Source organism: uncultured Rikenella sp., from assembly GCF_948810725.1.
Classification (GTDB): domain Bacteria; phylum Bacteroidota; class Bacteroidia; order Bacteroidales; family Rikenellaceae; genus Rikenella.
In genome coordinates, this window is record NZ_CAQIVA010000012.1 from 1 (window position 1) to 45,146 (window position 45,146).

At 59.8% G+C, this 45,146-nt stretch carries 28 protein-coding genes and 2 tRNA genes; 12 read left to right on the plus strand and 18 right to left on the minus strand.

Translation table 11 applies throughout. The features are described from left to right. Positions 1–105: 105 nt before the first annotated feature. The 5 genes from Q9S52_RS05570 to Q9S52_RS05590 form a co-directional block, all read right to left on the minus strand. Positions 106–2,052: a fumarate reductase/succinate dehydrogenase flavoprotein subunit gene (locus Q9S52_RS05570; RefSeq protein WP_304708435.1), complete on the minus strand. Its 1,947-nt coding sequence runs from the start codon at positions 2,050–2,052 to the stop codon at positions 106–108. A gap of 49 nt (positions 2,053–2,101) precedes the next feature. Continuing rightward, positions 2,102–2,767 (minus strand): succinate dehydrogenase cytochrome b subunit, encoded by a 666-nt coding sequence (locus tag Q9S52_RS05575; protein WP_304708436.1) that lies wholly within the window; start codon positions 2,765–2,767, stop codon positions 2,102–2,104. Positions 2,768–3,030: 263 nt separating this feature from the next. After that, positions 3,031–3,492: a hypothetical protein gene (locus tag Q9S52_RS05580; RefSeq protein WP_304708437.1), complete on the minus strand. Its 462-nt coding sequence runs from the start codon at positions 3,490–3,492 to the stop codon at positions 3,031–3,033. Positions 3,493–3,575: 83 nt separating this feature from the next. After that, positions 3,576–4,685: a 6-bladed beta-propeller gene (locus Q9S52_RS05585; RefSeq protein WP_304708438.1), complete on the minus strand. Its 1,110-nt coding sequence runs from the start codon at positions 4,683–4,685 to the stop codon at positions 3,576–3,578. A gap of 60 nt (positions 4,686–4,745) precedes the next feature. Beyond that, positions 4,746–5,018 carry an NVEALA domain-containing protein gene (locus tag Q9S52_RS05590; RefSeq protein ID WP_300730565.1) on the minus strand — a complete coding sequence of 91 codons (273 nt, stop codon included), beginning with the start codon at positions 5,016–5,018 and terminating at the stop codon, positions 4,746–4,748. Positions 5,019–5,335: 317 nt separating this feature from the next. Between Q9S52_RS05590 and Q9S52_RS05595 the strand changes: the two genes are divergently transcribed. Then, positions 5,336–5,764, plus strand: a complete 429-nt coding sequence (locus Q9S52_RS05595) for a Fur family transcriptional regulator (RefSeq protein WP_304708439.1) — start codon at positions 5,336–5,338, stop codon at positions 5,762–5,764. Between the two features lie 37 nt (positions 5,765–5,801). Then, on the plus strand, positions 5,802–6,356 hold the full coding sequence (locus tag Q9S52_RS05600; protein ID WP_297625359.1) for an NADH peroxidase: 555 nt from the start codon (positions 5,802–5,804) through the stop codon (positions 6,354–6,356). A gap of 1,090 nt (positions 6,357–7,446) precedes the next feature. On the opposite strand, the gene Q9S52_RS05605 is transcribed toward Q9S52_RS05600, so the two are convergent. Then, the gene (locus Q9S52_RS05605) at positions 7,447–7,716 is read right to left on the minus strand and encodes a hypothetical protein (RefSeq protein ID WP_304708440.1); all 270 of its coding nucleotides are present in this window, start codon (positions 7,714–7,716) and stop codon (positions 7,447–7,449) included. A 5-nt stretch (positions 7,717–7,721) separates the two neighbouring features. On the opposite strand from Q9S52_RS05605, the gene Q9S52_RS05610 reads away from it, so the two are divergent. The 6 genes from Q9S52_RS05610 to Q9S52_RS05635 all read left to right on the plus strand — a co-directional run bounded on the left by Q9S52_RS05610 (position 7,722) and on the right by Q9S52_RS05635 (position 11,930). Beyond that, complete coding sequence (locus Q9S52_RS05610; RefSeq protein WP_304708441.1) at positions 7,722–8,735, plus strand: asparaginase; 1,014 nt, start codon at positions 7,722–7,724, stop codon at positions 8,733–8,735. Positions 8,736–8,919: 184 nt separating this feature from the next. After that, positions 8,920–9,007 (plus strand) — tRNA-Ser (locus Q9S52_RS05615). Between the two features lie 499 nt (positions 9,008–9,506). Beyond that, the gene (locus tag Q9S52_RS05620) at positions 9,507–10,316 is read left to right on the plus strand and encodes a MotA/TolQ/ExbB proton channel family protein (protein WP_304708442.1); all 810 of its coding nucleotides are present in this window, start codon (positions 9,507–9,509) and stop codon (positions 10,314–10,316) included. Positions 10,317–10,425: 109 nt separating this feature from the next. Beyond that, positions 10,426–10,848, plus strand: a complete 423-nt coding sequence (locus tag Q9S52_RS05625; protein WP_294594404.1) for a hypothetical protein — start codon at positions 10,426–10,428, stop codon at positions 10,846–10,848. Between the two features lie 12 nt (positions 10,849–10,860). Beyond that, on the plus strand, positions 10,861–11,439 hold the full coding sequence (locus tag Q9S52_RS05630; RefSeq protein ID WP_304708443.1) for a biopolymer transporter ExbD: 579 nt from the start codon (positions 10,861–10,863) through the stop codon (positions 11,437–11,439). Positions 11,440–11,441: 2 nt separating this feature from the next. Beyond that, a complete protein-coding gene (locus Q9S52_RS05635; RefSeq protein ID WP_294594408.1) occupies positions 11,442–11,930 on the plus strand; it encodes a biopolymer transporter ExbD in 489 nt (162 codons plus the stop codon). A gap of 1,537 nt (positions 11,931–13,467) precedes the next feature. Here Q9S52_RS05635 and Q9S52_RS05640 read toward each other — a convergent pair. From Q9S52_RS05640 to purD, 3 genes are all read right to left on the minus strand, one after another. Beyond that, complete coding sequence (locus Q9S52_RS05640) at positions 13,468–13,617, minus strand: hypothetical protein (protein WP_294594324.1); 150 nt, start codon at positions 13,615–13,617, stop codon at positions 13,468–13,470. Positions 13,618–13,691: 74 nt separating this feature from the next. After that, entirely contained in the window at positions 13,692–14,726 is a 1,035-nt protein-coding gene (locus tag Q9S52_RS05645) for a hypothetical protein (RefSeq protein WP_304708444.1), read from the minus strand. A gap of 423 nt (positions 14,727–15,149) precedes the next feature. Then, positions 15,150–16,472 carry a phosphoribosylamine--glycine ligase gene (gene purD, locus Q9S52_RS05650; RefSeq protein WP_304708445.1) on the minus strand — a complete coding sequence of 441 codons (1,323 nt, stop codon included), beginning with the start codon at positions 16,470–16,472 and terminating at the stop codon, positions 15,150–15,152. A gap of 93 nt (positions 16,473–16,565) precedes the next feature. On the opposite strand from purD, the gene Q9S52_RS05655 reads away from it, so the two are divergent. Continuing rightward, positions 16,566–18,698, plus strand: coding sequence for a S46 family peptidase (locus Q9S52_RS05655; RefSeq protein ID WP_304708446.1), 2,133 nt, complete (start codon positions 16,566–16,568; stop codon positions 18,696–18,698). A gap of 1,256 nt (positions 18,699–19,954) precedes the next feature. Here Q9S52_RS05655 and Q9S52_RS05660 read toward each other — a convergent pair. The 7 genes from Q9S52_RS05660 to Q9S52_RS05690 form a co-directional block, all read right to left on the minus strand. Beyond that, positions 19,955–20,027: transfer RNA gene (locus Q9S52_RS05660), tRNA-Thr, on the minus strand. A 91-nt stretch (positions 20,028–20,118) separates the two neighbouring features. Further along, on the minus strand, positions 20,119–20,931 hold the full coding sequence (locus tag Q9S52_RS05665) for a M48 family metallopeptidase (RefSeq protein WP_297625329.1): 813 nt from the start codon (positions 20,929–20,931) through the stop codon (positions 20,119–20,121). A 102-nt stretch (positions 20,932–21,033) separates the two neighbouring features. Continuing rightward, positions 21,034–23,385: an FtsX-like permease family protein gene (locus tag Q9S52_RS05670; protein WP_304708447.1), complete on the minus strand. Its 2,352-nt coding sequence runs from the start codon at positions 23,383–23,385 to the stop codon at positions 21,034–21,036. A 140-nt stretch (positions 23,386–23,525) separates the two neighbouring features. Next, entirely contained in the window at positions 23,526–29,153 is a 5,628-nt protein-coding gene (locus Q9S52_RS05675) for an alpha-2-macroglobulin (RefSeq protein WP_304708448.1), read from the minus strand. A gap of 1,344 nt (positions 29,154–30,497) precedes the next feature. Then, on the minus strand, positions 30,498–30,656 hold the full coding sequence (locus tag Q9S52_RS05680; RefSeq protein WP_304708449.1) for a hypothetical protein: 159 nt from the start codon (positions 30,654–30,656) through the stop codon (positions 30,498–30,500). 52 nt (positions 30,657–30,708) lie between these two features. Continuing rightward, positions 30,709–31,113 (minus strand): hypothetical protein, encoded by a 405-nt coding sequence (locus Q9S52_RS05685; protein ID WP_304708450.1) that lies wholly within the window; start codon positions 31,111–31,113, stop codon positions 30,709–30,711. 35 nt (positions 31,114–31,148) lie between these two features. Then, on the minus strand, positions 31,149–32,771 hold the full coding sequence (locus Q9S52_RS05690; RefSeq protein ID WP_304708451.1) for a mucoidy inhibitor MuiA family protein: 1,623 nt from the start codon (positions 32,769–32,771) through the stop codon (positions 31,149–31,151). 125 nt (positions 32,772–32,896) lie between these two features. Between Q9S52_RS05690 and pbpC the strand changes: the two genes are divergently transcribed. Further along, the gene (pbpC, locus tag Q9S52_RS05695; RefSeq protein ID WP_300828978.1) at positions 32,897–35,212 is read left to right on the plus strand and encodes a penicillin-binding protein 1C; all 2,316 of its coding nucleotides are present in this window, start codon (positions 32,897–32,899) and stop codon (positions 35,210–35,212) included. A 1,553-nt stretch (positions 35,213–36,765) separates the two neighbouring features. Here the strand turns inward: pbpC and Q9S52_RS05700 are convergent. Both Q9S52_RS05700 and Q9S52_RS05705 read right to left on the minus strand, forming a co-directional pair. Continuing rightward, positions 36,766–37,860: a carbohydrate-binding family 9-like protein gene (locus Q9S52_RS05700; RefSeq protein WP_304708452.1), complete on the minus strand. Its 1,095-nt coding sequence runs from the start codon at positions 37,858–37,860 to the stop codon at positions 36,766–36,768. Between the two features lie 1,566 nt (positions 37,861–39,426). Continuing rightward, positions 39,427–40,404 carry an SIS domain-containing protein gene (locus Q9S52_RS05705; RefSeq protein ID WP_304708453.1) on the minus strand — a complete coding sequence of 326 codons (978 nt, stop codon included), beginning with the start codon at positions 40,402–40,404 and terminating at the stop codon, positions 39,427–39,429. Positions 40,405–40,574: 170 nt separating this feature from the next. On the opposite strand from Q9S52_RS05705, the gene recQ reads away from it, so the two are divergent. Together recQ and rsmA are read left to right on the plus strand one after the other, a co-directional pair. Beyond that, positions 40,575–42,800, plus strand: a complete 2,226-nt coding sequence (gene recQ / locus Q9S52_RS05710) for a DNA helicase RecQ (protein ID WP_294594606.1) — start codon at positions 40,575–40,577, stop codon at positions 42,798–42,800. Between the two features lie 1,369 nt (positions 42,801–44,169). After that, on the plus strand, positions 44,170–44,976 hold the full coding sequence (gene rsmA, locus Q9S52_RS05715) for a 16S rRNA (adenine(1518)-N(6)/adenine(1519)-N(6))-dimethyltransferase RsmA (protein ID WP_370648993.1): 807 nt from the start codon (positions 44,170–44,172) through the stop codon (positions 44,974–44,976). Positions 44,977–45,146: the final 170 nt, after the last annotated feature.

The following is a 45,146-nucleotide window of genomic DNA, read 5'->3' on the forward strand; positions in this document are numbered from 1 at the left end:
AGGGATGCGCTCTGAAGTTTTTTTGGTTCTTTTTGTTCACAAAAAGAACAGTACCCTCCAGTCAGGGACAGAAAGAACGATTTTAAGATGGGTAAAACAGTGTGGTTAGTCTTTGTAGTTACGTTGAGCGAGGTGAACCGTTTCGAAGACCAGTTTTTCTTTGTGGAGTTCCGGTTCCGCGTCCGGGCCCTTGTATTCCCAGACCGCCACATAAGCATAGTGGTCGTCGTCGCGCAGCGCCTCGCCCTCCGGCGTTTGGAACTCTTCGCGGAAGTGGCCGCCGCAGGATTCGTTGCGGTTCAAGGCGTCGCGCGCCATGAGTTCGCCCATCTCCATGAAGTCCGCCACGCGGAGCGCCTTTTCGATCTCCTGATTGAATTCGCCCTCTTTGCCCGGCACGCGGACATTCGACCAGAATTCCTTCCGGAGCGCCTGGATCGCCGTGATCGCCTTTTCGAGGCTCTCTTTGGTACGACCCATGCCGACATATTCCCACATGATGTTCCCGAGCTCCTTGTGCAGGTCGTCTACGGAGCGTTTCCCGTTGATCGAGAACAGTTTGTTGATCTTGTCCCAGATCGCTTGTTCCGCTTCGGCGAAAGCCGGGTGGTTGGTGTCGATCTTGGGGGTTTGGATGTCGTGCGAGAGATAGTCGCCCAAGGTGTACGGAATGACGAAGTAGCCGTCTGCCAAGCCCTGCATCAGCGCGGAAGCCCCCAGACGGTTGGCGCCGTGATCCGAGAAGTTGGCTTCGCCCAAGGCATACAAGCCCGGAACGGTGGTCATCAGGTTGTAGTCGACCCAAATCCCCCCCATCGTATAATGCACGGCCGGGTAGATCATCATCGGCTCCTCGTACGGATTCACGTCGACGATCTTTTCGTACATCTGGAACAGGTTGCCGTAGCGTTGTGCGATGACCTCTTTGCCCAAGCGGTTGATAGCGGTCGAGAAGTCGAGGAAGACGGCGAGACCCGTCTCATTGACCCCGAATCCGGCGTCGCACCGCTCTTTGGCTGCCCGCGATGCTACGTCGCGCGGCACGAGGTTCCCGAAAGCCGGATAGCGGCGTTCCAGGTAGTAGTCGCGATCCTCTTCCGGAATCTGTGACGGTTTCTTGGCGCCCGAACGTACCGCTTCGACGTCTTCTTTCTTCTTCGGCACCCAGATCCGGCCGTCGTTCCGCAGCGATTCCGACATCAAGGTCAGTTTCGACTGCTGTTCGCCGTGTTTCGGGATACAGGTCGGGTGGATCTGCGTAAAACACGGGTTGGCGAACATCGCCCCTTTCTTATAACACTGCCAAGCCGCAGACCCGTTGGAGTTCATGGCGTTGGTCGAGAGGAAGAAGACGTTGCCGTACCCTCCCGAGCAGATCAGCACGGCGTGCGCTCCGTGGCGTTCGATCTGGCCGGTCACGAGGTTCCGGGTGATGATCCCGCGCGCTTTGCCGTCGATCAGCACGACGTCGAGCATCTCATGCCGCGGGTATGACTTCACCGAGCCTTTCTGTATCTGCCGGTTCAAGGCTGCATAGGCCCCCAACAACAACTGCTGCCCGGTTTGACCGCGCGCGTAGAAGGTTCTGGAAACCTGCGCCCCCCCGAACGAGCGGTTGTCTAACAGTCCGCCGTAGTCGCGCGCAAACGGAACCCCCTGTGCCACGCACTGGTCGATGATCGAGTTGGCCACCTCGGCCAGCCGATAAACGTTGGCTTCGCGGGCACGATAGTCCCCCCCCTTAATCGTGTCGTAGAAGAGGCGGTAGACCGAGTCGTTGTCGTTCTGGTAGTTCTTGGCTGCGTTGATCCCCCCTTGTGCGGCAATGGAGTGTGCCCGTCGCGGCGAGTCGCTGATGCAGAAGACTTTGACATTGTAGCCCAGCTCGCCGAGCGATGCGGCGGCCGATGCCCCGGCGAGGCCGGTTCCGACGACGATCACGTCCAGTTTGCGTTTGTTGGCCGGGCTGACGACTTTGATGTCTGCTTTATGTTTGCTCCACTTCTGGGCCAACGGCCCTTCGGGGATTTTTGAGTCGAGTTTGTTGCTCATGTGCTTTTCGGAATGATTGGGTTCTGAAAATAGGAGTTTCCCGGGTGGTCTATTTGCCGAAGATGGCGAGGATCAGCACGGCGATCGGAATCGAGATGAAGCCGACGGCTACGATCAAGGCGTAGAGCCGGGCTGCGCATTGCCAACGACGGATCCAGACCTGGTTGTTGAGTCCGACGGTCTGGAAGGCGCTCCAGAAGCCGTGGCGCAGGTGGAACCACAGGGCGATGATCCAAACCATATAGAGGATCGAGATGATCGGGTTGGCGAAGGTCTGGATGAGCAGCTCGTACGGGTTGTTCACGGCTTCGCCGCCGATGAAGTGTTGGAGCTGCATGTGGCTCCAGAAGTCGGTGAGGTGCCAGGCGAGCACGCCGAGGATGATGATCCCGAGGACGTACATGTTCCGCGATTCCCAGGTCGAGGAGGCGCTGAGGTCTTGTACTTTGTACTTCACGGGCCGTGCGGTCTGGTTCTTCAGGGTGATGGCGGTGGCCCACGCGATGTGGATCACGAAGCCGGCGGCGAGCACGGGTACCATGACCTGAATCACGGGGTTGGTGTCCATGAATTCGCACATGGCGTTGTAGGCGTCTTCCCCTCCGTAGAAGAAGAGGTTGGCCACGAGGTGGACGAGCAGGAAGACGAGCAGGAACAGGCCCGAGAGGCTCATTACGAGTTTCTTCCCGATGGAGGAGCTCCAGAGTTTACTCATAGGTTTGGTTGTTTTGAATGATTTGTATTTTGTAAGCCGAGTCGTGTGTCGCGTTGGGTGCGGGAAAGGAGAACCGCCGGTGGTCTGGGAGAGGATGCCTCCGTCCACGGCGGCTCCGGGCGTTGTTTTTCTGCTAACAAAGATATTTTCCTTTTTCGTATTACACAAATTTTGGGGTGGCGAAACGGTGGCGGGGGTTAAAAAAGACTGTCGCCGCCGGCGGGGGAGCGGGCGGCGACGGAGGGGGGCGGAGGTGTGCGGGGCTATTGTTCGTCGGGGAGGGTGCCGCCATGGGCGGCGAGGCGGGCGATGGTGCTTTTATAAAGTTCCCACATCTTGGGGTTCCCGATCGGCGAGCCGACGAGCACGACTCTATTATCCTTGTCCAACAAAAAGGTGTGGAAACGGTAATCAGACGGTATGGGATTGGTGCTTAAGAATAATCTGGAACTGTCCGGTCGAATGGCGACAATCTCTCGGATGCGCGCGATATGAGATTCTGCTACGGCAGCTTCCATACGGGGCATCTCTCGTTCTTCGACCACGAAAAGAACCTGTACGGAGTCGATACCCGTTTGGCGCAATTCGTTGATTTTTGCATACCACTCCGGTAGTCTGAGCGAACAGACGCCGCACTCTCCCTCGCCGACGTACACGAGGATGCGCGGCTGATTCGTTATAGGAGCAGGGGGCAAAATAAGTTCCGAACGGGTCAACTCGGCCAAAAGGACAGCGTCTTTTTTTCGGCTGTTACCACAAGAGCACAAGCCGAGAATAAGGCATAGATAGAAAGCGATAGTTGAGATTTTCATTTCCATCGGTATAACAGCAGATAAACACTTCCCTCTTCCATGCGGGGCAACAGTTCCCGGATTCGCTCTTCCCCCAAAGAGGAGAGAAAATGATCCTTGACATCGTAATTCAGCCAGGAGACAAGGCCCGTCGAATCTTGTGCCGCGAAGTTGGAGGGCAGGGCGGGTATCGTTCGCCCCGTCCGGTCGATGTAGGTACGCTTCGTCAGGGAATCGTAGGCGAAAACCATGCGTTCGCCGGCTTCGCAGACGACCCCGCAGAGTTTCGAGCTGGCGGGAACCGGAGCCGAAGCGAGAAAGGCGCAATGGGAATCGGTCAGTTCTCGTACTGTGATATGGCCGCGCCGGGAATCAGGAATACGCCGTGTGCCGAAATCGAAACAGATACCTTTAACAATCTGTCCCGAACGGTCGAACAGGACGACGGTGTCGTTCAGATAACGAGTAAAAACGATTGAAGAGTCGGACTCTGTCAATGGCTGGCCGAAGCTGACGCGGGACGATTGTTCGTTGTACCCGAAATAGGGTTCCACAGAACCGGCCTGGCTGTCCGTGCGAAAAAGGGCCACTACATCCTCGGCTGATTCTTCGTCATACAGACCTCGGTAAAACAAAAAGCCGTCGGAAAGCCATGCCAACGCATCGGGAAAATCGAGGTCGGCAATGCGGATATCACGGAGATGTTGGCCGTCGATGTCGTAGACCAAAATCTTCTGCCCGTTGGCGTCCAGAGCGAAAACGGTATCGTTCCGAATCGAAAAGGATTCGAGGCGGACATATTCGCCGGGGCCGTGGCCCGGTCGGCTGATTTGCCGGACGAAACGGCCCCGGTCGTCAAACATCAGCAGTTTGTTCGAGCCGTATTTGTCGAAAATGAAATAGCGGTCGTCCTGACAAACGATGCAGTCGATGGTAGAAAAGGCGGCTTCGGGTGTATTCTCCAGTTCGATACACTCGGTGTATTCGAGGATATCGGAAAGTTGTCCGAAATTTTCGGCCTGCCAGTCGACGACGGATAGGGGAAACGATGATTCCGGAGAGGCAGGAGTGCTTTTCTGACACGAAGCTAAAGATAAAAAGGCCAGCGTAAAAATTTGCAGTTTCATGAGAGATTGAATGATGGGTGGAAAAGACGGCTTTCGAGGGCCGCCTTTTCTGGAAATGGATTACAAACAAGATGTTTGTAAACATCGAGTGTTTTTGCTTGCTTTACAATGCACATGTACCGAGCCGCAACGAGAACAGGATACATTACTGCTGGGGCCATTTGCCCAGTTCATGTCTGGCACGTCGATGGTGGCCATCGCTTCGAGGTTCTGGAGGGTCAGATCGGACATCTCCGGCTGTTGGGTCTGCGCTTTGAGGTAGGTCATCACGGCGCCGCCGCCAATCAGGGCTGCGCCGCCGGCGGCCAACAAGATTTTAGTTAATTTCTTCATGGTAACATGAATTTAAAAAGTGAAAAAATAGTTTTACTGCTCGATTTAAAATCAAACCGCACTTCAAACATAAACATCATAATCGAATATTCCTAATTTCGGACGAATTATTTTATTTTTAAAATTATTCGATAATAATTATGTCGCTTTAATGTGTTTTGTCTTAGCCTTTCGTTAGGAGAATGGTGTCTCTTTTGTTGAGAAAGAATGGTAAAAATAAAGATAATTATTTCGGAGGAAAAGCGAAAGAAAATTTGGAGGACTCGACAAAATAATTTTACTTTGTACTCGTTATGGATTTGTAATTATTACAAATTATGAAACGACTCGATGCAGATGCGGCGACGGTGTTGCGCCGATGCGGGGTGAGGCCTTCGGTGCAGCGGGTGGCGGTGATGGACTACCTCCTGAAGCATCGCACGCATCCGACGGCGGAGGAGGTCTACGGGGCGTTGGCGCCGCAGATGCCGACGCTGTCGAAAACGACGGTCTACAATACGCTCAACCTGCTGGTGGAGCGGGGTGCGGCGGCGCACCTCACGATCGAACCGGGGTGTTCGCGGTTCGACGGGGATATGTCGGTGCACGGGCACCTGTATTGTACGGCTTGCGGGGGGGTGTACGATTTCTTGCTCGACGAGGTGCCGCGGCTGCCGGTGGCGGAGGGGCATCGGATCGAGGCGGTGCAGCTCTACTGTCGAGGGGTTTGCCGGGAGTGCGAAAAGAAAAATTCTCAGAACAATTAATAACCATTTCCAAACCAAACAAACAAAACGATTCAGTATGAAAAAGAAATTCATTTGTACGGTGTGCGGCTACATTCATGAAGGGGACGAAGCACCGGAATTCTGCCCGCAGTGCAAACAGCCGAAGAGCAAATTCAAGGAGTATGTGGAACAGGCCGGAGGGCTGACTTTTGTGGACGAGCATGTGATCGGGGTGGCCAAAGGGGTCGATGCGGAGGTGCTCGACGGGCTGAAGGCGCACTTCACGGGCGAGTGCACGGAGGTGGGGATGTATCTGGCGATGAGCCGGCAGGCGGATCGCGAGGGGTATCCGGAGATTGCGGAGGCTTTCAAACGCTATGCGTGGGAAGAGGCCGAACACGCGGCGAAGTTCTGCGAACTGCTGGGCGAGGTGGTCTGGGATACGAAGACCAATGTGAAAGCTCGCATGGAGGCTGAAGCCGGGGCGTGCGAAGACAAAAAACGCATCGCGACGCGGGCGAAGGAGCTGGGGCTGGATGCGATCCACGACACGGTGCACGAGATGTGCAAGGACGAGGCTCGGCACGGCAAGGGCTTCGAGGGGTTGTACAACCGCTATTTCAAGAAGTAGGGCGTTCGTCAGGCTTACGAAATCATCTATTTGGAACGGGTTGGGTCTCGGTGCGAGGCGCAACCCGTTCTTTTTGTGTGTTTTTAAGGTGTGCGGGCAGGGGCGAGGTTTTCGCATTGGTTAGGGCCGCCGGCAGCTTGAGGATGCGTCAGCATCCGTCGGAAGTCTTTTTGGTTCTTTTTCTGAAGAAAAAGAACAGTTCGAGGCGGGACAAAGGATTGGGTCGAGGCGGCCCATTGCCCACCGCGGGCACGCGGGGCCCGAGCGCAGTACTTTCCCGTAGGACATACGCGCGCCACGCCTAAAGAGGGAAATCGTCAAAATGCGCTGACGCGTTTTCTAAGGCGCGCGAATAAAGAACTGCGCGCAAAAATCCGTCGCCCGCCCGCTTAAAAGGCATATTCTGCCGGTTGGCATTCGGCCAATCCGGCAAGAATTGCCGCGGGCGACGGCAGCGGCGGAGCGAAAGCGGAGCCGCAGTGAGGCTGACACGGGGCAGAGAACTGGGCTGAGCTTCTGCGACTCGCAGAGTCGCGCAGTTCGCCGCCACCCCACGCGGCGGACTGCAACTCGACGGAGCTCGTTGCACTCACCGCTGGCGGCGAACCGCTAAAACCGAGGACGAATGGGCCGAGCTTTTGCGGTTCTCCGAACCGCCGGCCTCGTCGCCCAAGCCGCGTAGCGGCTTCGGGGGGTGGGCGACAGGCCGAATCCGAAAGAATGTGGTGATAAATGGGCGGTGGTTTGGGTGAAACTGTCGCGACCCTTTAGGGGCGCCGGGCCTGTGCGCTGGGCCGTTCGGCCCACCCCCGAAGCGCGCAGCCCGAAACCGACAGAATTGGGCTGAACCTTTGGTCGTGGTTTGGGCTGATTTGTTGGTTGAGTTTCTGCGGCTCGCAGAGCCGCGCGGGCCGATAGCCTCCCCCCGCGGGAGGCCCGCAACTCGCGATGCTCGTTGAGTGCACCCGCAGGCTTCGACCCGCTTAAACGAAAGATGAACAGGCCGTCCGGCCTCATAAATGGAGCCATGTAGAGGTATCTAAATTAGGGTAGCTCCAGCCCATTGCCCACCGCGGGCCCGCGTGCCCGTTTATTCCGAGAGGCAACGCAACTGAAGACCGTGGCCGCGCAGGTAGGCGATATCGGGTTGGACTTCTGTCATGAAAAAACGCAAGTAGATGCTGTTTGTCTCATAAGATGAAGAAGACCAAACGGAGCCTTCGCCCCCGACGCCATGCAGAGTCCCCAACCGTCCGGCAAAACCAGCTCCGCGGTAGCCCGGGGCGGGGCGCTGCGACAGGCGCACGATCGGAGGCGGAGAGGATGCGCGGTACGAAATAAAAATGTTAGCTTTGCACATAATCTATGGACAGGTCGATACTTCTCATATACACCGGCGGGACGATCGGGATGAAAACCAATCCCGAAACCGGATCCCTCGCCCCGTTCGATTTCACCCAAATCGGGAACGAAGTGCCCGAATTGCGCAAATTCAGGATACGCATTGACACCGTCGCTTTCGATCCCGTGATCGACTCCTCGAATGTCAGTCCCGTCGAATGGGAACGCCTCGCGGTCACGATTCGGGACGCTTATGACGGCTACGACGGATTCGTCGTCCTGCACGGGACGGATACGATGGCGTATACCGCTTCGGCGCTCAGCTTCATGATGGAGAATCTGGCCAAACCGATCATCTTTACCGGAAGCCAGATCCCGATCGGCGTGTTGCGGACAGACGGACGCGAAAACCTCGTCTCGGCCATCGAAATCGCTGCCTCGGGGGCGGTGCCCGAGGTCTGCATCTACTTTCAGAACAGCCTGCTGCGGGCCAACCGCACGATCAAATACAACGCGGAACACTTCAACGCCTTCCGAAGCCCGAACTATCCCCCGCTGGCCGAGGCCGGGATTGCGATCAAATACAACGAACCGTATATACGGAAAGTCGACAGCTTTCTGCCGTCGCTCAAAGTCGATACGGCATTGGAGACGCGGGTGGCCGTGGTGCGGATTTTTCCGGGGTTGAGGCCTGAGATTTTCCGGGCCATGCTGCGTGTCGAGGGGCTGCGGGGCGTCGTGCTGGAGACTTACGGGGCGGGCAATGCCCCGACAGACGGGTGGTTCGTCGAGACGGTGGCCGAAACGGTCGCCAGCGGCGTCGTGGTGATCAACGTGACGCAGTGTGCGGCGGGAAGCGTGGATATGGAGCTCTACGACACCGGGCGGGCGCTCCTGAAGGCGGGGGTGGTGAGCGGGCACGACATGACGACCGAGGCGGCGGTGGCGAAGCTGATGTATCTCTTGGGGCGCGGGTTGTCGAAAGGGCAGCTGGTGAACTACCTCGGCATGTCGATCCGGGGCGAAATGACGGTCTGACGGAGGGGCCGAAATGGAGGAATTTTTCGGGGAGATGGTACACAATAAATTTTTTATGCTAACTTTAACCCGTTGAAACGGCTCGTTTCCCGCGATTCCGGCTCGTGCCGGTCGGTCTTCGGTGCGCTGTAACGCATTGGAGATCACGCGGTAATGCGGTCTTTTGATGGTTGTATTTTTTAAGGGAGGAATGTCCGAGTGGTCGAAGGAGCACGCCTGGAAAGTGTGTATACCTCAAAAGGGTATCAAGGGTTCGAATCCCTTTTCCTCCGCAATCGAGCCGAAAAATGATGCTCCCGCAAAGCGGGGTTGCACGGATGAATGGAAATCGAAGCGAACTTGTTCGGTGAAGAGTTTCTATTCATCCGTGCAAAACATGCAGGCATGGGGGCGTTTTTCGGGGGAGGTGATTGCAGGGAGCCCGCCGGGAGGCAAGGGAAAAACAAGCGGCGCAGCGGCGCAGTTAATCCCGGTCAGGAATTTCAATTGACGGGAAGCGAGAGGAACAAGGTGTAGTTAATCCCGCGTTCGAAAATTTCTCTTGACGAGAGACATAAACAAAGAAGACAAGTTGCATAGCGCGCGGTTAATCCCGTTCGAGGACTCCAATGCCGGACGGCAGGAGCGGTAAAATAAGGAGGCGGTTGATTCAAAACATGAGCCTCGTTCCCGAACTCGAAACCGAACCGTTTCGCCCGTCGACTGCGGGGCGAAAACCATACGAACAACTAACGAAACAAACAAAAAACAACTAATCAAATTACCGTCACTATGAAAAAACTTCTGACAATCGTGTCCATGGTAGGTCTGCTGACCTTCGGAACCGTGAACCTGTACGCTCAAGAGGCTGCCGACTCGACCGCTGCGGCTCAGACCGAACAGACCGACGCAATCACCCCGGCCGAAGAAGCCGTTGCTGACGCTGTGGCCGGCGAAGACTTGGGCGGGCAGCCGATGCACCAGGCACTGAAACAGAAATTTATCGAAGGGGGTGTGGGCTGGATGTCGCCGATCCTCCTCTGCTTGGTGCTGGGTCTGGCGATCGTGATCGAACGCGTGATTTATCTGAACCTCGCTACCGTAAATACCAAAAAACTCCTCGAAAAGGTTGAAGATGCTTTGAATAACGGCGGTATCGAAGCTGCCAAGGGCGTGTGCCGCAATACCCGCGGGCCGGTGGCTTCGATCTTCTATCAGGGGCTCGACCGGACCAGCGAAGGGATCGACGTGGTCGAAAAATCGGTGGCTTCCTACGGGTCGGTACAGGCCGGGCAGTTGGAAAGCGGTATGTCGTGGATCTCGCTCTTCATCGCTCTGTCGCCGATGCTCGGGTTTATGGGTACTGTGGTCGGTATGATCGCGGCGTTCGACGCCATCGAAGCGGCAGGGGATATCGCTCCGGCGCTGGTTGCAGGGGGGATGAAAATCGCCCTTTTGACCACCGTGGCCGGGCTTATCGCCGCTGTGATCCTCCAGCTCTTCTACAACTATCTGGTTGCTAAGATCGATAGCATCGTGATCTCGATGGAAGACGCTTCCATCTCGCTGGTGGACATCCTGACCAAATACCTGAAAAAATAACCCGCGCATACACGGCTCCGGCTCCGTGCGGCGACCGGCGAGGGAGTGAACTTCCCGGCCGGGCGGACTGCGGGAGCGACCGTGGCGTGCTTTTGGCACAAACGAAACTATGAAATACCTTTCGATTATTAAATACATCCTCCTGATCGTTTCGGCCATTCTGGTGGTTGTCGGGGCAGCGACCTTCGTCGAAGGCGAAGAGAGCGTGACGCTCAACATGATGCTCATCTGGGCTTTGGTGATGGTGCTCCTCACGATTGCGCTGGTGATTATCATGCCGCTGTTCGCCGTCTTCCAGAATCCGAAGAGCGCGACCCGCTCGTTGATCGGACTGGGTGTGCTGGTGGTCGTGCTCCTCGTGTCGTACGCTCTGGCGAGCGACGAACCGATCCGGCTCGCCAGCGGCAAGACGATGGACGACTCGTTCGAACTCAAGTTCAGCGATACGGCGCTCTATGCCACTTACATCGCCTTCATCGGGGTGATCCTCAGCATCCTCTTCGGTGAAGTCTACAAACTCATCAAAAAATAACCGCTCACGAAGATGGCGAAAAGAAAAGTTCCAGAAATCAATTCCGGATCTATGGCCGACATCGCGTTCCTGTTGCTCATCTTCTGGCTGATGACGACTTCGATGAACGTCGATTCGGGGATCTCCCGGAAATTGCCCCCCCTGGTCGAACAGGACAACGACCCGGGGATGGACGCCCACGAGCGGAATGTGCTCCAGGTGTTCGTCAGCGGCAATAACCAGCTCCTGGTGGCGGGACAACGGATGGATATATCGGGGCTGAGCGAAAAGGCGAAAACCTTTATCACCAACCCGACCAACGATCCCACCATGCCGGAGAAGGAGATGACCGAAATCCCGCTGCTCGGCAGCTATCCGGTGAGCAAAGGGCTGATCTCGCTCCAGAACGACCGCGGTACCAGTTACGAAATGTACCTCAAGGTGCAGAACGAACTGACCAAGGCCTATAACGAAGCGAAGAACGACCTGGCGCAAAAATCGTTCGGGAGGCCGTATTCCGACCTGAGCTCTGAACAGCAGAAGGCGATTAACAAGGCGATTCCGGTCAAAATCTCGGAAGCCGAACCGCGTAACCTGACAGGAGGAAAATAATTATGGCAATCATTCAAAGAAAGGGCGGAGGAAAAGGTACTCCGGGGATTTCTACCTCTTCGTTGCCGGACATTGTCTTCATGATCCTGTTCTTCTTCATGGCCACCACGACGATGCGCGAGGTGGAACTGAAGGTGCAGATCGACTCTCCGAAGGCGAGCGAAGCACAGAAACTCGAAAAAAAATCTTTGGTCAGCTACATCTATGTGGGGCCGCCCAAGAAAGAGTTCGTTCAGCAACTCGGGACGGCGCCGCGTATCCAGCTCAACGGAGCGTACAGCTCGCTGACCAACATCACCGAGTTCATTGCTGCCGAACGCGACAAACTGAAAGAAAACGAACGGCCGGATATGACCGTCAGCCTGAAGATCGACGCCACGACCAAGATGGGGCTGGTGACGGATATCAAACAGGAGTTGCGGCGGGCTAATGCGCTTTCGATCAGCTATGCGGCGGCAAAGGAAAAAGACAAGGCTCAGCAGGGACGGTAGCTTTTTATCGGGCCTGTTGTAGCTGTGTGGAAGTAGGCTTAGTTAAGCGGGTTTCGACTCAAAATTCTAAGACTTACTCGCATAGGATAGTTAAGGGTTTCTCTCATTCGAGAGAAACCCTTTTTTGTTGCGAAAGGTGTTGAGTGGAGGATAACAGTAAGGGCTTGTTTGTTAGGCGCACGGGGGAGCAGGACTGGGCGGAGGCTGCCACAGCGAAACGCAGTTTCGCCCGTCCACGGGACGTGGGGCCCGCGCGGCCCGAGGCCAGTTTTAGGCGGGTCAAAGCTCGATCGCGCGCCGCCGCCTAAATAAGGAAATCGTCAAAATGCGCTTGCGCGTTTTGACAAGATTTCCCAAGGCGCGCGAGAAAACTTGCTCACTCACGAAAACTTCGTCGCCCGCCCGCCTAAGATGGCATATTCTGCCGGTTGGCACTCGGCCAATCCGGCAAGAATTGCCGCGGGCGACGTTTATGAGTAGATTCGCCCATCTTTCGAGTGCTGAGCGGCACCGGCGGAGCGACAGCGGAGCCGCAGTGAGGCTGACACGGGGCAGAGAACTGGGACGAGTTTTGGGCTGTGCTTGTTCTTCGGGCGCGAAAACCGTAACTGGTTTTCGCGTCGCGCTGGGCCGAGCATGGGGCAGTGGGTTGGGCTTTGCTTTGGGTTGAACTGTTGGCTGAGCTTCTGCGGCTCTTTGAGCCGCGCAGTTCGCCGCCACCCCACGCGGCGGACTGCAACTCGTCGGAGCTCGTTGCACTCACCGCTGGCGGCGAACAGCTATAGGCAGAGAGCGAATAGCGCGATTCCAGAGAATTGCCGTCCTCGGGCGCAGCGACGCTTTAGCGGCGCGTGGGGGTGCGCCCAGAACGAATGGGCGCCAGGCCGAACATGGTAGCCTAGGGCGGTGAATAGGTTGTTGCTTTTGCGACCCTTTAGGGTCGCCGGGCCTGCGCGCTGGGCCTTTGGCCCACCCCCGGAGCGCGCAGGCCGAACCTCAAGAATGAATCCGACAGAAAAATGCTGGGCTTTTGCGACCCTTTGGGTCGCGCGGGTCTCTCGGGCGTCCGACTCGCTTCAATTGAGAGTGAAGAGGGTATTGCTTTGTTGGGTCGAAGCCTGCGGGGCCCACAGCAACGTTAGTTGCGGGCCTCCGCTGGGGGAGGCTTCGGCCCGGGCGGTTCTTCGAACCGCAGGGATGCACTCAAAACGCAAATAGGGTAACTCCAACCCTTTGCCCTCGCGAGCACGCGCCCCCGTTTATTCCGAGAGGCAACGCAACTGAAAACCGGGAGCGCGGTAGACTGCCGTACGCGGATAAAGCCACGTTGCACCAAAGTTCAAATACATTCCTTGTGTCCCGCTGATTGTGGAAGTCCAGTTGTATCCGCTGAAACCGACGCTGCTCAGCGAGCCCGAGCTGGAACTGCGGAAGCCCGGGGCGGGTCGCATGATTCGCAAAATCTGAATAGGCAAGTCGGGCCCAAGCCCGGGTTCTAAGTCCCCAATCGGTTCCGTCGAAAGCTCTCTTCGCCCGTTTATTCCGAGAGGCAACGCAACTGAAGACCATGGCCACGACTGTCAGAGTAGCTGGTGCTGAGGCCCTGCGCATTGAAATTCAAGTCCTGACCGTAGAGACTGCCTGTTGTGGACGACCAACTGTAGCCGTAGCGACCGATGCCGCCCAAGGCACCTGTATCCCGATGGCGGTAGCCCGGGGCGGAGGTGGAATTTCAAATGAGGCAGGCGTGGCGGGGAGAACTCAAAGGAAAAAAGGTAACAGATGAATGACGATGGCGCAACCCATCATCAAGACGTACAGAAAGTTAGTGAGAAAGTTGGGCTTCCGGCTGTTGAAATAGGTCGGAATAATCACCGCCAACGGAATGGCGACGATCGGCAGCTGGTAGAGCGACCGGCTCGGCATGGCCGCCAGCGAGAGCAGATTCGCCAGCAGCATCCAGATGAAAAAAATGTAGGCCTTGAACGGCTTGAGTTTGTAGCTGCGGCTCCGCCCGAAAAAGGTGATGAGCGACAGGATGAACAGAATAACGACGCAACCGATAAATGTCCATTCGAAACTGCTGAAGTATTCGATGGCGGGAAGCGGCTGCGGGGTGAGTAAGGCGTCGCGACAGGCGGGCAGAATGCTCAGAAAGTCGCCTCCGGCAAGCCATACGCCGTAGGCGCTCAAAAAGAGGGGAATCAGCCAACCGCCGAAAGCGGCGACCCACTCGCGGAGGTCGAACAGGCGGAAGATGGTCAGGCCGACGGGTATCAGCACGACGAGCAACAAGGCGGGTGCGTAGATGGCGCCGGCGGTGCCGAAGATGAAACCGACGGTCATATAGGCGCCGGTGCTCAGCGGTTTGTAGTTGTAGCTCCGGAAGATGATCTCGCAGGCGAGCAGCAGCAAAAATGCGGCGAGCAGCGGCCGGAAGGTGAGGTAGTTGTTGTAGTATCCGGAGCTGATCAGGAGGTAGATGATGGAGGGCATGTAGGTGCGCTCCAGAAAAATGACGTTCCGAATGACGATCCGGGTGACGAAAAAGGAGTTGATGAAGACGAGGATCGAAGAAAACAGGACGCCCAAGGCGGGAATTCGAATCAGAAAACTGTCGATCAGCACTCCCAAGGGTGTCCCGGCGGCCGGGCTGGATGTCCCGCTGGCGTATGGAGCTCCTATCTGGCGATAGTGCTCGGGATGAAACAATTCGACTCCCCAGAAGATGACGATCAAGAGCAAAAAATACAAAAAGGTCTTGAACAGATTCTGACGGGTGAGGTCGAAACTCATCTTCTGATCTTTAAATTCATTCGCTCTTGTGGATTTGCCCGGGAGGGTACTGTTCTTTTTAACTTCGCTGCGCTCGTTTTCCTCCTCGCCGCTCGGCAATTTGCAAACTATGTTTGCATTGCCCTCGCTGGCAGCGTCGGTTGTGAACAAAAAGAACAAAAAAAACTTCAGACGGATGCTTGCGCATCCTCCCGCTGCCGATGGCCAACTCTCGGACTCTTCTTTGGGCCGGGGATTCTTTCGGGGCGCGATATGCGAGTATTTACCCCACGCGCCCCGGAGAACCCCGACCCAAAAGCAATCGCAAAGACTGAGGACTGCGGAGCCTAAGGCATAGCGTAGCTATCATGAAAGTTCTTTGCGTCGCTTTCTTTCAAGAAAGCGACAGTTCCCTGCGGGTAGATACCTCAGAGCCGAATGGTTTTATAATAGATCGCGGCCGATGTCGCGACGACAATATTTACCCTCGTATGTAATCCCCTCGATCGTGCCGTAAGACCGTTCCGTCGCCGCAGGAATCGAATCCCCCAGCGAAGTCACCGCCAGCACCCGTCCCCCCGCCGTCACCGTTTCGCCCCCCTTGAGAGCCGTTCCGGCATGGAAAACGATCGTCTCGTCCTCCGCCTCCACGCCCAATTCACCCGCAGCAGCGGTCGGCAAACCCTGAATCGGAAGCCCCTTGGCGTATCCCCCCGGGTAGCCCCCCGACACGCAAACCACCGTCGCCGCCGTCCGAGGCGTCACCGTGATCGTCTTCTCCTCCAGCGTGCCGTGTGCAATCCCCTCGAACAGGTCGATGATGTCCGACGTAATGCGCGGCAAAACCACCTCCGTCTCCGGGTCGCCCATCCGGACGTTGTATTCGATCACCTTCGGCTCGCCCCCGCAGTTCATCAGGCCGATGAAGATAAAGCCCGTGTAGTCCAGCTCCTCCTCCCGAATCCCGCGAATCGTCGGTTCGACGATCCGGGTGCGCACCTTCTCCATAAACTCCGGAGTGGCGAACGGTACCGGCGACACAGCCCCCATCCCGCCCGTATTGGGCCCCGTATCCCCCTCGCCGATCCGCTTGTAGTCCTTCGCTTCCGGCAAAATCTTGTACGACTTGCCGTCCGTAGCCACGAAAACCGAGACTTCGATCCCCGACAAAAATTCCTCGATGACCACCTTTTTCGAAGCCGCTCCGAACTTGCCCTCCAGCATGGCCCGCAGTTCCGCCTGCGCCTCCGCCAGGTCGTCGATAATCAACACCCCTTTCCCCGCCGCCAAACCGTCCGCTTTCAGGACATACGGCGTCTGCACCTTGTCCGAGAGGAATGCGCATCCCTCTTCGACATTGTCCCGGGTGACGGTAAAATAGGCCGCCGTCGGCACCCCGTGCCGGCTCATAAACGCCTTCGCATACTCCTTGCTCCCCTCCAGCCGCGCCGCCTCCTGCGACGGCCCGATCACGGGGATGTGCCGGATCTCGGAGTCGTTCAGGAAATAGTCTTTCACCCCCTCGACCAACGGCTGTTCGGGACCCACCACCACGAGGTTGATGTAGTTGTTCAGCACGAACTGCTTGATGGCCGGAAAGTTCGACGGGTCGAGGTCGGCATTGACCCCGCACGACCGCGTCCCGGCGTTCCCCGGCGCGATGAAGAGCTTTTCCAGCCGCGGACTCTGCGCGATTTTCCAGGCAAAGGCGTGTTCCCGGCCCCCGCTGCCGAGCAGCAGAATATTTACCGTCTGCGGTAATTTCATCCGAATCGATTTTTTTAGTGAGACAAAGATACGTAAATTTGACACTCCCGGCAATCCGGGAAGAGAGAATAAAACCATACAAACAACGAGGATATGAAAAAACGACTGATCGGGCTGGTCGCTGCGGCGACGGCTCTGTGCGCGCCGTTCGGGGCGGCGGCCGACGAGGGGATGTGGCTCTTGCCTTTCATCGAGCGGATGAACATCGAACAGATGAAGGCCAAGGGGCTCAGGCTCGACGCGCGGGACATTTACGACTTGAACCGGACGTCGCTCAAGGATGCGATCGTGATCTTCGGCGGCGGGTGCACGGGCGAGATCATCTCGCCCAACGGGCTGATCGCCACGAACCACCACTGCGGCTACGGGTCGATCCAGCAGCACAGTACGGTGGAACACGACTACCTGAAGAACGGCTTCTGGGCGCAAACTTTGGAGGAGGAGCTGTCGACTCCGGGGCTGGCGGTGACCTTCATCCGCGAGATCAAAGACGTGACGCCGGAGGTGCTGGCCCGGGTGAAGCCGGGGATGACCGAGGCGCAGCGCAATGCGGCTGTGAAAAAGGCGTCGGAAAAGATCGTCAAAGCCCATAGCGATGCCAATGCTTTTCGCGGCGCGCAGGTGGTGCCGATGTTCGGCGGGAATCAGTATCTGTTGTTCGTGACGGAGCGCTTTACGGATGTCCGGATGGTGGGGGCGCCGCCGTCGTCGGTCGGGAAGTTCGGGGGCGATACGGACAACTGGATGTGGCCGCGGCATACGGGGGATTTCTCGCTGTTCCGCGTCTATGCGTCGCCGGACAACAAGCCGGCGGCGTACTCGAAAGACAATGTGCCTTACCGGGCGCCGAAGCATCTCGAAATCTCGCTCAAGGGATACAAAGAGGGGGATTATGCGATGATTATGGGGTTCCCGGGGCGGACGAATCGCTATATGACTTCGTATGAGATCGACCAGGTGCTGGAGCAGGACAATCCGATCCGCATCTTCGTCCGGGGCGAACGCCAGAAGTTGCTGTGGGAGGATATGATGGCCGATCCGAAGGTGCGGATTCAGTATGCGAGCAAGTATGCGGGATCGTCGAACTACTGGAAAAACTCGATCGGGATGAGCCGCGGGCTGCGCAAGTTGGATGTGCGGGGCAAAAAGGCGGCTCAGCAGGCTGAGTTTACGGCGTGGGTGAATGCGGCGCCGGAACGGCAGGCTGCATACGGCCGGGCGTTGCCGCTGATCGACAGCGCGGTGCGGTTGCGGCGCGAGGCGGCGCGGATCCAGCAGTTTATGAACGAGGCGTTGCGGACGGGGGTGGAGAGCTTTACGCTGGGGACGGCGGTGAACGGGATTCTCGAAGGGCAGAAGGATGACAAAAAGGCGGCGGAGGCGATCCGTCGGGCGGGCGAGGCGTTCTTCAAAAACTACAGCCCGGCGACCGACCGTAAGGTGACGCGGCGGATGTTGCAGATCTTCGCGGACAGTGTGGCGGCGGCGGACGAGCCGTCGTTCTTCGCTGCGGTGCGGCCGGATGTGGCGGCTTATGCGGCTCGGTTGTCGGAGGGTTCGCTGCTGACGGATACGGCGCGGTTCTACGGGGCGTTGGCGAATTTCGACCGGGCGCAATGGGCGGCGGATCCGGCGGTCGTGGCGGCGGCTTCGATCGCGACGAAGAGCAAGGAGTTGGCGGATGGGGCGTTGAAACCGGCGGCCGAGCTCTTTGCCGAGGGACATCGGCTGTGGGTGGCTGGGCTGCTGGAGATGAATCCGGAGCGGGCGTATGCGCCGGATGCCAATTTCACGTTGCGGCTGACTTACGGGCAGGTGCTGCCGTATTGGGCGGCGGATGCGGTGTTCTATAACTACTTCACGACGCTGGGCGGGGTGATGGCGAAGGAGGATCCGAAGAATCCGGATTTCATCGTGCCGGAGCGGCTCAAGGAACTTTACAAAGCGAAGGATTTCGGGCCGTATGCGGTGGATGGCGAGGTGCCGACTTGTTTTCTGACGAACAACGATATCACGGGGGGTAACTCGGGGAGTCCGGTGCTGGATGCGGAGGGTCGCCTGTTGGGGCTGGCGTTCGACGGCAACTGGGAGGCGATGAGCGGCGATATCGCGTTCGAACCGGAGGTGCAGCGGACGATTGCGGTGGATATCCGGTATGTGTTGTTCCTGATCGATAAGTATGCGGGTTGCCGGCGGTTGATCGACGAGATGACGATCGTGCGGTAGATTGCGCAGTGATTACGTATAAGGGGTTCCGGCCGTTCTGTTTTACAGGGCGACCGGAATTTTTTGCGGGGTGCTGTGGCTGGCCTGGGGATGCTTGAGTAAGTTAGGGTAGAGGTTGTCTTAGCGATATGCACTATTGCTCTGTCCCGCCCGTGCGCCCGTTGGGCGTTTTGTTAGGGTTGTCTTTGCCTTACTAACCGGATGCCGCCAGCGCGCGGACGAAGAACGGGGGTAGAGGCTGTCAGTTGAAATGCGCCAGCATTTCCTGTCCACGGGACGTGGGGCCCGCGCGGCCCGAGCGCAGTCTCCTCCCGTAGCCAAAGCCGCGCGCCCCGCCTAAAGGAGCGATTCAGCTATTTTGGCGGTAGCCGAATATAGGTGAATCGCGCAAGGCGCGCGAAAACGCGGCGGAGCGCAAGCGGAGCCGCAGTGAGGCTGACACGGGGCGGAGAACTGGGGCGAGCTTCAGGCTGCGACTATTCTTCGGGCGCGAAAACCGTAACAGGTTTTCGCACCGCGCTGAGCCGAGCATGGGGCTGAAATTTGGGCGGTGAGTTGGGTCTTGCTTTTGGCCGGGCTTTGGGCCGAGCTTTTGCGACCCGTAGGGTCGCGCAGTTCGCCGCCACCCCGCGCGGCGGACTGCAACTCGTCGGAGCTCGTTGCACTCACCGCTGGCGGCGAACTGTTGTCTTGCTTAGAACGAATGGGCCGTGCTCCTGCGACCCAACGGGTCGCGCGGGCCGGACGCCTCCCCACGGGAGGCCCGCAACACGCCGCTCCGCGTCGAAAATTGCGATACCTCCCGGGCGTCCGGCTGCCAAAGTCAAATTAAAAAAGGTAGGGTGGCCCGTTTTGGGGTAGAGGCTGGCATTAAAAGACGCTGTGCGTCCGTTTATTCCGAGAGGCAACGCAACTGAAAACTGTAGGCACGGAGACTCGAATAGTTGGGGTGAACCGCATTCACCACACAACGTAAAAAGACGCCGTTCGTCCCGTTGGTTGCAGCCGACCAGACAGAACCCTCGTGACCGACGAGTCGCAGTGCACCCTCCGTATGGGTGCGGTAGCCCGGGGCGGATATTCAAAGTGTTTAAACAATATGTAGAGCGGATGCTTCCCGCCGCCTGAAAATGCGGGAGCAGAACGGCAATGATGAAGTTGCCGCAAGACCGGTGCGCACAAAAAAGGATGACAGCATGCGCGCTGTCATCCTTATAAGTTCATCCCCCCCGACAAATCCCTCCGCACGAAGCGTGAGCCACAAGCCAGGCTCGAACTGGCGACCTTTTCGTTACGAATGAAATGCTCTACCGACTGAGCTATTGTGGCCTTTTCGGGTGCAAAGATAAGAAACTTTCCCGAAGAAAAAAACGAAACCGTGTCGCACTCAATAAAAAACGGTACGACACGGTTTGAAATGTTATTCTTCGGCCATCAACACTTCCGGAGCGACCATCTCGGGACGTTCGAAACCGTCCGTCGTCGCCTTTTCGGTCATCCGTTTGATGCGGTTGTTCAACTCCGGATGGGTCGAGAAGAGCTGCTGAACCTTGTTGGTCTTGTCGGCGCCCATCTCTTCTTGCATCTTCTGCAACTTTTCGAACGAGAGCGCCATGGCCCACGGGTTTTCGCCGTGCTCTTTCAGGAAGTTGTACCCGTATTCGTCAGCGGCGTACTCCTGCTTCTGCGAGAATTTGGACTGGGTCACCGCTTCGCCGAGGTCGCCGAGCTGAGAGTCGGAGAGCTTGGCCGCCGTACCCCCCGCCGAGCTGATCCCGTCGCGCAGGGCCGAGGCTAACAGTGCCGTCCGGAATGCGTTCTTGCTGTCTTTGTTCATCACGTGGCCGATTTCGTGGCCGATGACGCCCAGAATCTCTTCGTCGGTCATGATCTGCATCAGGCCGGCGAAAACCCGGATGCTGCCGTCGGCGCAGGCGAAAGCGTTCACGTCGCGAACCCGATAGGCCTTGATGTTGAGCCCTTCGATGTTGATCTTTTCGGTGATTTTGGCCAGTCGGACGGCGAACGGGTCGTCGCCTTCGCAAACGGGGTTGTGGGCGTCCAGCCAGTCGATGTACTCTTTGACGTAGCTTTCTACTTGTTCGTCGGTCAGGGTAGCGGCCTGAACGGCTTTCATCCCGGCGCCGATGGCTTTATTGAGTTTGAATTGAGCCTGAGCGGTGCCGACTGCGGCCAGCGCGATGACGGAAAGAATGGTCAGGATTCTTTTCATGATAGTTGGTTTGTGGTTTTAAAAATCACGCAAAATTAATCCCTCGGTCTTGATTTTACAACGATTTTCGTCGGTTTTTACAGCCCGAGGGCGTGTGTGCGCTTATTCGGATCGCAGGGAGCGAACCGGATTGGCGCGGGCGGCGATCCAGCTCTGGATGCCGACGGTCAGCACCACGACGAACAGCACCACTGCGCCGCCGATGAGGAAGTAACCGGGGTGGAGCGTAATCCGGTAGGGGTAGTTGCTCAGCCAGTCGCGCATGAGGTACCACGCCAGCGGAACGGCTACGACGAAGGCGATTCCGACGTAGATCAGGTAGCTGCGGATGAGCATGAATACGACTTCCAGGATCGTGGCGCCCTGTACTTTCCGGATGCCGATCTCTTTGCGTCGCCGGGCGTTCGAGAAGACGATGAGGCCGAAGAGACCGAAGCAGGAGATCAGGATGGCCAGCACGGAGAAGAGGGTGAAAAGTATCAGGAAACGAGTCTCCGAGATGTAGATCTGGGCCAGCATTTCGTCCAGCAGCCGGATGTACAGCGGGTCTGCGGCGTTGAATTTCCGGTAGATGGCTTCGATTTCGTTGAAAACGTGCCGGATGTCGCTCACCGACGAAGCTTCGACGCGCACGTTGATGAGGCCTCCCTCGATCGGCTGGATGTAGATGGCGAGGGGTTCGATCCCCTGTTTGAGCGGCTTGAAGTGGAAGTTGCGGCAGACGCCGTCTACTTTCGTGGTCGGGATGCTCGGGTCGTCGCCCGACTCGTCCTGGATGCGGAGCTGTTCGTAGTCGTCCACCTGGAAAGCGTTCATGGCCGATTCGTTCAGCACGATCCCCTCCACGCCGTCCCGGAACTTCGGATTGCCCTGTGCCATGTCGATGCCGAAGGTGGTGAAAAAGGCGCTGTCGGCGATGATGAACTTGCTCCAGATCTTTTTCTTCTCTTCCTGATAGCGGGCTTCGAGCGGGCCGCCGCTGTCGTAGTTTCCGACGATGCCCTGGGTCAGGCTGATGCTCTGGACGAACGGCAGCTGGCGCAGCTCGGAGAAGAAGGCCTGCCGGTGTTCGTAGATGCTCATGTCCATGTTGATGAGGACGATCTGCTCTTTGTCGAAGCCGAGGTCTTTGGTCTGGAGGTGTCGCAGCTGGCCGTAGATGACCAGGGTGGAGACGATGACGCCGATCGAGGCGATGAGCTGGACGACGATCAGGGTCTTCCGGAAGAGCAGCATGCCGTTGCCGCGCCCGGCGCGGTGGGTGTAGAGGGCGTCGATCGGGTCGAGCGAGCTGAGGTAGAAGGCCGGATAGCTCCCGGCAATGATGCCCACTCCGAAGGTCAGCCCGAGAAGGATGGCCCACTGCCACCACTGGTTCATCAGGATGAGGGGGTACGGGAAGCCGACGATGCCGTTGAAGAAGGGCAGCAGCAGGTCGACCAGCACGATGGCCAGCGCGAGTGCGATGAAGGTCATGAAGATCGACTCGGCGAGCGAGCGCAGGATGAGGTGTCCGCGTGTCGCGCCGTTCACTTTCCGCAGACCGATCTCCTTGGCCCGCAAGGTGCCCTGGGCGGTCGAGAGGTTGAAGAAGTTGACGATCCCGAGCAGCAGGATGATGATGCCGACCCAGATCATCGCCACGACCTGTTTGTGGTTGCCGCCTTTGAATGCGGTGAAGAGGTCGGCGTAGTTGAAGTAGACGTCCGACAGGGGGTAGCAGACGACGCGTTCGACCTCATAGCCGAGGTTGCCGTTCTTTTCGACCACCTCCTGCATCTTTGCATTGACGGCGTCGATGTCTGCTCCGGGGCGCACTTTGCCGAAGATTTCGTATTGCCAACGGTCCCAGGACTCTCCTAACGTCGTGCCGTTATAGAGGGCCTGCTTCGGGTTCAGGGGCAGCACGACGGAGTACCGGATCGAAGAGTTGATGGGGATGTCTTCGGTCACGGCGGTCACCACCCAGTCCGGCCGGCTCTGGATGACGAGGTTCTGCCCGATCGGATCTTCGTTGCCGAAGAGGGCTTTGGCCATCGATTCGGTCAGGACGACCGAATTGACGTCCGGCAGGGGGTTCTCGCGGTCGCCCCGGACGATGCGGAACGAGAAGACGCGGAAAAAGGCCGGATCGACCTGAAGGCTGCCGTCGTTGGTGACGACGCCTTCGGCGGCTTCGGGCCGTCTGATCTCCAGATACGGGCCCCGACCTACATTGCCGATGGCTTCGAAGTCGGGCACGCCGGCTTCGATCACCGGGGCCAGCGGGTAGGGACAGCCCCAGCCGCTGATTTTGTAGATCCGGTCGGCGTCCTGGTGGAACATGTTCATGGTCAGTTCGCGGGCGGCGTACATGCCGATGAACAGGACGGTGGTCAAGGCGAAAGCGAATCCCACGATGTTCAGACCGACGTACAGACGGTGGCTCCGGGGGAGTAGTGCGTTCAGGCGCATGAGTATTTGAAAAAGGTTAGTGGCGTTATATTCGTCAAGTGACTGACAAATATAACGGTTTTTGACCGTTCGAGTGTAATTTATTTAAAAATAAATGAGCTGTTTTTTTTTTTTTGTTTTTCTGTCCGCTTTCTTATGAATTAATTGACTGTCGTGACGGCCGAGGCGGTATTTCCCGCTACCTGGCCGTCGTACATGGCTGCACAGCGAATGGCGGGCAAGGTGTAACGTCCGGCATAGGCGGCGTTCAACCGGGTGCGGACGGTGACGGCGGCGCCGGCGCCCAGCGAGGGCAGGTAGCTGTCGACCCGGTCGTCGCGCAGGTCGCGGTAGTCCACGCCGGTCGGCAGCTCGCCGACGTCGGGGCGAATCTCCCAGCCGGAGGCGACGGGTTGGCTCAGCATCAGGTGGTCGACTGCGGTCGGGGTCAGGTTGCGGACGGTGACTTCTGCGACGAAGTCGGTGCCCTGCTTCAGGGTGGCGGCGTCGATCGGATTCCCCTTGCTGTCGAGGTAGCGGACGGTCACTTCGAGCCCGTTCGAAGCGGCTGTCACGTCGCGGCCGGACGAAATCCCCGAACCGACGGCCCGGATATAGAGGGTACCTTTCGTCCGGTTGGTCACGGCGACTTTGCCGGAGGAGGGGTTGTCCCATTCGCCGCTCCAGAACATCTTTTTCGAGTCGGATTCGACGCGGCCGCTGTGTCCGCCGGCGTTCCACTCGAAGTTCAGGGCCGATACCCGGCCGTTCCGGGCGGCGTATTCGCCCATGGCGAGCAGGCTCCAGGCGGTGGTCTGGGTGCTCATCCAGTCGTCGGAGACGAGGGCGTGCGAAACGACCTGTGCCGTCTGGGCCGCTTCGGCGCGCAGCCCTAACAGGGTCTGTGCCAGCAGCTGGACGGCCCGGGCGCGTTGCGACGAACCGTAGGTCAGCCGTTGCTGGGCGGCGAGTGTCTCGTCGGAAGCGGCGGCTGCCGTGTTCGTCCCGGCGGCGACGGTGCGGCCGAGGTCGGTGCGGCCCGCTGCACCGTAAGCGGCGGCCAGCATCCACCGGGCTTCGTCGGTCAGGTTGCCGTTTTGTCGCAGGCGGTTCATGGCGCCGGTCTCGGGCGAGCCGGAGAGGGCCAGCGCATAGAGCTGGTAGGCCTGGATCAGGTTGGCGCCGGCGTTCAGGGCGGAGTTCCAACGTACGGCGTTGCTCTTGACGGCGGCTTTGAGCCGGTCGTAAACGCCCGCAGGCATCGTATAACCTTTATGTCCGGCGACGGTCATGAAGTGCAGGGCGTAGGCCGAACCCCAGGAGTTGGGGGTGGCGGAGCCGGGCCAGTAGCCCATCGAACCGTCCGGGGTGGCGTATTGCTTGTAGCGTTCGAGCACGCTTTCGACTTTCGTCCGGGCGGTGTGGCGCTCTTTCTCCGACAGGTCGGCCAGATCGGGCAGATAGAGCAGCGGGAAGACGGCGGAGGTGATCTGTTCGATGCAGCCGTAGGGGTAGGTGGAGAGGTATTCCATCCGTTGTGCGGCGTTGAGGGGCTGCACGGCGGAGACTTCGAGCATCAGGCGCTGCGTCCCCGGCATGCCGGGCAGGGCGGCTGTCCCGTTCCAGCTCTTGCCGGCTTCGACGGTGTGGCTCTGGCCCGAGGAGACGGGCAGAGACAGGGTGCGCACCGGAATGTCCATTCCGTAGTGGGTCTGTCGGCCTCCGCCGGTGGCGGTGATCTCGATGTGTCCGCCGGAGGAGGCGCCGGTCGGCAGGGCGTCTTTCACCCGGAGCCGGAAGAGGACGATCTGTTCGCCTTTGGAGGTCAGGGCGACGGCTTGCTGGGCCGCGCCCACGACGGTGAAGAGCGCTTTGTCGGCGGTCAGGGCGACGGAGGCTTTCCCGATGCCGTCGCGGGTGGCGATCAGGGTGGCGGCCACGACGAACTCGTCGCCCGGAGCCACGCTCCGCGGGGCGGTGCCCAAGACCATCAGCGGGGCGCGCACCGTGACGGAGCGTTCGGCCGAGCCCCAGGCGCCGTTCCCGTCGTCGCCCTCCGGAGAGACGGCCACTGCCATCACGCGCACGCGGCCCATATAGGCCGGAAGCTGGATCCGGTGGGTCGCTTTTTTACCGGCTTTCAGCTCGAAAGTGCCTAAGTATTTCACCACGGGCGGGAATCGGTTGACGGAGGCTTTGGCGGCGGAGGTCAGGGCGCCGTCGCCGCCGATGGCGAACATCTGTTCGATCCGCCCGCCGTAGGCGCCCAGCACGTCGTTGTAGATGTCCCAGGTCGATACGCCGAGTGCCACCCGGGCGTTGAACGTTCCCCACGGATCGGGGGTGCGGAACCGGGTGAGGTCGAGCAGCCCTTCGTCCACCACGGCCAGCGTGTAGGCGCAGGCGCGGCCCTGTTTTTCGGAGACGGTGACGGTCATCTCCGACTCGGGCAGTACCTCGTCCGGAGCGGCGATCACCGGTTCGAGCCGGCTGGCGGCCGAGGTGGCCGACAGGGGGACGATGCCGTAGAGCCGTACCGGAAGGTCGTTCTCGACGCTGCCGTACGGTTGCAGCAGGGTGACGTTCAGGTAGACGTTGGGCTGCATCTCGGGGGTCACTTCGAAGGTGAATTTCTCCTGCTTTCGGGTGCATTCCACGGGGAAGACGGTCAGCACGCGGGAGCCGTTCTCGACCGAAATGAGGGCGCGCGACCCTTCGGTGGCCGGGAAGCTGACGGTGGCGCGCTCGCCCACCTGGTAGGACTTCTTGTCGAGCGAGACGGCCAGCCGCATGGCTCCTTCGCCGTCGGTGCGGCGGTTGCCGTAGTCGGGCCAGTCGACGTAGAGCAGGGTCGCGGCCTCGTGTCCGCTCCGAAGGTCGCGGGCGGTCATGTAGTAGGTTCCCCAGGAATCGCGCGTGAAGTTCAGGGCGACGGAGCCTTTGCCGTTGCCGGAGGTCTCGACGGTTTCGCGGTGGACGGGGCTCAGGCTGCGGTCGGAGACGTGGCGGGCCAGCTGATCCTTTTCGGCGCTCCACCACCAGTGCCATTCGACTTCGTAGAGGCAGACCTCTACGCGCCGATCGCCGGCCGGCCGCCCGTCGGGCAGGACGGTGGCGAGGTCGAAGGTGTAGTCCCGTTCGGTGTCGAGCCGGTCGGCGGCCTCTTGCGGCGGCCGGATCCCGACGTAGGAGTCGAAGGGCGAGTAGAGCATCGTCGTGCCGTCGATGCTCGCTTCGCCCGAGGGCTCGAACAGCCGGGTGGTGAAGTTGGCCTGCAACAGGCCGCCGGCCTTTTCGCCGCCGTTCAGCACGGCGGTGATGCGGGCGTCTCCGGCGGCGTCGGTGGTGCCGGTGATCTCGGGGGCGCTTTCGGGGCGGAACGAACGGTAGGGGTTATCGAAAACATACCCTTTGTATTCCGGAAAACCGTTGTGCAGGGCGGTGAATTCGGTCTCGATGACGTAGCGTAGGTTCCCGGCCTGTGCGCCGGTGAGCCATTCGCCGTGGAGGGTGGCGTTCATCGGCTGGCCGCGCTGGATGTAGGGTTTCGGAAACCGGAGGTCGATCTTGAGGCGGTTGGGTTTCACGGCTTCGATCCGCAGCCGTTTGCCGAAACGGGCGCCGCCGACGCTCACAGAGGCCGACCAGACGCCGGTCGGGGCGTTCGGATCGGTGGTGAGCACGAAACTGTAGATGCCGCCTGTGGACCGGGTGGCGACGCGTTTCTGGTAGAGCTGGCCGAGCGGCGAACGGAGTTCGACGGTCACGGGGTGGCCTGCGGGCAGCCGGGTGCCGGCGGTGGTGAAGTTCATATAGATGGTGTCGCCCGGTCGCCAGACGCCGCGTTCGGTCCAGATGAAGCCTTTCAGCCCCTCCTGTACCTGCTCGCCGGAGACGTCGAAAGTCGAGGTCGAGAGCTCGGAACCGGTATTGACTTTCAGATAGGTGCGTTGTTTCTCTTTCGCGACGACGGCGTAGTAGGGCCGGCCGTTTTCGTAGCGGATCAGGGCGTGGCCGTCGCCGTCGGTGGTGCCGCTGCCGACGAGCTGGTTCTGGAAGTTACGCAGCTCGATCCGGGCCTCTTTCACCGGTTCGGTGGTGGAGATGCTGTGCACCAGAAAGAGCATCCGGGGTTCGTCGGAGGCTTTGGCGATCACGCCGAGGTCGGTCACGGCGAGGTTCCGCTGTACGGTGCGGTTGAAGTAGTAGCTCGGCGAGCAGGGGTTGTTCCGCTCTTTCCATTCGTAGATGTCCCAGTCGTAGTCGTTGCCGCTCCAGTAGTAGCCGCCCTGGTCGAACCGTTTTTTCATGGCGGTCAGCCGGGCTTCGTCGGCGATGCGGGCGGCCTGAGGGGTCAGGCGTTCTTCGGGCGGGACGCAGGAGAGGGAGGCCATCGAGCGGTCGAAGGAGAGCGAGATGCGGTACAGAGCGCCGGGCTCGGGCCGGATGAGGTCGTCCAGGTCGAGCGAGTAGGTGGCCCAGCGGTGAGACTCCTGTCCGCCGTTCTGATCCAGAAAGATCGTTCGCGAGGCAACGGGGCGGGCGGTGCGCATGATGCTTCCGCCGTCGTTGTCGGAGAGGTCGTTCTCCTGTAGGAATTGTCCCATGGAGCTTTCGAGGATGCGGAAGACATCGACGCGGACGGCGCGCAGGCCGACAGCCTGGAACGGAATGCCGCGGCCGGGCCTGTTCGATGAGTTTTCGACGAGCGCTTCGGCGGGGGGCAGTACGGTGCCGCGACCGATGAATCGGATGGCGGGGTCGTGGTTTTCCAGGGGGATTGTGCGTTGTATCTCTTCGCCGAAGCGTTTCCCGTCTGCCGATCGCAAGGCGGGGTCGATGCAGAGGGTGGCTTCGGTGAGGTCGTTGCTGCGGGACGAGGGGTAAAGGAGTACTTTGTTGTCTTCTATGCGTCGCACGCAGGAGAGGTCGTCGAGCCAGACGATGCCGTCGAGATCCTGGTGCGGGTCGAGTTGTCGCGAGAAGCGTACTTCGATGTATTTTTCGGGATGGGTCACGTATTCTACGGAGTGGAGCTCGAAGCTGCCGGACGAGGGGATGGGCACGGTGAGCACCTCCTCTTTTTCGTATCCGGCTTTGGGGTCTTTGACGGTCAGGGTGAGGTCGGAGGCGATGAGCCGGGGCTGGATGCCTGAGATGACGAAACGGTGTTCGCGGCCGTCGGCGTTGTGCATCCAGTGGACGGTGCCGTGGTTGAGGCCGTCCCATTCGCTCATCCGGGTGATGCGGGCGGAGTCTTCGTAGTCGGCGGTGAAGAGGCTCCCTTCGATGGTGTAGGTGTGGTCGTCTTCAACGATAAAGCTGCCGAGTTCAGCTGCGGCTGCGGCGGGCAGGGTGCGGAAGGTGAATTCGAAGTCGCCGTCGTCGGGTCGGCCGGGCAGCAACCCTTTGAGGTCGAGGCGCACGGTGTAGGTCTGGCCGCGGTCAAGCTCGGCTTCAGGGGTGAACAGCAGTGTCCGGGGGTCGTCGACGGCGATCTCCCAGCGGCCTTTGGCTTTGGGCGAGAGGGTGATGTATTTTCCCAGCCGGGCTTCCTGCGAGACGGGCTCGACGAGGGTTACGGAGAGGGTGCTCCGTCGGCCGATGGTGCCGGTGGTGAAGCTCTCGACGGAGGGGTTGTAGGCGATCTCGACGGGGGTGGTGCGGATGCTCTTTTCGAGGGCGACTTTCTTGTCGCCGCACGAGGAGAGGCCGACGGCGATGCCGAGGGCTGCGCCGCAGAGGGTCAGCAGGCGGCGAAGAGGTTGGTGGCGTGACGGTTGTCTCATATTTCGAGTTTTTGTTTTGTCGTATTTGGCGGGTTTTGCCCGGTTTTCGTTTTGAAGGGCTGGGATTGCTGTTGCCGTTTACGTGTTCTGGGCGCAGCTCTTCTTTAGTGGGGCCGAGGTGACCATGGCGAAACTGCGTTTCGCCCGTCCCTCCGGTGCGCCCATCGGGCGTTTTGTTAGGGTTGTTTCTGCCTTATGAGCCGGTCGCTGTCCTCGCAGGGCAGTTTCAGGCGAATCAAAGCTTGACCGCGCGCGACAGCTGAAGTAGGAAATCATTCAAAGCGTAAAACGCTTTGAATAAGATTTCCGCCAGCGCGCGGACAAAGGTTGGGCCGAGGCTGATAGTTGAAATGCGTAGCATTTCCCGTCCACGGGACGTGGGGCCCGCGCGGCCCGAGCGCAGTACTCTCCCGTAGGACAGACGCGCGCCCCGCCTAAAGCAGCGATTCAACAATTTCGGCTCACCGCCGAAATTGTTGAATCGCGCAGGCGCGCGAAAAACCTCGACTTCGAGCAAAACTCCGTCGCCCGCCCGTTTAAGAGGGCATATTCTGCCGGTTGGAGCTCGGCCAATCCGGCAAGAATTGCCGCGGGCGACGGCAAAAAGCGGCGGAGCGAAAGCGGAGCCGCAGTGAGGCCGACCCGGGGCGGAGAACTGGGTCGAGCTTGGGGCTGGAATTTAGGCCGAGAGCGAATAGCGCGATTCCGAGAGGAATCGCCGTCCTCGGGCGCAGCGACGCATTAGCGGCGCGTGGGGGCGCTCCGAGGACGAGTGGGCCGTGCTTTTGCGGTTCGTAGAACCGCCGGGCTTGCGCGCTGGGCCTTCGGCCCACCCCTGGAGCGCGCAGCCCGAAACCGACAGAAAAAAGCTGTGCTCCTGCGACCCTAAGGGTCGCGCGGGCCGAAGCCTCTCGCCGCGGAGGGACGCACAGCGTCTTTTGTTGCCAGTCTCTACCCTAAGCAACTCAGGCTTCGACCGCTTGAACTGAGAGCGAGGACGCTATAGGCGGGTGCCGGGGGCGCCAAGGACGAACCCGGCAGCCTTGGGCGGTGAATGGGTTGTTGCTTCTGCGACTCGCAGAGTCGCGCAGTTCGCCGCCACCCCACGCGGCGGATTGCAACTCGTTGGAACTCGTTGTCCTCACCGCTGGCGGCGAATTTTCCGTGATGAGGCGGTGCTCGTGCGGCTCGAAGAGCCGCTCGGGCCGGACGCCTCCCGCCGGGAGGCCCGCAACACGCCGCTCGCGCGTCGAGAGTTGCTGTTCCTCCCGGGCGTCCGTCTGCACAAAGTTCGGCTACATGGGGCAGCTCCGGCCCCTTGCCCCCGGCCCACTCCTTCCCCGTTTATTCCGAGAGGCAACGCAACGGAAAACCGCGGCCACGGCTGCCCACGTAGCTGGGGTAGAGCTGCGCCACGTGGAAATCCAAGTTCATGCTATTGGTACCGCTGACCGTGGAAGCCCAGCTGTAACCGCCGTTGCCGACGCCCGTCAGAGCGCCCAATCGCCCGTAATTGCCTGCGTCGCGGAAGCCCGGGGCGGGCCCACAGGGCGTTCTACTGGCAGCCTCTACCCGAACTCCGCCTCCCCGATTTCGCGCGGCAACGCAACGGAAAACCGTGGGCGCGGTAGCCCGAGCTGCTGGGAGCGAGCCACGGTGCGCTGAAACCCGAGGTCATGCCAAGGGTACCGCTGAACGTCGAAGACCAGCTGAATCCGGCGTTGCCGACGTCCACCGGAGCGCCCAATCGCCCATTATTGTCCGCGTCGCCGCCGCGGAGGCCCGGGGCGGGGTACCAGGCGAGCGGGGTTCCCGCGCCCGAGGTGCTTACCTTGTAGAGACGACCGTTGGTGGCCTTGTAGTTCCCTGCACCGTAAGATTCTCCGACAACCCCGTCCGAATAGTACGGGAATGTCCCGTTTAACGGCACATCGGCGTCCCGCGTAAAGTCAGACCCCAATAGGGTCTTCGTTCACGATATCCCCCACCCGCAAACTACCAACTCAGATCTCCTCCTCTCGGATAGCGGACGGTGTAGCCGAAAGTCACTACCCGTTCCTCGCCCGGAGCCAGGTCGAGATGCCAGGTCAGCATACCGGTCTGCGGATTCGCCTCGGCACCCGAATCGTTGGTCAGGGCGATCTCCACCTCCGACGTGCTCGACAGCGGATACTGATCTTTCACCGTCAGGTTCACCGGAAACGACTTGTTGTTTTTGACCCGAATCTCATACGACCGCATCCGCTCCATCTTCGCTCCCGAAACCCGCTCTTGATAGTTGCCCGTCTCCTTGCGTTCCACAACGACCTGCGATTCGAGCGTCAGCGGCAGTACCAGCGTATCCGCCGTGTTCCGCACCGAAAGGTTCGACTGCCCCAGCATCCGGCCGTCGCAAAAGACATTGACTCGTCCGTTCGTCAGGTGCAGCTCTTGCCAGCCGGGCACGCGGGCCAGCAGCAGCACGTCGGTGCTGATCTTCGGCGTGACTTCGTACTCGTACAGCACCGGCACGGTATCGCGCCGCACCTGTACCGTCTGCCGGATATTGCCGTTGTCGGACGAGGAGACTAGTGTCAGCGGAGAGGCCAGCTGGTAGCTGATGTTGTTTTCCGACACCTCCATGCGGGCTGTCGGCGCCATCGGGGCCACCGGTGCGGAGGCCATGAATTTGGGGCTCTCTTCGCCGGTATAAGTGCCGCCGAATTTCGAGACATCCACCGCCATGTCCTGCGTAACGTCCATCTCCAACGTGCGTGCCCGGTATTTGATGGCCGGCGAGTATAATAGGGTTTGCGGGGTGAGTTGCACCCGGTTCAGCGCCCGGTTCGGCGTGCCGTAGCTCAGGGTGGCCGCTACCCGATCCCAGTCGAAATGAGTCCACTGCCACACTGTCCCCTGATAGTCCAGTTCGGCCGTGGCTCGGGCGGGCTCGAAACGGAAAAAGTAGACCGGCTCCCACTGTGCCGCCCGGGTGAAATAGGCGAGTTCGAACTCCGCCTTTTGCGTCCGCAGGCTGTTCACTCGTGCCCGAACCAGCGTCACTTGCGAAGCCTGGCTCTCGATCCGGCGGATGGCGCGCTCATTCTCCGCCCATTCCCGATCCAGAGCCGCCCGGGACTCGCGGTTCTTGCGCTGCGCTTCGTAGACGGAGGCATATTTGGCCTGCATCCAGGTGTCGACCGCTGCCAGCTGGCTGACCGAGGTGGCCTCCTGTTTGGCATTCGCCTGTAGGAACTCGATTTCGCGCACCAGTACCATGCTGTCGGCTTCGAGCCGGGCCCGACGGGCTGCCAGCGTGTCGCGCAGGAGCAGATACCGCTGTTGTTGTTCCACGTCGCTTCCGCGCACGGCCTGTTGCGACTCCATCACATAGGTGGCGCCGGTCGTTCCTGCCAGGAGCCGCAGTTCGACGGTCGCCGGATCGGCGTACCACAGGTCGGGGAAGGCGATTTCCGTCTCGCCCGCCCGGAGGGTCGTCGGAATCGACATCGTGACGTAGACGCCGCGCGGATAGATTTTCACGCTCTTGACGCGCCCCTGCAACGGAGCGGCCGTGGCCGGCGATCCGGCCCATCCTCCGAAGAGCACGGCGGCTAAAAGGAGACCGAAGTGTTTCATCTTGAATCGGGGTTTGTGTGTCGGTTTGAACAATGCAAAGCTACCTACAAATATAGTGGAAATAGGAATCGGTTATCTGGTTGCGGAGGCTGATTTCTGGCGAAGATTCGTTAATTTTGAACGGTATGAAACGACGACGGATACGGAATCTGGTGTGGTTCGCTCTCGCGGCGGGGGCGACGGTCGGGTATGTGCGCCTGCTGCCGAAGCCGTTGTTCGATGCGCCTTACTCGACGGTGTTGTATGCCCGCGACGGGGAGCTGCTCGGGGCGCGGGTGGCGAAGGACGGGCAGTGGCGTTTTCCGCCCGGGGCGGCCTTGTCGGACAAGTACCTGCGGGCGGTGGTCGAGTACGAGGATCGGCGCTTCTATCGCCATCCGGGGGTCTCGCTGCCGGCGCTGGTGCGGGCGGCGGAGCAGAACCGGAGGGCAGGCGGGGTGGTCAGCGGAGGGTCGACTCTCACGATGCAGCTGGTGCGGCTGAGCCGGGGAAATCCGCCCCGGACGGTGGCCGAAAAGATCCGGGAGGCGATACTGGCCGTGCGGATCGAGTGGAGCTATACGAAGGAGGAGATTCTGGCGCTCTATGCGGCTCATGCGCCGTTCGGGGGGAATGTGGTGGGGGTCGAGGCGGCGGCGTGGCGTTATTTCGGCCACTCGCCGGAGCAGTTGTCGTGGGCTGAGGCGGCTACGCTCGCGGTGCTGCCCAATTCACCGGCGTTGATCCATCCGGGACGGGGGCGCGGAGAGCTGCTGGCCAAACGGAATCGGCTGCTGGAACGGATGTTGGCCCATTGGGTATTGGACAGTACGGAGTTCGAGGCGGCGTTGGCCGAGCCGCTGCCCGATGCGCCGGAGCCGCTGCCGCGGCATGCGCCTCACCTGTCGGATCGACTGGCGGAGGGGCGGGCGTGGCATACGACGGTGGATGATGCGCTTCAGGTGCGGGTGCAGCAGATTGTGGACGGTTACGGCGAGCGGATGTTGGCGGCCAACCGGATCCGGAATGCGGCGGCGGTGGTGGCGGATGTGGAGTCGGGCGAGGTGCTGGCCTATGTGGGAAACATCTCGCCGGACGAACGGGCAGCGGAGGCGCGGGACGGCCGATCGGTGGATGTGGTCGCGGCGCGGCGGAGTACGGGCAGCCTGCTGAAACCGATTCTCTACGGGGCGATGCTGACGGAGGGGCAGGTGCTGCCGAATACGCTGGTCTTCGATACGCCGCTCCAGATGGCGGGTTTCGTGCCGTCCAACTACGACAAGACGTTCAGCGGGGTGGTGTCGGCGCGGCGGGCGGTCGAGCGGTCGCTCAATGTGCCGGTGGTGCGGATGCTGGCCGACTATAATCACCATCGGTTTCTGGGCCTGTTGCGTTCGATGGGGCTGACGACGTTCGACCGGAGTGCGGACGATTACGGTTCGACGCTGATTCTGGGCGGGGCCGAGGGAACGTTGGGGGAGATGACGGGGCTTTATGCGGCGTTGGCGAGGTCGTTGCTGCGGTACGACCGGACGGGGCGGTACGAGGCGGCGGATATGCGGGGGCTGAGGGTCGATTCGTCGGCGACAATACAGAAGGCGGAGGGGGTGTGTCCGCTCTCTCCGTCGGCGCTGTGGTTTATGTTCGAGGCGATGAGCGGGGTGAATCGGCCGGAAGAGGAGGCGGCGTGGCAGGAGTTCAGCTCGATGAAGCGGGTGGCGTGGAAAACGGGGACGAGTTATGGCAATCGCGATGCGTGGGCGATCGGGGTGACGCCGCGGTATGCGGTGGGGGTATGGGTGGGGAATGCCGACGGCGAGGGGCGGGCGGGGATGACGGGGGTGGGGTATGCGGCGCCGATTCTGTTCGATCTCTTTTCGTTGCTGCCGGGCGGGGGCGAGGGGTGGTTTCCGGAGCCGGTCGGCGACATGACGGAGGAGGCGGTGTGTCGGCGGAGCGGTCATCGGGCTTCGGAGTGGTGCGTGTCGTCGGGGGATGCGGTGGATACGGTGCGGATTCCGTTGCGGGGAGTCGTTTCGCGGGTTTGTCCTTATCATCGTCCGGTGTCGGTGGGGGGCGAGACGAGGGGGTGGTTCGTGCTGCCTCCGGCGGCGGAGTATTACTATCGGCAGCGGGCGACGGACTATGTACCGCCTCCGGTGGCGGCGGGTGGGCGGCCGTTGGAGGTGATCTATCCGCAGCCGAGGGCGATGCTGTATCTGCCGAAGGGAGAGAGGGGTTCGAACGGCTTTGAAAAGTTCGTTTTCCGGGCGGCTCATCGGTCGGACAGTGCGTCGGTACACTGGCATCTGGATGCAGTGTATCTGGGGACGACCCGGACGGCTTCGGCGGTGGGGCATACGTTGACGGTCTCTCCGTCGGCGGGCGAGCATCGGCTGACGGTGGTGGATGATGCGGGATACACGCAAACCGTTCGTTTCACGGTGCTGCGGCGGGAGTGAGTAGGGGAGTTTGGCGGCCGAACAGAGAACGGTGCGAGGGGTGGGGCCGAGGCTGCCATAGCGAAACTCAGTTTCGCCCGTCCACGGGACGCGGGGCCTGCCCGGCCTGAGGGCAGTACCCTCCTGTAGGACAGACGCGCGCCACGCCTTAGGAGGGAAATCGTCAAAATGCACTTTGTGCGTTTTGACAAGATTTCCCCAGGCGCGCGGATAGAAAACGGGGTAGAGGCTGCCAGTGGAAATGCGTAAGCATTTCCCGTCCACGGGACGTGGGGCCCGCGCGGCCCGAGCGCAGTCCCCTCCTGTCGAACAGACGCGCGCCCCGCCTAAAGAAGCGATTCAACTATTTCGGCGGTGAGCCGAAATAACTGAATCGCGCAGGCGCGCGAAAACGCGGCGGAGCGCAAGCGGAGCCGCAGTGAGGCTGACACGGGGCGGAGAACTGGGGCGAGCTTCAGGCTGCGACTATTCTTCGGGCGCGAAAACCGTAACAGGTTTTCGCACCGCGCTGGGCCGAGCATGGGGCTTGGATTTGGGCGGTGGGTTGGGGCTTGCTTTTGGCCGGGCTTTGGGCCGAGCTTTTGCGGCTCGCAGAGCCGCGCAGTTCGCCGCCACCCCACGCGGCGGACTGCAACTCGACGGGGCTCGTTGCACTCACCGCTGGCGGCGAACTGCTATAGACTGAGAGCGAATAGCGCGATTCCGAGAGGAATCGCCGTCCTCAGCGAGAGCGACGCATCAGCGGCGCGTGAGGGGCGCGCCGAGGACGAATCTCCTAGAATTGGGCCGTGGGTTGGGCCGCGCTGTTGGCCGAGCTTCTGCGACTCGCAGAGTTGCGCAGTTCGCCGCCACCCCACGCGGCGGACTTAGGCTAAGAACGAATAGCGCGCCGAGGATGAATGAGCTGAGCTTTTGCGGTTCGTAGAACCGCCGGGCTTGCGCGCTGGGCCTTCGGCCCACCCGGGGAGCGCGCAGCCCGAACCCGACAGAATTGGGGCGTCCGGCCCGCTTACAGTGCGTTCCCGCTTAACAGATAGGAATATGCTTTTGTGATTCGGGTCGGAGCCAGCGGGGCCTAAAACGAGCATCGCGAAGTTGCAGGCCTACGCCTGGGGTGGCTCCGGCCCGCGCGGCTCTGCGAGCCGCAGGGATTCCACTCAAAAGTAGGGTAGATGCGGCCAGTTGCTTGGGGTAGCTTTCGGGTAGAGGCTGCCCTTATTTTTAGGGTAGACCCGGCCCTTTGCCCCCCGCGGGCCCGCGGCGTTTATTCCGAGAGGCAACGCAACTGAAAACCGTAGCCGTGGTAGTTCGCCGCTTTGGCATTGAGCCACCCTACGCTGAAGTCCATGCACATGCCATTGGTGCTGTTGAACGTCGAAGACCAACTGTATCCCTGATTGCCGATGCTGTTCAGCGCTCCCGAAAGACGACTGCGGTAGCCCGGGGCGGATTGAGGTGAGAATACAAAAGGAGGATATGAACAGGGGGGTATGAAAACGGGGTTGGAGCAGAACTCTGCTTCAACCCCGTTTCGTATACAGAGTTTCGAAAGCCTATCGCCCTTCGCCCACGTAGCCCTGCTGGTCGATGTACCACGATGTGTCGCCGAACCCCGGCGCCACGATGCGGTAGCTGTCGCCCGCCACATACATCGTCGGTCTGAAAGCGAGTCCTTCGATCTCGATGTCCGATGCTTTCAACTCTTTCGGCGTAGAGGCCCAACGCCCCGTCGCGCTGCGGAACTCCCGCTGCCGGAAGTAGAGCTGCCGGAGAGCCCATTTGACCTCTTCGTTCCGGTTCCAGACGAACGGCGTTTCGCCCTTGCCGGCCGTCACGGTCGAAAATTGCAGAAAACCCCAGTATTCCGGTTCGTGGATGCTGATTTTGCCGCTCGGAGCCCAAACCCAATTGTCTTCCGGCAGGTTCGGCCGTTTGACGTATGCTCCGTCCACCACATCCAACAGCCATTGCACGCGCGAAAAGTTCAGCCGCCACTGTTCGCCGGCTTCGATCCCGCGTTTCCCGTACCGAACCTCCAGCAGCGTATGGATCGGAATCGCCATCTCGAATGTCCATTTTTCATCCGTGTCCGACGGATCGTTCAGCGTGCCGTAGAGCTTCACCGCCGACCGCATTCCGTTCATGTTCCACGCGTTGAGCGGTGCCCCGCCGTCCCGGTAAGGCCGCGTCAGCATCAGATCCCACTCGGTGCCCAACGCATTGACTTCGAATTCCATATAGTGGTGGGTGCTGCCCGTTACATCAAGGAAGACTTCGAAGTCGTTGTCCTGGAAAATCACCGATTCGCGCTCCGTAAGGGTCGCCCACAGATTTGGCTCGATCATTTCGGCGGCGATGTACAGATATCGGTCGTCCCACATCAGTTTGGCCCGGCATTGATGGCGCGGCGTCACCGGCCGGCGGGTGCCTTCGATGTCTACGAAGTCGGATGTCCACGGCACATCGGCCCACTCCGGGGTGTCGATATTGCCGTCGATGGTCACCTCCTGGGGCGCCCGGTAGCAGACGTAGCGGGGCGGGTCGAACGGATAAGGGGTGCTGAAGTTTACGGCGGTTTGTCGTGCCTGCACGGAGGCGGAAGCGGCCAACAGACCGGCTGTCCAAAAAAGGAGGGTCGATTTTTTCACGTAAAAAGTTGGGTTAAGTGTTTGAAAAATATTTTTTGAGTTTACGGTTTAGGGCAGTTGTCAGGGCTCTGTCGCCCAGCGGCTTTGCCGTTCGGGAGGATGGGTGACAGCTCGAACTAGAGAGCTTTAGGTCATGGGTAGGGCCGAGCTCCTGCGACCCTTTGGGGTCGCGCGGGCCGGAGCCATCCCCCGGCGTAGGACCGCAACTTCGTGATGCTCGTTTGGCCTACGCTGGCTCCGGCTGCGAGTTGTTGGGGGTGAGGCTGCCATCTTTCGGGTGCCGAGCGGCACCGTTTATTCCGAGAGGCAACGCAACTGAAGACCGTTGGCACGGGGTGTCGCGTCATTGGTCTTGAACTCCTTCGGGCCAAAGTGTAAATACATTCCCTTGGTCTCGCTGGTCGATGAAGACCAACTGTATCCATAGCTGCCGATGATCCACAATGCGCCGTTCAGATGATAGTTGCCTGCGTCGCGGCAGCCCGGGGCGCACTCTTTGGGTGATTTAATGGCAGCCTCTATCCTAAGCCTCCGTCTCCCTGTTTATTCCGAGAGGCAACGCAACTGAAGACCATAGGCGCGGTGGTAGGTTTCGCAGGGATGGAGGATCGTTACGGTGAAATACAAATATGTACTATAATGGTCGTTCACCGATGACGAATAGCTGAACCCGTGTGTGCCGATATTGGACGGTAAGCCTGAGGCGGTACCGCTGCGGTAGCCCGGGGCGCACCCACCGGGCGTTTTGCTGGCAGCTTCTACCCTAACCAACAGGCCGCCTCGGCCCTACTTTATTTCTTTGGCGGGTCGGACGCCCGGGCGGAACGCAACGAACATCGTGAGTTTGCAGGCCTCCCGAGGGGGAGGCGTCCGGCCCGCGCGGCTCTGCGAGCCGCAAAAGATCAACCCAAAGCACAGCCCAACCCACCCTCAAAGTTCATCCATTCTTTCAAGTTCGTCCTCGGCGCGCCCCCCACGCGCTGCTAATGCGTCGCTCTCGCCGAGGACGGCGATTCTACGAATCGCACTACTCGCTTTCGCACCAAATTCCAGCCCACAGCCCAGCCCAGTTCTCCGCCCTGTGTCAGCCTCACTGCGGCTCCGCTGTCGCTCCGCCGCATTTTTCGCGCGCCTTGCACGATTCATCTATATTCGGCTATCGCCGAAATAGCTGAATCGCTTCTTTAGGCGGCGGCGCGCGATTGGTTTGAGGGTACTGCCCTCAGGCCGGGCAGGCCCCGCGTGCCCGCGGTGGGCAAATGGCAGCCTCTACCCCAAGGCCGCCTTTACCCTCGTTCTTTGTCCGCGCGCTGGCGGAAATCTTATTCAAAGCGCAAGACGCTTTGAATGATTTCCTATTCCAGCGATCGCGCGCGGTCGAGCTTCGACCCGCCTGAAACTGCCCTGCGCGGGCGGCGGACGGCTAATAAAGCAAAGACAACCCTAACAAAACGCCCGATGGGCGCACCGGCGGGACGGAGCGATACTGCGTATCGCTTAACCGCCTCGGCCCAAATCTTCGCTCTGCTTTCTGTCCGCGCCAGTCTCGCCGACAGGGCGTGGGTGCTAAACCACCCCCTCGCGCAGGATGTCGTGGATGTGGATAATGCCGCAATACGCGTCGTTCTGCTCCGGATCGAGCACCAGCAACTGCGTGATCTTGTTCTGCTCCATCATCCGGAAGGCCTTGACCGCCAGCTCGTCCGCAGGGATGGTCTTCGGCGAAGGCGACATGATCTCCCGCGCCCGAACCGCCGTAATGTCCTGACCGCTCTGGAGCATCCGCCGCAGGTCGCCGTCCGTGACGATCCCCAGCAGTCGGCCCGTTTCCGGCTCCACCACCGCCGTCGCTCCCAGCCGTTTGCCCGAAATCTCGATAATCACCGTCTTCAGATCCGCGTCCGGAGCCACCTGCGGCGCCCCTTCGGCCGACATGATATCTCCCACCCGCGTGTAGAGCTTCTTGCCCAGCGCCCCTCCCGGATGGAACCGGGCGAAGTCCTGCGCCGTGAATCCCCGCATCTTGAGCAGCGTCATCGCCAGCGCGTCGCCCATCACCAACTGGGCCGTCGTGCTCGACGTCGGAGCCAGGTTGTTCGGACAAGCCTCCTCGGCTACCGTCGTGTTCAGCACCCGGTCGCTGTGCTGCGCCAGGAACGACTCCAGATTGCCCGCCATGCCGATCAGCAGGTTGCCCATCTGCCGGATGAACGGAACCAGCACCTTGATCTCCGGCGAGTTGCCGCTCTTCGAGATGCACAGAATGATGTCGTCCGGCTGGATGATCCCCAGGTCGCCGTGGATGGCGTCCGCTGCGTGCATGAAGACGGCCGGCTGGCCCGTGGAGTTGAGGGTCGCCACGATCTTGTTGGCGATAATGGCACTCTTGCCGATGCCGGTGATGATGAGCCGTCCCCGGCTCCGGAAAATCGTCCGGGCGATTTCGACGAAGTTGTCGTCGATATATGCTTCGAGCCGTCGCACGGCGTCGCACTCCGTGCGGACGATCTGCCGGGCGAATGCTATGGTCTGTTCGGTAGTCACTTCCGATAGAATTTTTGAACAAAGGTAGTCGGATTTTGTAAAAAAACGATTACCTTTATTGTCGTTCGCGCCGACAGAGGCCTCGGTTTCGGAGGCCGGGCGGAACGGTGACGGGCTGAGAGAGAGGTGGTCTTGTTTTTTTTCATCATCCGGGAGGAATCTTATACGCTATGGCGAACCGCACTACGTCCCACTATTCGTCGTCGGACTTTCTGTACGAGAGTCTCAAACGGCATTTCGGCTTCTCGCAGTTCAAGGGGAATCAGGAGGAGGTGATCCGCAATGTGCTGGCGGGGAACGACACCTTCGTCCTGATGCCGACCGGAGGTGGGAAATCGTTGTGCTACCAGCTCCCGGCGCTGATGATGGAGGGGGTGGCGATCGTCATCTCGCCGCTCATCGCGCTGATGAAAAATCAGGTGGATGCCATGCGGACTTTCTCGATGGAGGACGGCGTGGCGCACTTCCTCAATTCGTCGCTCAACAAGAGCGCGGTGCAGAAGGTGCGGGAGGATGTGCTCGCGGGGAAGACGAAACTGCTCTATTTTGCGCCGGAGTCCTTGACCAAGGAGGAGAATGTAGAGTTCCTGCGGAAGATCAAGGTGTCGTTCTATGCCATCGACGAGGCGCACTGCATTTCGGAGTGGGGGCACGACTTCCGGCCGGAGTACCGCCGGATACGGCCCATCATTTCGGAGATCGCTCAGGCGCCGGTCATCGCGCTGACGGCGACGGCGACGCCGAAGGTGCAGCTCGATATTCAGAAGAACCTCGGGATGCAGCATGCCAAGGTATTCAAGTCGTCGTTCAACCGGGCCAATCTCTACTACGAGGTGAGGCCCAAGGTCAATGCCACGAAGGAGATCATCAAGTATATCAAACAGAATCCGGGCAAGAGCGGCATTATCTACTGTCTATCGCGGAAAAAGGTCGAGGAGCTGGCGGAGCTGCTGGTGGTCAACGGGATCAAGGCGCTGCCGTATCATGCGGGGATCGATGCGGCGACGCGGGCGGCCAATCAGGACAAGTTCCTGATGGAGGAGGTGGATGTGATCGTCGCGACGATCGCGTTCGGAATGGGGATCGACAAGCCGGATGTACGGTATGTGATTCACTACGACATTCCGAAGTCGCTGGAGGGGTATTATCAGGAGACGGGACGTGCCGGACGCGACGGGGGCGAGGGGCGGTGCATCACGTTTTACAGCTATAAGGACATCCAGAAGCTCGAAAAGTTCATGCAGGGCAAGCCGGTGGCGGAGCAGGAGATCGGTCGGCTGCTGTTGCAGGAGACAGTGTCGTATGCCGAGAGCGCGATGTGTCGGCGGCGGATGCTGCTCCACTATTTTGGCGAGGAGTACGGGGTGCCGAACTGCGATTGTTGCGACAACTGCTGTAATCCGCGCGAGGAGTTCGAGGCGCAGGAGGCTATGCGGCTGATGTTGGAGACGCTGGCGGTGATCGGCGGAGGGTTCAAGGCGGACTATTTGGAGGCGGTGCTGCTGGGGCGGACGACCAATCTGGTGAAGTCGTACAAACACCACCAGCTGGAGCTGTTCGGGGCGGGGGCGGAGCACGATGCTCATTTTTGGAACGCGGTGATTCGGCAGGGGCTGATTCTGGGGCTGGTGGACAAGGATATCGAAAACTACGGTTTGCTCTCGATCAGCGATGCGGGGCGTGCTTTCCTGGCGCCGGGCGGGGCGTTCAGCGTGAAGCTGGTGGCGGATCACCGGTATGAGGAGGTGGACGACGAGGATTCGGTGGCGGCGCATCCGGGGGCCAAGGGAGGGGCGGCGGCCGATCCGGTGCTTTTAGATATGCTATTCGACCTGCGCAAGGAAGTTGCTCGTAAAAGTGGCTATAAGCCTTATGTTATTTTTTCGGAAGATTCGCTTAAGGACATGACAATATATTATCCGGTAACGCTCGAAGAGATGCAGAATAATATCTCAGGTGTTGGAGAAGGTAAAGCGAAACGTTACGGGCAGCCTTTCATTAAACTAATCGCTCGCTACGTAGAGGAAAACGGCATCGAACGACCGCAGGAGATGGTGGTCAAAAGCATTGTCAATAAGAGCGGGAATAAGGTCTTCATTATTCAGAGCATCGACCGCAGAATGGACTTTGAGGACATTGCGGATGCGAAGGGGCTGACGATGGACGAGTTGATGGACGAGATCGAAGCGATCGTGGGGTCGGGGACGAAGCTCAATATCGACTACTATATCGCGGAGATGGTGGACGAGGATAAGGTGGTGGATATCATCGACTATTTTACGGAGGATGCGGAGACGGATTCGGTGTCGGATGCGGTGCGGGAGTTGGGGGGAGATTATACGGAGGAGGAGATACGCTTGGTGCGGGTTAAATTTCTGAGCGAGGCGGGGAACTGACGTGCTTTTGCGGGGCTGGTGCGGACAAAGAACAGGGGGTAGAGGCTGCCCATTCCGAGTGCCGGGAGGCACCGCCCGCCCGGCGTAAGGGCAGTACCCTCTTGTGGGACAGACGCGCGCCGCTGCCTAAAGAGGGAAATCGTCAAAATGCACTTGTGCGTTTTGACAGGATTTTCCCAGGCGCGCGAAAAAAGAACGGGGGTAGAGGCTGCCAGTCGAAATGCGAAGCATTTCCTGTCCATGGAACGTGGGGCTTGCCCGGCCCGAGCGCAGTCTTCTCCGGTAGGGCAGACGCGCGCCCCGCCTAAAGAAGCGATTCAACTCTTTCGGCGGTAGCCGAATATAGATGAATCGCGCAAGGCGCGCGAAAAAGCGGCGGAGCGCCAGCGGAGCCGCAGTGAGGCTGACACGGGGCAGAGAACTGGGCTGGGCTTTGGGCTGCGACTGTTCTTCGGGCACGAAAACCGTAATCGGTTTTCGTGCCGCGCTGGGCCGAGCATGAGGCTTGGCTTTGGGCTGTGTGTCAGGCTGAACTTGTTGGCCGAGCTCCTCGACCCTTTGGGGTCGTTTTAGGCCCCGCCGGCGTCGACCACTTGAACTGAGAGCGAGTAGCGCGATTCCTCACGGAATCGCCGTCCTTGGCGAGGGCGACGCTTTAGCGGCGCGTGGGGGGCGCGCCGAGGATGAATGAGCTGAGCTTTTGCGGTTCTTCGAACCGCCGGGCTTGCGCGCTGGGCCGTTCGGCCCACCCGGGGAGCGCGCAGCCCGAACCCGACAGAATTGGGGCGGATTGGATAAAGCTTTGATGCGAGTGCGAATAGCGCGGTTCTTCGAACCGCCGGCCCTGTCGCCCAGGCGCGGAGCGCCTCGGGGGAGTGGGCGCCAGGCCGAATACAAGAGATTAGGGTTGTAGATTGAGCCGTGAGTTAGGCTGAATGCTTGCGACCTGAAAGGTCGCGCGGGCCGGACGCCTCCCACCGGGAGGCCCGCAACACGCCGCTCACGCGCCGAGAGTTGCCGTTCCTCCCGGGCGTCCGACCCGCTAAGGTCAAACCAAAGTAGGGTAGAGGCAGCCCGATTATTTGGGGTAGAGGCTGGCAATCAAACACCCTGTGGGTACCCGTTTATTCCGAGAGGCAACGCAACTGAAAACCGATGCCTCGGTAATTCGGCCCGCCGGGGTTGAGGTGTGTCATAAGGCAACTCAACTCACGCCATTGGATCCGCTGGATGCAGAAGACCAATTGTATCTGTAGTTGCCGACACCCAACAGTTTGCCCAACAATCCATTGTTCCCCGCGTCGCGGTAGCCCGGGGCGGGAGATGCGGGAAAAAGAAGATTTAGTTTTGTCATTTTAACCTGCTGCACTTGGAAGTCAGAGCGAAAAAATATTTAGGTCAGCACTTTTTGACCGATCAGAACATAGCCCGGCGGATTGCCGAAGCGCTTTATGCAGGCGACGACGAGCGGATTGCCCGGGAAAAGGTGTTGGAAGTCGGGCCCGGGATGGGCGTATTGACCCAATATTTGTTGCCGGTTTACGGCGATCGGCTGACCGTCGCGGAGATAGATACCGAGAGCGTGGAGTACCTGCGGGTGCACTATCCGAACCTGAATATTCTCGAAGGCGATTTTCTGCGCCTCGATTTGGCGGCACTTTATCCGCAGGGGGTGGGGATTATCGGGAATTTCCCGTATAATATTTCGTCGCAGATATTTTTTAAAGTCCTTGATTTCAAGGATCGGATTCCGGAAGTCGTGGGGATGATTCAGCGAGAAGTCGCCGTCCGGCTGGCAGCTTCGCCGGGTGGGAAGGAGTACGGAATCCTCAGCGTGTTGTTGCAGGCCTATTACGATATCGAATATCTGTTCACCGTGCCGCCGGGTGTTTTCAATCCGCCACCTAAGGTGCAGAGCGCCGTGATTCGGTTGCGAAGGAACGGCGTAACGGAACTCGGGTGCGACGAGGAATTGTTTCGGAAGATTGTCAAGGCTACTTTCAATCAGCGGCGGAAGACGATCCGGAATTCGTTGGGGGCATCGTTTCCTGAAGTGTTGTGTGCGGTGGCGGAGGGGAGGGTGGAGGCGCATCCGTTTTTCGGTTTGCGACCTGAAACTTTGAGCGTAGCACAATTCGTAGAACTGACCCGGTGGGTGGAGGCGGTGAGGGGATAGACTTTTAGGGCAGCCTTGGCTCTTTTCGGGGTAGAGGCTGTCAGTGGAAATGCGCGAGCATTTCTCGTCCATGCCCCGTTGGGTGTTTTGTTAGGGTTGTCTTTGCCTTATTGGTCAGCGCGCGGACAGAGAACGGAGGTAGAGGCTGGCAGTGGAAATGCGTCAGCATT

What these genes read in the sequence shown, in the direction of transcription:
- Q9S52_RS05575 (WP_304708436.1), bottom strand. Translation starts at nt 2,767, where the DNA reads ATGAGTAAACTCTGGAGCTCCTCCATCGGGAAGAAACTCGTAATGAGC.
- Q9S52_RS05595 (WP_304708439.1), top strand. Translation starts at nt 5,336, where the DNA reads ATGAAACGACTCGATGCAGATGCGGCGACGGTGTTGCGCCGATGCGGG.
- Q9S52_RS05585 (WP_304708438.1), bottom strand. Translation starts at nt 4,685, where the DNA reads ATGAAACTGCAAATTTTTACGCTGGCCTTTTTATCTTTAGCTTCGTGT.
- pbpC (WP_300828978.1), top strand. Translation starts at nt 32,897, where the DNA reads ATGAAACGACGACGGATACGGAATCTGGTGTGGTTCGCTCTCGCGGCG.
- Q9S52_RS05675 (WP_304708448.1), bottom strand. Translation starts at nt 29,153, where the DNA reads ATGAGACAACCGTCACGCCACCAACCTCTTCGCCGCCTGCTGACCCTC.
- Q9S52_RS05605 (WP_304708440.1), bottom strand. Translation starts at nt 7,716, where the DNA reads ATGTGCAAAGCTAACATTTTTATTTCGTACCGCGCATCCTCTCCGCCT.
- Q9S52_RS05645 (WP_304708444.1), bottom strand. Translation starts at nt 14,726, where the DNA reads ATGAGTTTCGACCTCACCCGTCAGAATCTGTTCAAGACCTTTTTGTAT.
- Q9S52_RS05610 (WP_304708441.1), top strand. Translation starts at nt 7,722, where the DNA reads ATGGACAGGTCGATACTTCTCATATACACCGGCGGGACGATCGGGATG.
- Q9S52_RS05625 (WP_294594404.1), top strand. Translation starts at nt 10,426, where the DNA reads ATGAAATACCTTTCGATTATTAAATACATCCTCCTGATCGTTTCGGCC.
- recQ (WP_294594606.1), top strand. Translation starts at nt 40,575, where the DNA reads ATGGCGAACCGCACTACGTCCCACTATTCGTCGTCGGACTTTCTGTAC.
- Q9S52_RS05690 (WP_304708451.1), bottom strand. Translation starts at nt 32,771, where the DNA reads ATGAAACACTTCGGTCTCCTTTTAGCCGCCGTGCTCTTCGGAGGATGG.
- Q9S52_RS05670 (WP_304708447.1), bottom strand. Translation starts at nt 23,385, where the DNA reads ATGCGCCTGAACGCACTACTCCCCCGGAGCCACCGTCTGTACGTCGGT.
- Q9S52_RS05665 (WP_297625329.1), bottom strand. Translation starts at nt 20,931, where the DNA reads ATGAAAAGAATCCTGACCATTCTTTCCGTCATCGCGCTGGCCGCAGTC.
- Q9S52_RS05630 (WP_304708443.1), top strand. Translation starts at nt 10,861, where the DNA reads ATGGCGAAAAGAAAAGTTCCAGAAATCAATTCCGGATCTATGGCCGAC.
- Q9S52_RS05635 (WP_294594408.1), top strand. Translation starts at nt 11,442, where the DNA reads ATGGCAATCATTCAAAGAAAGGGCGGAGGAAAAGGTACTCCGGGGATT.
- Q9S52_RS05600 (WP_297625359.1), top strand. Translation starts at nt 5,802, where the DNA reads ATGAAAAAGAAATTCATTTGTACGGTGTGCGGCTACATTCATGAAGGG.
- Q9S52_RS05590 (WP_300730565.1), bottom strand. Translation starts at nt 5,018, where the DNA reads ATGAAGAAATTAACTAAAATCTTGTTGGCCGCCGGCGGCGCAGCCCTG.
- purD (WP_304708445.1), bottom strand. Translation starts at nt 16,472, where the DNA reads ATGAAATTACCGCAGACGGTAAATATTCTGCTGCTCGGCAGCGGGGGC.
- Q9S52_RS05620 (WP_304708442.1), top strand. Translation starts at nt 9,507, where the DNA reads ATGAAAAAACTTCTGACAATCGTGTCCATGGTAGGTCTGCTGACCTTC.
- Q9S52_RS05570 (WP_304708435.1), bottom strand. Translation starts at nt 2,052, where the DNA reads ATGAGCAACAAACTCGACTCAAAAATCCCCGAAGGGCCGTTGGCCCAG.
- Q9S52_RS05655 (WP_304708446.1), top strand. Translation starts at nt 16,566, where the DNA reads ATGAAAAAACGACTGATCGGGCTGGTCGCTGCGGCGACGGCTCTGTGC.